Source organism: Pedobacter sp. SAFR-022, from assembly GCF_051965375.1.
Lineage (GTDB): Bacteria > Bacteroidota > Bacteroidia > Sphingobacteriales > Sphingobacteriaceae > Pedobacter.
The window spans coordinates 403,700-461,370 of the sequence record NZ_JBQCME010000002.1 but is presented as its reverse complement, the minus strand read 5'-3'; the positions used below and the strand labels follow the sequence as shown (position 1 = coordinate 461,370).

Annotated in this window: 49 protein-coding genes, 1 tRNA gene and 1 other RNA gene (2 of these 51 running past the window's edge); 33 read left to right on the top strand and 18 right to left on the bottom strand. The window is 43.3% G+C overall.

All coding sequences use genetic code 11. The features are described 5' to 3' along the window. Positions 1 to 1,235: the 5' portion of an FUSC family membrane protein gene (locus tag ACTHQF_RS07895; protein ID WP_440429512.1), read on the bottom strand. 793 nt of this gene lie to the left of the window's left edge; 1,235 of the gene's 2,028 nt are visible here — the first part of the coding sequence; its start codon is at positions 1,233 to 1,235; its stop codon lies off the left edge, out of view. Positions 1,236 to 1,474: 239 nt separating this feature from the next. On the opposite strand from ACTHQF_RS07895, the gene ACTHQF_RS07890 reads away from it, so the two are divergent. From ACTHQF_RS07890 to ACTHQF_RS07865, 6 genes are read left to right on the top strand one after another with little or no spacing between them, the layout of a single operon-like run. Beyond that, the gene (locus ACTHQF_RS07890) at positions 1,475 to 2,155 is read left to right on the top strand and encodes a response regulator transcription factor (RefSeq protein ID WP_440429511.1); all 681 of its coding nucleotides are present in this window, start codon (positions 1,475 to 1,477) and stop codon (positions 2,153 to 2,155) included. 1 nt (position 2,156) lies between these two features. Continuing rightward, on the top strand, positions 2,157 to 3,512 hold the full coding sequence (locus tag ACTHQF_RS07885) for a sensor histidine kinase (protein WP_440429509.1): 1,356 nt from the start codon (positions 2,157 to 2,159) through the stop codon (positions 3,510 to 3,512). Between the two features lie 58 nt (positions 3,513 to 3,570). Continuing rightward, the gene (locus ACTHQF_RS07880) at positions 3,571 to 4,866 is read left to right on the top strand and encodes a TolC family protein (RefSeq protein ID WP_440429508.1); all 1,296 of its coding nucleotides are present in this window, start codon (positions 3,571 to 3,573) and stop codon (positions 4,864 to 4,866) included. A 4-nt stretch (positions 4,867 to 4,870) separates the two neighbouring features. Beyond that, complete coding sequence (locus ACTHQF_RS07875) at positions 4,871 to 5,959, top strand: efflux RND transporter periplasmic adaptor subunit (RefSeq protein ID WP_440429507.1); 1,089 nt, start codon at positions 4,871 to 4,873, stop codon at positions 5,957 to 5,959. 22 nt (positions 5,960 to 5,981) lie between these two features. Continuing rightward, entirely contained in the window at positions 5,982 to 9,092 is a 3,111-nt protein-coding gene (locus ACTHQF_RS07870) for an efflux RND transporter permease subunit (RefSeq protein WP_440429506.1), read from the top strand. 50 nt (positions 9,093 to 9,142) lie between these two features. Further along, positions 9,143 to 9,307: a Sec-independent protein translocase subunit TatA/TatB gene (locus tag ACTHQF_RS07865; protein ID WP_440429505.1), complete on the top strand. Its 165-nt coding sequence runs from the start codon at positions 9,143 to 9,145 to the stop codon at positions 9,305 to 9,307. A gap of 453 nt (positions 9,308 to 9,760) precedes the next feature. On the opposite strand, the gene ACTHQF_RS07860 is transcribed toward ACTHQF_RS07865, so the two are convergent. The 5 genes from ACTHQF_RS07860 to ACTHQF_RS07840 form a co-directional block, all read right to left on the bottom strand. Next, the gene (locus ACTHQF_RS07860) at positions 9,761 to 10,897 is read right to left on the bottom strand and encodes a tetratricopeptide repeat protein (RefSeq protein ID WP_440429504.1); all 1,137 of its coding nucleotides are present in this window, start codon (positions 10,895 to 10,897) and stop codon (positions 9,761 to 9,763) included. A 198-nt stretch (positions 10,898 to 11,095) separates the two neighbouring features. Further along, positions 11,096 to 12,178, bottom strand: a complete 1,083-nt coding sequence (locus ACTHQF_RS07855; protein WP_440429503.1) for a tetratricopeptide repeat protein — start codon at positions 12,176 to 12,178, stop codon at positions 11,096 to 11,098. Between the two features lie 29 nt (positions 12,179 to 12,207). After that, positions 12,208 to 14,838, bottom strand: coding sequence for a DNA gyrase subunit A (gene gyrA, locus ACTHQF_RS07850; protein ID WP_440429502.1), 2,631 nt, complete (start codon positions 14,836 to 14,838; stop codon positions 12,208 to 12,210). Positions 14,839 to 14,934: 96 nt separating this feature from the next. After that, positions 14,935 to 15,831, bottom strand: coding sequence for an oxygen-dependent coproporphyrinogen oxidase (hemF, locus tag ACTHQF_RS07845; protein WP_440429633.1), 897 nt, complete (start codon positions 15,829 to 15,831; stop codon positions 14,935 to 14,937). Positions 15,832 to 15,991: 160 nt separating this feature from the next. After that, complete coding sequence (locus ACTHQF_RS07840; RefSeq protein WP_440429501.1) at positions 15,992 to 16,216, bottom strand: coproporphyrinogen III oxidase; 225 nt, start codon at positions 16,214 to 16,216, stop codon at positions 15,992 to 15,994. Positions 16,217 to 16,327: 111 nt separating this feature from the next. Between ACTHQF_RS07840 and ACTHQF_RS07835 the strand changes: the two genes are divergently transcribed. From ACTHQF_RS07835 to ACTHQF_RS07810, 6 genes are all read left to right on the top strand, one after another. Next, positions 16,328 to 16,813, top strand: a complete 486-nt coding sequence (locus ACTHQF_RS07835; RefSeq protein WP_440429499.1) for a DUF4442 domain-containing protein — start codon at positions 16,328 to 16,330, stop codon at positions 16,811 to 16,813. Positions 16,814 to 16,835: 22 nt separating this feature from the next. After that, a complete protein-coding gene (locus ACTHQF_RS07830) occupies positions 16,836 to 17,468 on the top strand; it encodes an AlbA family DNA-binding domain-containing protein (RefSeq protein WP_440429498.1) in 633 nt (210 codons plus the stop codon). 28 nt (positions 17,469 to 17,496) lie between these two features. Continuing rightward, the gene (locus tag ACTHQF_RS07825; RefSeq protein WP_440429497.1) at positions 17,497 to 18,858 is read left to right on the top strand and encodes an MATE family efflux transporter; all 1,362 of its coding nucleotides are present in this window, start codon (positions 17,497 to 17,499) and stop codon (positions 18,856 to 18,858) included. A gap of 129 nt (positions 18,859 to 18,987) precedes the next feature. Beyond that, complete coding sequence (locus ACTHQF_RS07820; RefSeq protein ID WP_440429496.1) at positions 18,988 to 20,394, top strand: sensor histidine kinase; 1,407 nt, start codon at positions 18,988 to 18,990, stop codon at positions 20,392 to 20,394. Between the two features lie 82 nt (positions 20,395 to 20,476). Continuing rightward, positions 20,477 to 21,628: a galactokinase gene (locus tag ACTHQF_RS07815; protein ID WP_440429495.1), complete on the top strand. Its 1,152-nt coding sequence runs from the start codon at positions 20,477 to 20,479 to the stop codon at positions 21,626 to 21,628. A gap of 14 nt (positions 21,629 to 21,642) precedes the next feature. Further along, positions 21,643 to 22,194 (top strand): RNA methyltransferase, encoded by a 552-nt coding sequence (locus ACTHQF_RS07810; protein WP_440429494.1) that lies wholly within the window; start codon positions 21,643 to 21,645, stop codon positions 22,192 to 22,194. A 23-nt stretch (positions 22,195 to 22,217) separates the two neighbouring features. Here ACTHQF_RS07810 and ACTHQF_RS07805 read toward each other — a convergent pair whose 3' ends face one another. Together ACTHQF_RS07805 and gltB are read right to left on the bottom strand one after the other, a co-directional pair. Continuing rightward, positions 22,218 to 23,684: a glutamate synthase subunit beta gene (locus ACTHQF_RS07805; RefSeq protein WP_440429493.1), complete on the bottom strand. Its 1,467-nt coding sequence runs from the start codon at positions 23,682 to 23,684 to the stop codon at positions 22,218 to 22,220. A 1-nt stretch (position 23,685) separates the two neighbouring features. Next, complete coding sequence (gene gltB, locus ACTHQF_RS07800) at positions 23,686 to 28,188, bottom strand: glutamate synthase large subunit (RefSeq protein ID WP_440429492.1); 4,503 nt, start codon at positions 28,186 to 28,188, stop codon at positions 23,686 to 23,688. Positions 28,189 to 28,525: 337 nt separating this feature from the next. On the opposite strand from gltB, the gene ffs reads away from it, so the two are divergent. Next, positions 28,526 to 28,625: signal recognition particle sRNA small type (ffs, locus tag ACTHQF_RS07795), an RNA gene on the top strand. A gap of 102 nt (positions 28,626 to 28,727) precedes the next feature. Here ffs and ACTHQF_RS07790 read toward each other — a convergent pair. Next, positions 28,728 to 29,471 (bottom strand): tetratricopeptide repeat protein, encoded by a 744-nt coding sequence (locus tag ACTHQF_RS07790; protein WP_440429491.1) that lies wholly within the window; start codon positions 29,469 to 29,471, stop codon positions 28,728 to 28,730. Between the two features lie 35 nt (positions 29,472 to 29,506). Beyond that, positions 29,507 to 30,151 (bottom strand): NAD(P)H-dependent oxidoreductase, encoded by a 645-nt coding sequence (locus tag ACTHQF_RS07785; RefSeq protein WP_440429490.1) that lies wholly within the window; start codon positions 30,149 to 30,151, stop codon positions 29,507 to 29,509. A gap of 138 nt (positions 30,152 to 30,289) precedes the next feature. Here ACTHQF_RS07785 and ACTHQF_RS07780 point away from each other — a divergent pair, with 138 nt between their 5' ends. Continuing rightward, positions 30,290 to 31,186 carry a LysR family transcriptional regulator gene (locus ACTHQF_RS07780; protein WP_440429489.1) on the top strand — a complete coding sequence of 299 codons (897 nt, stop codon included), beginning with the start codon at positions 30,290 to 30,292 and terminating at the stop codon, positions 31,184 to 31,186. 262 nt (positions 31,187 to 31,448) lie between these two features. Here ACTHQF_RS07780 and ACTHQF_RS07775 read toward each other — a convergent pair whose 3' ends face one another. Beyond that, positions 31,449 to 31,946, bottom strand: coding sequence for a D-glycero-alpha-D-manno-heptose-1,7-bisphosphate 7-phosphatase (locus tag ACTHQF_RS07775; protein WP_440429487.1), 498 nt, complete (start codon positions 31,944 to 31,946; stop codon positions 31,449 to 31,451). A gap of 242 nt (positions 31,947 to 32,188) precedes the next feature. Between ACTHQF_RS07775 and ACTHQF_RS07770 the strand changes: the two genes are divergently transcribed. Then, positions 32,189 to 32,261: transfer RNA gene (locus ACTHQF_RS07770), tRNA-Lys, on the top strand. A gap of 109 nt (positions 32,262 to 32,370) precedes the next feature. Here the strand turns inward: ACTHQF_RS07770 and ACTHQF_RS07765 are convergent. Beyond that, entirely contained in the window at positions 32,371 to 33,237 is an 867-nt protein-coding gene (locus ACTHQF_RS07765; protein WP_440429485.1) for an ISAon1 family transposase, read from the bottom strand. Positions 33,238 to 33,336: 99 nt separating this feature from the next. After that, entirely contained in the window at positions 33,337 to 33,699 is a 363-nt protein-coding gene (locus ACTHQF_RS07760; RefSeq protein ID WP_440429483.1) for an ISAon1 family transposase N-terminal region protein, read from the bottom strand. Between the two features lie 682 nt (positions 33,700 to 34,381). Here ACTHQF_RS07760 and ACTHQF_RS07755 point away from each other — a divergent pair. Next, positions 34,382 to 34,708: a helix-turn-helix domain-containing protein gene (locus ACTHQF_RS07755; RefSeq protein ID WP_440429481.1), complete on the top strand. Its 327-nt coding sequence runs from the start codon at positions 34,382 to 34,384 to the stop codon at positions 34,706 to 34,708. A 455-nt stretch (positions 34,709 to 35,163) separates the two neighbouring features. Continuing rightward, positions 35,164 to 35,712, top strand: a complete 549-nt coding sequence (locus ACTHQF_RS07750; RefSeq protein ID WP_440429479.1) for a hypothetical protein — start codon at positions 35,164 to 35,166, stop codon at positions 35,710 to 35,712. Between the two features lie 389 nt (positions 35,713 to 36,101). Here the strand turns inward: ACTHQF_RS07750 and ACTHQF_RS07745 are convergent, their stop codons facing one another. Next, a complete protein-coding gene (locus ACTHQF_RS07745) occupies positions 36,102 to 36,563 on the bottom strand; it encodes a hypothetical protein (protein ID WP_440429478.1) in 462 nt (153 codons plus the stop codon). Between the two features lie 307 nt (positions 36,564 to 36,870). On the opposite strand from ACTHQF_RS07745, the gene ACTHQF_RS07740 reads away from it, so the two are divergent. The 7 genes from ACTHQF_RS07740 to ACTHQF_RS07710 all read left to right on the top strand — a co-directional run bounded on the left by ACTHQF_RS07740 (position 36,871) and on the right by ACTHQF_RS07710 (position 45,594). Beyond that, positions 36,871 to 38,172, top strand: coding sequence for a hypothetical protein (locus ACTHQF_RS07740; protein WP_440429477.1), 1,302 nt, complete (start codon positions 36,871 to 36,873; stop codon positions 38,170 to 38,172). 384 nt (positions 38,173 to 38,556) lie between these two features. Further along, on the top strand, positions 38,557 to 39,666 hold the full coding sequence (locus tag ACTHQF_RS07735) for a hypothetical protein (protein WP_440429476.1): 1,110 nt from the start codon (positions 38,557 to 38,559) through the stop codon (positions 39,664 to 39,666). 102 nt (positions 39,667 to 39,768) lie between these two features. Continuing rightward, positions 39,769 to 41,166, top strand: a complete 1,398-nt coding sequence (locus ACTHQF_RS07730) for an ATP-binding protein (protein ID WP_440429475.1) — start codon at positions 39,769 to 39,771, stop codon at positions 41,164 to 41,166. Position 41,167: 1 nt separating this feature from the next. Then, positions 41,168 to 41,845 (top strand): hypothetical protein, encoded by a 678-nt coding sequence (locus tag ACTHQF_RS07725; protein WP_440429474.1) that lies wholly within the window; start codon positions 41,168 to 41,170, stop codon positions 41,843 to 41,845. Next, entirely contained in the window at positions 41,835 to 42,410 is a 576-nt protein-coding gene (locus ACTHQF_RS07720; RefSeq protein ID WP_440429473.1) for a hypothetical protein, read from the top strand. The genes ACTHQF_RS07725 and ACTHQF_RS07720 overlap by 11 nt, the downstream gene beginning before the upstream one ends. Before the next feature lie 10 nt (positions 42,411 to 42,420). Beyond that, positions 42,421 to 44,280, top strand: coding sequence for an HsdM family class I SAM-dependent methyltransferase (locus tag ACTHQF_RS07715; protein ID WP_440429472.1), 1,860 nt, complete (start codon positions 42,421 to 42,423; stop codon positions 44,278 to 44,280). 21 nt (positions 44,281 to 44,301) lie between these two features. Beyond that, on the top strand, positions 44,302 to 45,594 hold the full coding sequence (locus tag ACTHQF_RS07710; protein ID WP_440429470.1) for a hypothetical protein: 1,293 nt from the start codon (positions 44,302 to 44,304) through the stop codon (positions 45,592 to 45,594). 698 nt (positions 45,595 to 46,292) lie between these two features. On the opposite strand, the gene ACTHQF_RS07705 is transcribed toward ACTHQF_RS07710, so the two are convergent. Together ACTHQF_RS07705 and ACTHQF_RS07700 are read right to left on the bottom strand one after the other, a co-directional pair. Beyond that, positions 46,293 to 47,078, bottom strand: a complete 786-nt coding sequence (locus ACTHQF_RS07705) for a class I SAM-dependent methyltransferase (RefSeq protein ID WP_440429468.1) — start codon at positions 47,076 to 47,078, stop codon at positions 46,293 to 46,295. 22 nt (positions 47,079 to 47,100) lie between these two features. Further along, positions 47,101 to 48,006, bottom strand: coding sequence for an SMP-30/gluconolactonase/LRE family protein (locus ACTHQF_RS07700; RefSeq protein WP_440429467.1), 906 nt, complete (start codon positions 48,004 to 48,006; stop codon positions 47,101 to 47,103). Between the two features lie 230 nt (positions 48,007 to 48,236). On the opposite strand from ACTHQF_RS07700, the gene ACTHQF_RS07695 reads away from it, so the two are divergent. Both ACTHQF_RS07695 and ACTHQF_RS07690 read left to right on the top strand, forming a co-directional pair. Continuing rightward, positions 48,237 to 49,235 carry an aldo/keto reductase gene (locus tag ACTHQF_RS07695; protein ID WP_440429466.1) on the top strand — a complete coding sequence of 333 codons (999 nt, stop codon included), beginning with the start codon at positions 48,237 to 48,239 and terminating at the stop codon, positions 49,233 to 49,235. A 36-nt stretch (positions 49,236 to 49,271) separates the two neighbouring features. Beyond that, entirely contained in the window at positions 49,272 to 50,168 is an 897-nt protein-coding gene (locus ACTHQF_RS07690) for a helix-turn-helix domain-containing protein (RefSeq protein WP_440429464.1), read from the top strand. Positions 50,169 to 50,314: 146 nt separating this feature from the next. On the opposite strand, the gene ACTHQF_RS07685 is transcribed toward ACTHQF_RS07690, so the two are convergent. Continuing rightward, the gene (locus ACTHQF_RS07685) at positions 50,315 to 52,039 is read right to left on the bottom strand and encodes an NADP-dependent glyceraldehyde-3-phosphate dehydrogenase (protein ID WP_440429463.1); all 1,725 of its coding nucleotides are present in this window, start codon (positions 52,037 to 52,039) and stop codon (positions 50,315 to 50,317) included. 477 nt (positions 52,040 to 52,516) lie between these two features. On the opposite strand from ACTHQF_RS07685, the gene ACTHQF_RS07680 reads away from it, so the two are divergent. Next, positions 52,517 to 53,200, top strand: coding sequence for a Crp/Fnr family transcriptional regulator (locus tag ACTHQF_RS07680; RefSeq protein ID WP_440429462.1), 684 nt, complete (start codon positions 52,517 to 52,519; stop codon positions 53,198 to 53,200). Between the two features lie 121 nt (positions 53,201 to 53,321). Further along, positions 53,322 to 54,083: an SDR family NAD(P)-dependent oxidoreductase gene (locus ACTHQF_RS07675; protein WP_440429461.1), complete on the top strand. Its 762-nt coding sequence runs from the start codon at positions 53,322 to 53,324 to the stop codon at positions 54,081 to 54,083. Between the two features lie 15 nt (positions 54,084 to 54,098). On the opposite strand, the gene ACTHQF_RS07670 is transcribed toward ACTHQF_RS07675, so the two are convergent. Then, on the bottom strand, positions 54,099 to 54,485 hold the full coding sequence (locus ACTHQF_RS07670; protein WP_440429460.1) for a winged helix-turn-helix transcriptional regulator: 387 nt from the start codon (positions 54,483 to 54,485) through the stop codon (positions 54,099 to 54,101). Positions 54,486 to 54,639: 154 nt separating this feature from the next. On the opposite strand from ACTHQF_RS07670, the gene ACTHQF_RS07665 reads away from it, so the two are divergent. From ACTHQF_RS07665 to ACTHQF_RS07645, 5 genes are all read left to right on the top strand, one after another. Then, positions 54,640 to 55,608, top strand: coding sequence for an SDR family NAD(P)-dependent oxidoreductase (locus tag ACTHQF_RS07665; RefSeq protein ID WP_440429459.1), 969 nt, complete (start codon positions 54,640 to 54,642; stop codon positions 55,606 to 55,608). A 37-nt stretch (positions 55,609 to 55,645) separates the two neighbouring features. Continuing rightward, positions 55,646 to 56,221 carry a Crp/Fnr family transcriptional regulator gene (locus ACTHQF_RS07660; protein ID WP_440429458.1) on the top strand — a complete coding sequence of 192 codons (576 nt, stop codon included), beginning with the start codon at positions 55,646 to 55,648 and terminating at the stop codon, positions 56,219 to 56,221. Positions 56,222 to 56,305: 84 nt separating this feature from the next. Then, positions 56,306 to 56,719 (top strand): DUF4267 domain-containing protein, encoded by a 414-nt coding sequence (locus tag ACTHQF_RS07655; RefSeq protein WP_440429457.1) that lies wholly within the window; start codon positions 56,306 to 56,308, stop codon positions 56,717 to 56,719. A gap of 148 nt (positions 56,720 to 56,867) precedes the next feature. Next, a complete protein-coding gene (locus tag ACTHQF_RS07650; RefSeq protein WP_440429456.1) occupies positions 56,868 to 57,623 on the top strand; it encodes an SDR family NAD(P)-dependent oxidoreductase in 756 nt (251 codons plus the stop codon). A gap of 25 nt (positions 57,624 to 57,648) precedes the next feature. Continuing rightward, positions 57,649 to 57,671 carry the 5' portion of an SDR family oxidoreductase gene (locus ACTHQF_RS07645; RefSeq protein WP_440429455.1) on the top strand. It continues 748 nt past the right edge of the window, so 23 of the gene's 771 nt are visible here — the first part of the coding sequence; the start codon lies at positions 57,649 to 57,651; the stop codon falls past the right edge of the window.

Below are 57,671 nucleotides of genomic sequence, written 5' to 3'. Positions count from 1 at the left end.
GCACCGACCAGAGTACCGATAATCCGCTGAGAATTACGTTCTTTGGTAAGGCTAAAGCCTGGTTTGGAGATCACCAGGATGGTGAGCAAGATCCAGTAACTGTGCGAAAAATCCAGGGACCTCGAAATCAGGTAACCCACCAGCATTACAATTGCTACCCGCACAGCATGTCTGAAGGTAGAAGACTGGAAGGTCAGGTTTTCAAAGAAGAGCTTCTGGTCAATGTTTTGCCGGGTTAAGAAGCGCTCTGTATCGATTGAACGTCCTTCAATTTTCTTCTTTTCCCCTTTATCGAAATAGCGGTTTACCGTAACCACACGGTTCAGAATGTTCTCAATATTTACTTCTATATTTCGCAGGGCAATAATACCTAGCGTGTTAAACTTCCCATTAACATTGTTGCGCTCGAGGTCGCTGATTTCCTGTTTTAGCGCCTGCACGTCTTTTATCAGTTGAACCGGTTTTTCCGGCGTTCCACCGCTCTTTAAAGCAAAGGCTTGTTCGTCCAGCTCATGCGCAATTTTCAGGATAACCGCTTCATATTTCGCCAGGATTCCCGTAGAATCAAATTGATCATGAAGCTCTTTGTAGTTGTAATAGGTAGACATGATCTGCTCGAAAAGATCGACCATATCGACAAACACGAGCATCAGAAATCTCCCTTCGGGCGTCGAATCTCTTACAATTTCCCGGGTCCTGAATAATACATCCCGAACAGCATCTTGTTTCTCGTGCACCTGAATTTGCAGGTTGAGCAGTTCAGCGTAGTTCTCATCAAAGTTGGTATTCTGCTTGTAGAACTTGGCTTTCGACCTTAAAAATTCACTAATCTCCATGATGCAGTCGCTGAGCGTTTGCTGCACGATCCGGTAAGGCCGTAACCGGTAGAAAAAATAACTTAGCGCGGTATACCAGAGACTTCCAATTAATACCAAACCACCATGTATCAAAACTTCCTCCCATCTCCGGACATCGTCGATGCTTAAAACAAAGATGAGCAAGCAAGCGGTACCTACCGCACCTGCCCGAATGCCATATACCGAAAGCATGGTAAAAAGGAAACTGAATGCGGTTAATATGATGCCGGTGAGATAGAAATTCCGGTTTATTAATCCAATAATCAGACTGATGACGGTAATCAATGCTGTAGTGATCAACATGGCATTTCTCCGATGGGCGATCGGACCCGGAGTATCCACAATACTCACGCAGAGCGCACCTAATGATAAGGTCATCCCATATCTCAATAAACCATATTGAGCCAGAATTAATGAGGGTAGTAGTACGCCAACTGTTATTTTTAGTCCATCAGCAAAATATGTACTTAATAAAAAATCCTGTGTGCTTCTTATCGGTTTATTAAGCATATCGTCGTTTAGCGGAAATTAGTAACATCGGCAAATTTAGAAACATTTACCAGATCAAGACCCTGATGCAAACAAATGTAATGCCTGAATAGCTACCTTTGAGGCATATGCCAAAAATTGGAATAGCAGAAGATGATCAAAAGATTTCCGGTTTAATTAAAGCTGGGCTGGAGGAGCATGGCTATGAAGTAAATGCCTTCACAAACGGCAGAATCGGATATCAAGCATTTTCGACCCAGGAGTTCGACTTGCTGATTCTGGACGTGATGTTACCTGAGCTGTCCGGTATTGAAATTTGTCGCCAGCTCAGAGCGAATGATGTAAAAATACCAATATTGATGTTAACGGCTCTGGGCACAGTAGATGATAAGGTTGAAGGTTTTAATAGCGGAGCCGATGATTATCTATTGAAGCCATTTCATTTCAGAGAACTTCTGGTTAGAATTGAAGCCTTGTTACGGCGAACAACATCCGGCACAAAGGAAGAGACGGTCGTGCTTAGCTACGAAGATCTAAGTCTTAATACCCTAAGTAAGGAAGTTCAGCGTGCGGGAACACCTATTTTGCTTACTGCGAAAGAACTCGCCTTACTGGAAGTCTTTCTACGCCATCCGAACCGTTTATTATCAAGGCAGTTCATTGCCGAGCAAGCCTGGGACGTTAATTTTGACACAGGAACGAACGTGGTTGACGTGTACGTAAACTTTTTACGGAACAAGGTTGAAAAAGGCTTTAGCAAGAAGCTGATTCACACGAAGATTAACCTGGGATATATCCTTAAGTCCTAACATGAAGATCAAAGACCGGCTTGCTATTTATTTTACCCTAGCCAGTACCTTGATGCTGCTGATCGTGCTGTCGGCAACCTATTTTGTGTTTTCAAAGTTCATGGAATCCGATTTTTTCGACCGCCTCAGTGATCGCACCCGCGTCACGGCAAACCTTTACCTTGAAGCAGATGAAATATCGACTGATGCACTCCGACGCAACAGAAACCAGTACCTGGACAAACTTAACGGCGAATTCATACGCATATATGATGCGCAGAACAACCCCGTGTTCATCGATGATAACAGTAGCACATGGGACAGTCAAATGATTGAAAAGATCCGGCAGCAAGGAAAAGTAAGGTTCAAGAATGGTTCCAGCCAGGTTGTAGGCATATTCTACCGCGATAATCAGGGTGACTTCGTGATCATTGCCTCCGCTGTTGATCAAAGTACATTTTACCGGCTCGAAAAGCTAAAAACAGTAATGTTTTTCATATTCATGATCATCTTTGTCGTGTTGTTACTCTCGGCGAGGAAAATTGCTGCGCATATTTTGAAACCCTTGGGTATCTTCATTGAAGAGGTGAAGCAAATTAAGTCGAACAACCTGGACTTTAGGGTTCAGGAAGGAACCAATAAAGACGAGATCAATCTCCTGGCAGCAAACTTCAACAAGTTGATGGAGCACCTGGAACAAGCCTTTGTGTTACAGAAAACCTTCATCGCAAACGCTTCACATGAACTACGCACGCCGGTAACCAGCATGATGATAGGTGCGGAGATTGCGCTTTCCAGAGAACGATCGGTTGAGGATTACCAGAAGGCATTAAATTCCATCCTTGAAGACGCAGAAAAGATGAATGGCATTATAACCGGACTTTTAGGGCTGGCGCAAGCAGATGTTGAATATGCTTCTGCTAACCTGGAGGATGTTAGTTTAACCGCAATGATGCTTACGATCCAGGAAGAATGGAGTCGCAGAGCACATGCCGCCGAGCTGATCCTGAAGTTTGATGCTAAACACCAACAGGATCTAACGGTATCTGCTAACCCGACATTGCTTAAAATAGCATTCAACAATATCATCGCTAATGGATTTAAATTCTCAGACGACAAAGCCGTACGTTGCTCGTTGAATGACGAGTCTGAGGGTTTCATCATCAGGATCAGCGATGCCGGTCCGGGAATTGCGGAGGCCGACCGCCCGTTCATATTTGAACCATTCTACAGCGCTGCGATAAAGCAGGAAAAACACGGCACTGGTATGGGATTATTCATGGCTAAAAAGATCATTAGCTTGTTTAAAGGTACGCTCGTCCTGGAAGACAGCGGTAGCCATGGCAGCACGTTCAAGATCTGCTTTCCCCGACTTTAATGCCGTTTTAATTTGGCTTTAATTCCGCTTTAATGCGCCTGGGATACCTTTGGCGCAAATGAAAGCACTTGTTATCCGTATTAGTTTACTTGTTTTAATACCATTTGCTGCCGCTCTGGGCCAGCAATCACCTGGCTCGATCGATAAGAAGAAATCGGCTGACCTGACCTTACAGGAAGCCGAAAAACTGTTCCTGCAAAATAATGCAGAGTTAATTGCTCAAGGGTACCAGGTTGAACAATCCCGGGCAAACATCATCACAGCAAAACTGTTCGAGAATCCTGAATTGAGTTACGAAAACCTGTTCTACAATCAGGAAAGCGGCAAATTTCTACAAACCTCAATGGCCTATGGACAATTTTCAGGGTCACTTACTCAACTGATCAGGTTGGCAGGTAAGCGGAATAAAGATATTAAAATTGCCAAGACAGAACTTCAGCTTGAGAACCTGCAGTATTATGATTTGATTCGCACATTACGCTTTGAATTGAGGAGCACCTTTTATGAAGCCTTCTACACGCAAAGTTCAATCTTGGTTTATGATCAACTCATTGGCGCCTTAGACCAGTTACTCAGGGCTTCAGAAAAGCAGCTTGAAAGCGGGAACATTGCCAACAAGGATGTTATTCGAATTAAATCCAGTCTTTATGGTTTAAAGATGGAATATACTGCCCTGCAAAATGGTTTAGAAGCTTTAAAAAGCCGACTTAAGCTCCTGTGCGGTGTCGACCCAGCAATGGAGATTGGTTTATCTGGGCAGGGGATAGCGCCCCATGATTTTAAACCTGATAGTATGCCCTTTCAAGTGCTTTTAGATTCTGCTAAAGTAAGCCGTGCTGATCTACAACTGGCAAAAACCGGCCTGACCTATGCACAGGATATGCTTGCCCTTCAACACGCTAAGGCCGTTCCAGATGTTGCCGTCTCATTGAGCTACGACTTAAAAGGTAATTATCCGGAAAAGTATACGGGTATCGGCATCAGTATGCCAATTCCACTTTTTAATAGGAACCAGGGCGAGATCAAGAAAGCTAAAATTGCAGTAGAAACCTCGAATGCGGCCATCAGTAGAAAAGAAGCTGAAGCCGCTTCAGAACTTTACACCAACTATCAGTCGGCAATCAAGATAGAACGAGTTTACAAGGCTATGGACGTTGATTTTAAAGCGAATTTCGACCAGCTTATGGAAGGTGTAATATCCAACTTCAGGCAACGGAATATTAGTCTGCTGGAATTTCTCGACTTCTATGATGCATACAAGGAGAGTACAATTCAGCGGGACAAGCTTCAATTTGAATTGATGAATGCTAAAGAGGCACTCAATTACCAAACAGGCACTAACATTTTCAAATAAACATATGCACAAACAATTAACGTACATCAGCATTCTCGTACTGATGACATTTGCGGCAGTTAGCTGCAACCCAGCTGTTGAACCAGTACCGGCAGAACGGTTTGAGGTAAATGACTCGCTAATAAAGCGCCTGCTGATTGATACCGTTCAACAGGCGAACACCGCTTCAGCGCTTAGCTTTTCGGCAAAAATTACCACCAATGAAGATAGACAAGCTGCCATTTATCCAATGGTGAGTGGAACGGTGAAAAACGTTTCAGTCATGGTTGGCGACTATGTGAAGAAAGGCCAGGAGCTTGCTAATCTGGTAAGTGCGGAGATGGCCGCATATGAAAAGGACGTGATCACGGCAGAAGCGGATCTTGCAAATGCCAGGCGGAACCTGGATCAGGCAGAGAGTCTATATCGTAGCGGCCTAAGTTCGGCTAAAGAGCTTGAAGAAGCTAGAAATGATGTGGTGGTCAAGCAGGCAGAACTTTCCAGGGCCAGGTCAATCTTAACACTCAATGGCGGGAAAACTTCTGGTCAGTATAGCATCGCTTCTCCAATTTCTGGCTTTGTTGTCGAAAAAAATATTAGCTCAAACATGCAGCTGCGTCCCGACAACGACCAGGCGCTGTTTGCTGTAGCAGATCTATCCGAAGTTTCCGCCTTAGTGAATATTTATGAGTCTGATTTACCGAGGGTCAGTGCAGGAGATGATGTTACAATCACCTTGTTGTCTTATCCGGACCGTTCCTTCAAGGGACAGGTTGATAAAATTTTCAATGTCCTGGATGTAGAGCGTAAAGTCATAAATGCGAAGGTCAACCTTTCCAATCCGGACTTGATCCTTAAACCTGGCATGCTGGCTAATGCCAAAATTCAATCCAAGTCTGGTATAAACCTCCCGGTGGTTCAATCCAGAGGGATCATCTTCGATGATAACAAGAACTATGTATTGCTGCTTGACGCCAGGAACAAAGTAAAGATACAAGAAGTAAAAATAAGCAGGCAAAATGCCGGCCTTGCTTATATCGCCAAAGGATTGGAAGCTGGTGATCGTATCATAGCCTCAAAGCAGGTATTTATTTACGAAAGTTTAAAAAATTAATTAGGAGCGTCATTCAACCATAATGAACAAAATCATCAAGAACATCATCGTCTTTTCCCTGAAGAATAAGTACTTCATATTCATTGGTACATTCATCATGATACTTGCGGGATACCTAAGTTTCAAGCAGACTACAATAGAGGCATTCCCGGACGTTACAAACACCAATATCACCATCATCACGCAATGGCCCGGGAGGAGTGCAGAGGAAGTGGAGAAGTTCGTGAGCCGGCCTCTGGAGATCGCAATGAACCCTACGGAGAAACGTACCAGTATCCGCTCGTCTTCCTTGTTTGGCTTGTCGATCGTAAAAGTAACCTTCGAGGATGATGTTGATTATGCGTTTGCCAGGGTTCAGGTCAATAATCACCTGGAGGAAGCAGATCTCCCTGAGGGGCTAAAGCCGGAGGTGCAACCGCCATATGGTCCTACAGGGGAGATCTTTAGATACACGTTAACAAGCGACGTAAAGTCCGTTCGGGAGTTGAAAACACTGCAGGATTGGGTGATTCAACGTGAGCTGCTCTCCGTTCCGGGCATTGCCGATGTTGTAAGTTTCGGTGGAGAGGTGAAGACCTATCAGATCACGGTAGATCCGCAGAAAGCTATTCAGTACGATGTAAGTGCTACGGAACTTTTTGAGGCGGTATCCAAGAGCAATGTTAATGTTGGAGGAGATGTGATCGTTCAGAGTGGACAAGCCTATGTAGTTCGGGGAATTGGCGTTCTAAACAACATTGAAGAGATCAGGAATGTAGTTGTAGATAACTTTAATGGCACGCCGATTTATGTAAAAACCATTGCTGATGTTACGGAATCCGCGCTTCCACGACTCGGACAGGTCGGAAGGGATTTAGACCCTGATGTGATGGAAGGTATTGTGGTAATGCGAAAAGGGCAAAATCCTACTGAAGTAATTGCACGCCTGAAAGAGAAAATAGAGGTTATAAATACTTCCATACTGCCAGAGGACGTAAAAATAAGCCCATTCTACGACCGTGAAGATCTTGTTACTTATGCCACCCATACGGTTATGGGGAATATGCTGGAGGGAATAATCTTTGTAACGCTCATCGTATTTCTGTTTATGGCCGATTGGCGAACAACGCTCATCGTGTCCATCATCATTCCTTTAGCGCTTTTATTCGCCTTTATATGTCTGAAGTTAAAAGGCATGTCAGCAAACCTGCTCTCCATGGGTGCGATTGATTTTGGAATTATCATAGATGGTGCGGTGGTAATGGTGGAAGGCATCTTCGTAGCACTGGATCATAAAGCCAAGACCGTTGGCATGGATAAGTTCAACCAGATGAGTAAATTGGGGGTAATCAAAAAGGGCTCCCTCGAGAATGGTAAAGGTATCTTTTTCGCTAAGCTCATCATCATAACCGGCTTGCTGCCAATATTCACCTTTGAAAAAGTGGAGGGCAAGATGTTTTCTCCCTTAGCATGGACCTTAAGTTTTGCCCTACTTGGGGCACTGCTGCTCACGTTCACACTGGTTCCAGCCTTGGCTGGATTACTGCTGAAAAAGGATGTTCGGGAAAAGCACAATCGTTTTCTTGATTTCCTCATTAAACATACCATGCGGATATTTAAAAGCTGTTTCAGGCTTCGCAAGGCGGTCTTCGGGATCTCCATATTATGTCTTATTGGGGGGCTGTTCAGCTTCAAATTTCTGGGCAGCGAATTCCTGCCGAACCTCGATGAGGGTTCCATTTACGTGCGTGCAACCGGCCCACTGAGCATCTCTCTGGATGAAACTAAGAAGCTTTCCGACCAGATGCGCAAAATATTCCTGGAATTTGATGAAGTCAAGCAAGTCATGTCACAGACCGGCCGACCAAATGATGGTACGGATGCTACCGGGTTTTACAATATGGAGTTTCACGTTGATATCTATCCCAAGAAAGATTGGAAAGTCAAACAATCCAAGGAGGCACTTATTGAACGTATGCAGGCGCGTTTGAAAGACTTTCCAGGCATAAGCCTGAACTTCTCTCAACCCATTTCAGACAACGTAGAAGAAGCGGTATCGGGCGTTAAAGGCTCCATCGTGGTTAAAATGTTTGGAGAAGATTTCGGCATTATAGAAAGGGAAGAAGAGAAGATCTTTAACATTCTCCAAAACATCGAAGGTATTGAAGATCTTGGCATTTTACGCAATCTGGGACAGCCGGAGCTGCAGATCAATCTGGATCAGGCAAAAATGGCGCTGTACGGCGTTACCACTGCCGATGCAAACGCCGTAATTGAAATGGCTATAGGAGGGAAGGCTGCAACCGAAATCTATGAAGGAGAACGGAAATTTGACCTCATCATCCGTTATCCAGAGGATTTCCGAGGGGATGAGCGCGCCATCGGTAAGCTCATGATCCCAAACATTTCCGGTGGAAAAATTCCTTTAGCTGAAATCTCTAAGATCACCAAAATTACCGGACCGAGTATGATTTACCGCGATAAACATCAACGTTATGGCGCAATTAAGTTTTCCATTCGTGGCCGTGATATGGGTAGCGTGATCAACGAGGCTCAGGCCAAAGTAAAGGAACAGATCAGCCTGCCACCAAGTTACAGCTTAGAATGGGCCGGAGATTTTGAAAATCAGCAGCGCGCAGCACACCGCCTGTCACAGGCTGTTCCAATAAGTTTATTGCTCATCTTCCTGATTTTGTTTGTACTATTTGGCAACATCCGGGATTCACTGCTCGTCTTGAACAATGTACCCTTTGCCATGGTCGGCGGTATTATGGCGCTGCTTGCAACCGGTATAAACTTCAACATCTCAGCCGGGATCGGCTTTATCGCATTATTTGGTATCTGCGTGCAGAATGGTGTGATCCTCATCACCAGGTTTAAAAGCAATTTTGCAGAACTGAAGTACAGGCCCGACTGGACGTTTGTGGATGCGTTAAACGAGGGCCTGGAATCAAGGATAAGACCCGTGGTTATGACCGCCTTGATGGCTGCCATAGGCTTGCTGCCTGCAGCATTATCTACAGGCATCGGCTCGGAAGCATCGAAGCCGCTGGCCGTTGTGGTTATCGGCGGATTGATCACCAATACCTTGTTTAATCTTTTTGTCTATCCAATAGTAGTCTACTGGGTTTACCATAGACGGTCAATAGCTTGATTCTTAAGTACTCAATAAATTTAAATTTAAAACCAATAATTCTGGAAAATATGACAAACGCAATCATCTTAGCAGCACTCGGCACGCAAGAGATCCTGATTATCCTTTTAGCAATATTATTGCTGTTTGGCGGTAAAAAAATACCAGAACTTATGCGCGGCTTAGGCCAAGGCATAAAAGAATTTAAAGACGGTCAGCATGGAAAAGATTCATAAATGAACCTCCGGGATCCTTGAATTTGAGCACATGCTCAGAATGAACCATTCAGATATAATTGCAAAGAACATGGCTAATCTTTTGTATATTACAGCTCAGTTCAAAGCCTGATCCGGGCAAATCTCACAAAAAACACCTTCCTGATTTTAAACCAGTATTAATTCCTATAATTAATATTATGTTAAGTGTCGCATACGAAGCAGCGTGACTACTGGGCAACCAGTTCGTATTTCGAGCGTTGCCTCCAACCTCTCTTTTGTATTAACCTGGATTAATGAAATATTGTGATGCTAGAACGCCAGTAATCGCTCTTACAATCAATTCCACCCTAAAAGCACTATAAGTATTTTGATGCTAGAACGCCAGTCATGGCTCTTACAATCAATTCCACACTAAAAGCACTATAATGCTAATCTTGTTGAACAAAACTCTTGTAGTCTTTGCTTGTTGAATTAAAACTCCTGAAGTCTTTCCTTCAGTTCATCTACTTTGTCGTAGCGCTGCTTTCTTGTGTTGATCTCAATCAGCAACTGAATGGTCTGCCTGTCATTTGGAGCAATTTCATAAGCGTGTGTCAGAATGTTCTCAGACTTGTTGATCTGTTCTTCATACAGCTGCAGCCGGTTTTCATTGTTCGACTTCAGTGTTTCGTTACCCATTTCAATATAAACCATGCCCAGTTGGTACAAGGCAGGAAAGTAATTCGGGTCCATCGCCAAGGCCGTGTTATAAGCCGTCTCTGCTTGTGTATGCTGCTTTCTAAGCTGTTTAAGATAGCCATAAAGGTAATACAGCTCTTTATTCTGTCCTTCAAGCCTGATGGCATCTTCCAAAGCTTTTTCCGCCCGGTCATAACGCTCATTATCCAGCAGCATATTCACCAGATCATTTAGGATAAATGTATTAGCAGGATTACGTTTCTGTCCGGTTTCTAAAACCTTGATCGCATTTTCAACGTCGAATTTCGATGAATAGATCTCCGCGAGATGCTGGTAAATTACGGGGTTTGCTGCACCCGTTTCAATTGCACGATTATAGTAGATTAATGCCTGATCATATTTGCGCAGGTTCTGAGATGCAATGGCTGTATTCAGGGCCAATGTACTATCCTGTGGGAAATAGTCACTCAGCTCCTTCAGGTAGCCTAATGCGGTTGCATAATCGTAGTTATTAAACGCCCGATTGGCTTTATCCTGCTTGATCACGAAGGTATTTAGCAGCGCCGCATTCAATAGCTTTTCATTTTCGTGGAAACGATCCAATTGCTTCGCCGTGTCAATCAATGCTAATGCATCCTGATAGTACTTATCCGGGTCCTTTGAATCGATCAGCGCCAGATAGGAATTCAGGTAAGCCCCGATTGCCCAAGTCTCCGGGTACTTCTTGGTCTTCCGGTCCTGCTGCGCAGACATTGTTGCTTTGAGCCCCTCTCCTACAATATTAATCTGGCTGTTCACGTCCGCTTTTGCAACAATAGCCGCCTGCAGCTTTCCGATTGTATTTCGGGCAATTCTCAGCTGGCTCTTCTGCGCATTCGCTTGAAAAGTAATTAAAAACAGAATAATCGGTAAAAAGGCTTTTCTATTCATAATCGTGATTGAATAACAAATCTATAAAAAAAAGGGAAGCATCACCAGTTGATTCTGATGATAAGGCTTGAAAGAAGTCTTTTTAATACCCTTTCGCCCCTAATGGCTCCAGCGGCAACTATCACAGAAACCTGATATATGAAAAAGAGCCTGATCATGATGTATGATACAGGCTCTTTCTATTAATGTTAACTCGACTTATTGCTGAATCGCATCAAGACGCGCTTTGATGTCATTGTAGTTCTTTGTATCGTTTTTGAATGTGTAAATGGTTTTCAGGTTCTCTAAAGCACCAACATTCTTAGGATCGATCTCCAATGCCTTGGTGAAGAAAGGAATAGATTTTTCAACCAATGCATCTCTTTTATCCTTAGCAGCATTCATTGCCTTAACGTTCTTTGCATCAATTTTGTTCATGTTACCTTGAATTTTCAAAGCTTGTTGCAGATAAACGTTACCCAATGCAGCCTGGAAGGTCGCATTACCTGGTTGTTTAGCAACCAATGAAGTTAAAGCACTTTCTGCTTTGTCCACATCACCTTGTTGAAGGTAGATCTGTGTTTCACTGGTGATGAAATTGATGTTTTCAGGATACTTCGCTTTAGCTTCAGTGATCGATGCCATTGCAGCAGCAGTATCTTTCTGTGCAGTCAATTGCGTAGAAACGATCTCCTCGTATAAAGCAGCCGATTCAGGGTGATTTAAAGAGATCACCTTTTTGTATGAATCGATCATTTTAGGATAATCTTCCAAGCCACGTGCAGCAATACCCGCGTTCAGATACATTGCAGTATCAGTTGGGTTTAAAACTGTCGCCTGGTTAAACTTCTCGTAAGCCGTTTTGAAATCTTTCTTCTGATAAGCCAATACACCGATATTTCTTACCGCATTGCTGATGTTCAGCTGTGCTTGTTCGATGTTCTCTTTTTCAGAACCTTTAGTATCTAACGTTTTTGCTTTCTCAACCGACTCCTGTGCAACTTTAAGGTAAGTATCCGCATTTTGAAGATTGGCAGTATCAGCTAAAGCTGCTGCAGAAGTCAAAAGTGCACGATACGTCCATGCTTCAGGTAAGTCTTTAGTCTTTTCATGAACAATTGCAGCATCAGTACGTTTTATTGCAGCGTTCAGGGTCTCTAATTTCTTAGCAATATCACCGCCGGTTGCACCGGTTAACTGGTAAATGCCCCAGGCTTTCTTTGCCTCTGCAACTTCACCTTTCTGCGCAAAGGTAGCAGTACCTACTCCCGCTAACAATATACTTAAAAGTACTTTTTTCATAATTTTTGTTACAATTTTAATTTATATGTTTAGTTTATTGGTTCCTCTTCATCAGCGTCTGCGTCATCTGCATCATCATCTTCATCGGTATCCGCCTCTTCAGCATCAGCTTCCGGCGCTACTTCCGTACCATCAGCCAGAACACTTTCCGCATCACCTGCTTCAGCATCTAACTTCTCCAATACCGCTTCCAGCTCTTCTTCCTCTTCATGCTCAATCTTCGCAACAGAAGCAATCGCGTCAGTACCTTTCAGGTTGATCAGCTTCACCCCTTGTGTAGCTCTTCCCATTACCCTTAGATCACGAACAGCAATACGGATCACAATACCTGAACGGTTGATGATCATCAGATCGTCTGCATCGGTAACGTTTTTAATGGCAATTAAGTCTCCCGTTTTCTCGGTGATGCTGATGGTTTTTACACCCTTACCACCACGGTTGGTTACCCGGTAATCTTCAATGTCTGTACGTTTACCGTAGCCTTTCTCCGATACCACTAGGACCGTTGCACTGGTATCATCAACAGCAATCATGCCAACCACTTCATCCTGCTCGTGCGCTAGTGTTACGCCCCTTACACCTGTGGCAGTTCTCCCCATTGGGCGTACTGTTGACTCATTGAAACGGATCGCACGACCCGAACGAAGAGCCATTACAATCTCGCTTGAACCACTGGTTAAGCTCGCCTCTAAAAGCTGATCACCTTCGTTGATGTTGATGGCATTGATACCATTAACACGTGGTCTTGAATAAGCCTCCAGAGAAGTTTTCTTGATGGTACCTTTCTTGGTACACATGATGATGAAGTTGTTCTCCAGGTAATCCTGATCTTTCAGGTTTTTAACCTTGATGTACGCCTTGATCTTCTCTTCTTTCGGGATATTGATAATGTTCTGTATCGCACGTCCTTTGCTCAAACGTGAACCTTCAGGTATTTCGTATACCCTTAACCAGAAACAACGTCCACTTTCGGTGAAAAACAACATGTAGTTGTGGTTCGAAGCCACTAACAGGTGCTCAATAAAGTCCTCATTTCTGGAATCACTTCCTTTAGATCCTTTACCACCTCTTGCTTGTGTACGGTATTCTGTAGCCGGTGTCCGTTTGATATAACCTTCATGGGAGATCGTGATCACCACGTCTTCATCTTCGATGAAGTCTTCCATGCTCATATCATCAGCCGAGTGCACGATAGATGTTCTGCGCTCATCACCATATTTCTCCACCATCTCTGCAAGCTCATCTTTGATGATCTGCATTCTAAGACCTTCGTCTGCAAGTACGGATTGTAAGTACTCGATGGTTTTCATTAATTCATTGTACTCTTCTTTGATCTTATCACGCTCAAGGCCAGTCAACCTACGGAGCGTCATGTCAAGAATTGCTCTTGCCTGAATGTCACTTAAACCAAACTGCTCCATCAAGCCAACCCTTGCTTCCTCAGGTGTGTTTGAAGATCGGATCAAGCGGATCACTTCATCGAGGTGATCCAATGCGATCAATAAACCTTCCAGGATGTGTGCACGTTTCTGTGCTTCTGCAAGTTCGAACTTCGTTCTGCGGATTACAACCTCATGACGGTGATCCACGAAATGACGGATCAGGTCTCTAAGGTTCAACAACTGCGGACGACCGTTAACCAATGCAATGTTATTTACACTGAATGAGGTTTGTAGCGCCGTTTGTTTAAATAAGTTATTTAATACAATGCTGGCATTCGCATCACGTTTAATTTCGTAAACGATACGGATACCATCCTTGTTCGATTCGTCTTTAATATTGGAGATACCTTCGATCTTCTTCTCACCGATCAGTTCAGCGGTACGCTCAATCATGATCGCTTTGTTCACCTGGTAAGGGATCTCGGTAACAATAATGCTCTCACGATCCTTATTGGTTTCAATCTCTGCCTTGGCGCGCATCACAATACGTCCGCGACCAGTTTCAAAAGCTTCCTGTACACCAGCATAACCATAGATGATTGCACCGGTAGGGAAATCAGGCGCCTTGATGTGTTTCATCAGGTCCTGAACGGTAATTTCTTTATCTTCAATGTAAGCAACCGTGGCATTGATCACCTCTGTAATGTTGTGAGGTGGCATGTTGGTCGCCATACCTACCGCAATACCCGAAGCACCATTAATCAAAAGGTTTGGAACCTTAGATGGCAATACGGTTGGCTCTTGCAGGGAGTCGTCAAAGTTTAATTGGAAGTCAACCGTATCTTTATTGATATCGGCAAGCATTTCTTCTGCGATCTTTGCAAAACGTGCCTCCGTATAACGCATTGCTGCCGGAGAGTCACCATCGATAGATCCGAAGTTACCCTGTCCATCAACCATCATGTAACGCAAGCTCCATTCCTGAGCCATACGAACCATGGTATAATAAACAGAGGAGTCACCATGCGGGTGATATTTACCCAGTACTTCACCCACAATACGGGCGGATTTCTTAAAAGGTTTATTGTTTGCAAGCCCAAGATCGAGCATGCCATATAAAACACGACGGTGTACGGGTTTCAATCCGTCGCGTACATCAGGTAAGGCACGAGATACAATTACCGACATCGAATAATCGATGTATGCAGAACGCATCTGCTCATCGATATTGATCTTAATAATCTTATCGTTTTCCTGATTTTCCAAATCTTCAGCCATATTTTCTTTATTCGTTTAAAACGATTTTAATAAGGTATTATAATAACCCTGCGAATTTAACAAAATTATAACGTTTAAGGGCACTAAAGAGAAAATTTAAACCCAATCAATACCTTTTCTCAAACGCGTTGAAGTAAAGGCCTCTGGGCTGTTTTCTGTAGGTTTAAAATTGTAGGTCCATTTCGTTACCGGTGGCAGGCTCATCAGGATCGACTCGATCCGCCCGTTCGTTTCCAATCCGAACTTGGTACCCGAGTCATAAACCAGATTGAACTCCGCGTAACGGCTTCTTCTCAGGTATTGCCATTCCTGTTCAGCTTCGCTAAAAGCGGTATCCCGGTTTCTGTCAATCAGTTCGGTGTATACCGGTGCGAAACTTTCCCCCACGGCTTTCGAGAATTCGAAGATCTGCTCGTAAGATAAGCCCGTGTTCGCAGGTTGCAGACGGTCGTAAAAGATCCCGCCCACCCCTCGTGTTTCATCACGGTGTTTAATGAAGAAGTAATCGTCGGCCTGCTGCTTAAACTTGTTATAAAAATCTACGTGAAAGCGGTCACAGGTGTTTTTCATGGTTTGGTGGAAATACCGCGCGTCGGTATCAATCACATAGTGTGGGGTTAGGTCAATACCACCGCCAAACCATCTGGTTTGCTCATCAAGCTCAAAATACCGGATGTTCATGTGGATGATCGGCACAAAAGGATTTGAAGGATGCATCACGATGGAAACACCGGTTGCGAAAAACTCATCACTGTCCACCTTAAAGGATCTTTTTACCGCTTCAGGCAGCTTGCCATACACGGCAGAAAAGTTTACGCCGCCTTTTTCAATAACAGCGCCGTTTTGCATGATCCTGGTGCGGCCGCCGCCACCACCTTCCCGGTCCCAAATCTCCTCTTCAAACTTCCCCAAACCATCTGCCTGCTCCAAAGCCTGGCAAATATCATCCTGTATTTTTTGATAAGCTGTAACTACGTTTTCTCTGAACATGATATTTATTGCAAAACCAAATGTACCAATTAAACCAGTTGTAAATTTTTGTATTCTTATAAAATACACTCACCTGACACTGCTTAATCATGAAATTGGCGGAGAAATTTTGGGGCATAAAAAAAGCCAGAACAAGGTTCCGGCTTTTAAAATAAGGTATTCACTACATTGGAGGCAGTGTTTTAGTACTGTCTGGCGGAGTTGTGGTTCTAGTGGTGTCCGCAGTTTGTGTTGTAGTATCCATCGGGGTTGTCGACGGTGTACTCATCGAAGTTGAATCCGCACCAGTACTATCTGAAGAACCAGACAGGTTTTTGGTCGAATTGCATGCTGATGTGGCCAATATCATAGAACCCGCAACAGCAAGACTTAAAATCATTTTTCTCATAGAATAGTTTTAATTGCTTATAAAACATATTTCGAATTCAAAAAGTTTTAAAATTCCGTGTAATGAAACATTCTGTGGATTTATGGTAAAACTTTAAGATATTTATTGCTCATGATTGTATCAGAAAGAACCCTTAAATGGGCCTTGAGTTTATATCCCCCCATGTTGTGTCAGCGCATCTGGGTACGGAGATTTCATAAGGGCTTCCGGGGTGTAGATGTGAAGATCGCCAAGAGCGTGGTGAACACCAATTTCAACGGTTCCATATTCGGAGGCACAATTTATGCCGCCACCGATCCGTTCTATGCATTGTTGTTCGACCAACTGTTGCGCCGCGAAGGTTTCAAGATCCGGGTATGGCTTAAGAGTGCCTCGATCCAGTACCTTAAACCGGGACGCAGTCACCTTTACTTTACCATCACCATTAGCGATGAGATGCTGTTAGAGGCAACAGAAGCATTAAAAACCGTTGGCAAGTTTGTAAAGGCCTACCCGATGGAGATTACCAACAAACATGGTGAGGTATGTGCAACCGTGATGAACGAAGTTTATATTAGAAATCTCCACATGGGAGAAAAGCCGGTAGTCGCCTATTGAGCTGGAACATTATTTATTGAGGATGAACATCAGGGAACTTATTTTACAGGGCGAAGGCACCACACTTGATTTCAAGAAAACCATCACCAATGCAGAAAAGATTGCTAAAAGCCTTGTTGCCTTTGCAAACAACCAGGGCGGTGTACTGCTGATCGGCGTCGCCGACGATGGCAACATTGTGGGCGTTAAATCAGAAGACGAAGAACGTTACATGATCAATAAAGCGGCACACCAGTTTTGCAAACCCGCCATCGAGCCTGCGTTTGAGGAAATCTACATCAATCATAAGCTCGTGCTCGCCGTAACCATAAGCCAGAGCGATCTAAAGCCACACTATGCCCTTGATGCCAACAAAGAATGGTGGGCCTATTACCGGGTAAAGGACAAGACTGTGCTTGCCAGCAAGATCGTGCTGGATATGCTCAAAGACGAACAAAGCCAGGCCGGTAAAATGATCGTCTATTCTGATCTGGAGAAAAAGCTGTTCAACTACCTGGAAGAACAGGGACGCATCACTTTGAAGCAATTTACCAAGCTCACCCGGATCTCCAATAAAAAAGCGCAGAAGCTATTGGTCGGCCTGATTACCTCGGGCATTCTCCAACTGCACCTTTCCGAAAAAGAGGAGTACTTTACTTTTATTAACGTCAAATAGCCATACCTTTGCAGATCATTTTTTGATCATGCTCAGTAGTTTCTACGCCCGATACAAACCTTTTTATAAAGATAACCTCATCCTTGCCCTGCCCATCGTAGTTTCCCAGCTGGGCCACACCATGGTAAACATGGCCGACAGCATCATTGTAGGGCATTTCGCCGGCACGGTTCAGCTTGCAGCGGTCTCTTTGGTGAACAGTATATTCATGCTGATCCTGGTGCTTGGGCTTGGTATCTCTTACGGGCTTACCCCACTGATTGCCAAAATGAACGGCGCAAAAAATTACGACGAATGCGGAAAGCTGCTGTCCAGCAGCCTCATCATCAATGTGATCACGGGTACCCTGCTCTACATCTTCATTCATTTCGGTACCCTTTCCATCATCGATCACATTGGTCAGTCGGCCGACGTGGTTGCCTATGCTAAACCTTACCTGGGCTATCTTGGTTTTTCCATTATTCCATTGATGATCTTCCAGACCTTCAAGCAGTTTGCAGAAGGCCTGGGCTTTACCAAACAGGCCATGTTCATTTCCATCTGGGGAAATGTCTTGAACATCGTTCTGGGTATCATCTTCGTGAAGGGTATGTTCGGCATTGCGCCCATGGGTGTTAAGGGTGTTGGTTTAAGTACGCTGATCGACAGGTCTATAATGGCGGTGGTCATGTCTTACTATGTAATGAAATCCCCACATTTCCGCAAGTACCTTCAGCAGTTCAGATTGTTCTTCATTGATCTTAGCCGCTTTAGAAAGATCGTGAAGATCGGTGCACCGGTAGCGCTGCAGTATTCTTTTGAGATCAGCGCCTTTAGTGGTGCAGCAATATTGATCGGCACCATCGGCAGCGTTCCGCAAGCCGCACACCAGGTCGCGATCAACCTTGCCGCAGTAACCTATATGATGGCCGCAGGGGTTGCTTCTGCTGCAACCATTAAAACGGGTAATAACCTTGGCCGTTCCGCTTTTGATGATCTCCGGAAATCTGCCATCGCCAGCTATCATGTGGTCATTGCTTTTATGAGCGTAACAGCGCTGCTGTTCGTTTTTGCGAACAACCTGCTGCCTTACATTTATACCGAAGACACTGCTGTAATCGGGATTGCCGCGCAGCTGCTGATCATTGCGGGTTTCTTCCAGCTGTTTGATGGAACACAGGTTGTGGGCTTAGGGGTTTTACGTGGCATCGGCGATGTAAACATTCCCACGCTGATCACCTTTGTCGCTTATTGGGTCATCGGGATTCCATTGGGCTATTTACTGGGTATTGAGCTTAACATGGGTGTCAATGGCATTTGGTATGGACTAACCTTCGGGTTGCTGACTGCCTCGGTCCTGCTATTTCTGCGTTTCCAAAACAAAACCCGGGCCTTGATCATTACAGAATAGCCTGCTTTGTTGCGGCTGAATTCTGATGGTACAATATGGCAAGCTTCCGGCGAGTACGATAACCTCATCTAGAACTTAGCTTCAGCTAGGAAATATCATTTTAAATTCTATTTTTGTTATGCAAACATAATGAGGAATTTAAAAGAAGATCTAAAGAAGCTATACCAAACCTCGCCGCTCGAACAACTTATTATCTCCAAAGAGGTAAGGAAAGTAAACCTAATCCGGTCTTTAATGCTCAGCGGGATTTGTGTACCCATTGCATTGGTGCTCTCCCTCACCTATGCCCACAGTGATGATGCCCATGCCGTCTCGTTTGTGGACTGGAAAAAACATATCCTCATCCTCAATTTTGTGGTGGGCCTGCTCTGCAGTGTCCTGTTTGCCTTGAGCCTGATCGCCTACTATAAACCTGAACACAAAAAGTTATCGAGGCACTTACCGCATGTCATTCTGGTGGTGGTTGCACTCTGGGGTACGATATGTACCATTTATGATCAGGCGGTCACCAATTCCATCGTTGGCTTTCTGATCATTTGTGTGGTCTGTTCATTGATCCTGATGATACAGCCGCTGCGTTTGATGCTCTACCTGGGCATCATTTACCTGCTATTTGGATTCGGCATGACGCAGACGCAACAGGATACCTCCATATTGCTTTCTAATCTCTCCGTCGGACTAATCACACTGGTCATCTGCCTGGGCCTTTCTACGATACAGTGGCGCGGCAACATACGTGCCTATAAACAGCGACGGCTGATCAAATCGCAGAAGAAAGAGCTCGAAGAAAACTATAAAGCACTATTGGAGTCTTCCAGGGAGCTACAGGAAGTGAACCAGACCAAGGATAAGTTCTTTTCCATTCTTGCGCATGACCTGCGTGGGCCAATCTCCTCCACCCTGGCGCTTACGGAGCTCCTCCAGGAAGGTTTTTTCGACGAAGATGAAGCAGAACGTAAACGGATGTACCAACTGCTGCAGACCAGCCTGTTTACGACTGGAAAGTTATTGGAGAACGTGTTGTTATGGTCCAGAAGTCAGACCGGCAATATCAGTTTCAAACCTCAGCGGCTGAATGTTTCTGAAGTTGTAGACGCAAACATCAGCCTGCTTAAGATCATGGCCGCACAAAAGGATATTCAGGTCATCAACCAGACAGATCCTGATCTGGACATTGAAGGGGATGAAGATATGATCAATACCATTTTCCGGAACCTCATCTCCAATGCGATCAAATTCACCCCGAACTTCGGAAAGATCGAAGTCCTTTCCGGACAATCTGTTGCGGCAGATGGCAGCAGACAGGTTACCGTTTCCGTGATCGACTATGGCGTGGGCATGAACGAAAAGATCCTCAGCCGCCTGTTCCGTGCAGACACCAAAACGGCCACCCCGGGTACGAATAATGAGACGGGAACGGGACTAGGGCTGGTACTTTGTAAGGAGTTTGTGCAGAAGCATGCCGGCGAGATCCAGGTGCAAAGTAAGGAATCTGAAGGCAGTACCTTCACCGTTATCCTGCCTGCAAGTACATAGGGTGCCATTTACCTTTTAGCTAAACACTTTTTCAGTATCGTGGTTTCATACATAATTGTATCTTCGCTAAAAAAGATCATCCATGAAAGAAGCGTTAATCCAACAGTTTACGGAACTCTACCAAAAAGAACCTGCAGCCACTTACTTTACACCGGGAAGGGTAAACCTGATCGGCGAACATATTGACTACAATGGCGGCCTTGTTTTGCCTGCAGCCATCACGCTGGGCACAACCTTGTGTATAGCACCAAATGAGGATAACGTTTTCCGCTTCATGAGTCTTAATCTCCCGGACAGCCACACCATAACAGTGAGTTCCAGCTACCAGAAAGATAGCAATGCCTGGTTCAACTATCCGCTTGGGATCATCAACCAGCTTACTTTAGAAGGTAAAAAGATCTCGGGTTTCGATTTTCTGTTCCATGGCAACATTCCCGTGAGTTCAGGCCTATCCTCTTCAGCGTCTATAGAAGTGTTGACGGCCTTTGCCCTGAATGATTTCCTTGATTTGGATTATAGCCGCCTGGAGCTCGTGCAAATGGGCCAAAAGGTAGAAAACGAGTTTATCGGGGTTAACTCCGGCATTATGGATCAGTTTGCAGTTGCTTTCGGCGAGAAAGATCATGCCATCCTGCTAAACTGCGATACCTTGAAACACATTATGGTCGACTGCCAGCTGGGCAACTATAAGCTTGCGATCATCAACACCAATAAGTCGAGAAAACTGGAAGAATCCAAATACAACGAGCGTGTAGAAGAATGTAATCAAGCCTTACAGGCCTTGAACCAGGAAATTACCTTGCATAACCTATGCGAGCTTACCGCTGAAAAGTTCGCTTTACATAAACACCTGATCACCGATCCGATCATCCTGAACCGTGCAACACATGTTGTTACTGAAAATGACAGGGTTAACTTCGCTTCCAAGGCTTTAAACGAGCAGGATCTGGAAACCTTCGGCCGTTTGATGTATGCTTCACACCAATCGCTGAAGGAGCTTTATGAAGTTTCCGGAAAAGAGCTGGATACCATCGTGGAGTTTTGCCAGGAATACCCGAACGTTATTGGTGCAAGAATGACTGGTGCCGGCTTCGGCGGTTGCGCCATCGCATTGCTCGAAAAAGGCTATGAAGAGGACTTTACGGCGAAACTCAATGCCTACTATGTAGAACGTGTAGGTTATGAGGCTGCTGTTTACATCTCTGAAATCGGCGATGGCGCAAGGAAGATTTAATTACCTTTGCGGCCATGCAAAAACTAAAACTAGATGATCTGAACCGCGTCAGCGTAGAAGCTTTCAAGGAACAGGAGAAATTGCCTGTCGTTGTGGTGCTCGATAATGTGCGCAGCATGCATAATGTAGGTTCTGTATTCCGCACGGCGGATGGTTTTTCTATTGAAAAGCTTTACCTCTGCGGCATCACCGCCCGCCCTCCACATCGCGAGATTGAGAAAACCGCTTTGGGTGCTACGGAATCGGTAGACTGGGTACATGTCGATGATACCCTGGATGCGATCGCTGCGCTGAGAACTGAAGGCTACCAGATCATTGCCATCGAGCAAGCCAAAGGCAGCACGATGCTGAACACCTTCCAACCGGCACAAGAAGCTAAATACGCATTGATATTCGGAAACGAAGTGAATGGCGTTAGTGACGAAGTGATGGCTCAGATCGACGGTTGTATCGAAATCCCGCAATTCGGCACAAAACACTCTTTCAATATTGTAATTTCTGCAGGGATCGTCCTATGGGACTTCTTTGCCAAGCTTAGGCTTAATAACAACTCAGCACAGGTTTAGGGCCTGTGCTGAGTTCATACTAATTAGGCATAGGGAATGCCATCTTTGGTGGGTAATTTACTATAATCCATCAGGTATTCATCAACCTTGCGGGCGGCCTCGCGGCCTTCAGAGATGGCCCATACGACAAGCGACTGGCCTCTTCTCATATCCCCTGCGGTAAAGATCTTTGGAATGCTGGTTTGATATTTACCTTCATCTGCCTTTACGTTGCCGCGGTTATCCAGATCCACACCAAGCTTCTCCAGTAAACCTTCTTTCTGCGGGTGTAAAAAGCCCATGGCTAAAAGCACCAGCTGACAAGGCAGCTCACGTTCGGTACCAGGAACCTCTTTAAAGTTCAATGCTCTGCCGTTTGCATCCATCTCCCATTCTACCTCAACGACCTTCAAGCCTTTCAACTGTCCCGCTTCATCCATGATGAACTGCTTACTGTTGATGCCCCAGGCACGCTGACAGCCCTCTTCATGGGAAGAAGTCACTTTTAGCAGCATTGGGTACGTTGGCCATGGCATGTTTGGCGTACGCTTCTCCGGTGGCATCGGCATGATCTCAAACTGCATCACCGATTTTGCACCCTGGCGGTTCGAGGTTCCGATACAATCTGAACCGGTATCGCCGCCACCGATCACGATCACGTCTTTGCCCATGGCAGAGATCGCCTCGCCATTGATCGGGAAGTTCCGCACTTTCTTATTCTGTTGCTTCAGAAAATCCATTGCGAAATGGATGCCTTTAGCTTCACGTCCTTTAATCGGCAGATCACGTGGAATGGTGGATCCACCTGCAAGTACGATGGACTGATATTCGCGCAACAAGGTGCTGATCTCTACATTCTGGCCAACATTTGCGTTGCATTTAAAGATGACCCCTTCTTTCTCCATCAGGTTGATCCTGCGACGTACCACATCCTTTTGCAGTTTGAAATCCGGGATGCCGTAGTTCAATAAACCACCTGGCGTATCATCGCGTTCAAAAACCGTCACCTCATGCCCAGCTTTATTCAGCTGTGCTGCCGCGGCCAATCCCGCCGGACCCGATCCGATCACCGCAACCTTTTTGCCGGTTCTGATCAAAGGCGGTTCTGCTTTGATGAAGCCTTTTGCAAAAGCGATCTCGATGATGTGCTTCTCGATCTCTTCAATAGAGACCGGCGATTTATTGATACCAAGTACGCAGGCCGACTCACATGGTGCCGGACAAATCCTGCCGGTAAATTCCGGGAAGTTGTTGGTACTTAGTAGGATATTGGAAGCTAACTCCCATTCTCCTTTATATACAGCATCATTAAATTCTGGGATGACGTTGCCCAGTGGGCAGCCCGACATGCAGAAGGGCACGCCACAGTCCATACAACGTGCAGCTTCATGGTTCAGGTTTTCCGCTTCACGTTGCTGTACAAATTCATTATAGTGGTCGATACGGGATCTTGGATCCTGCTTCACTGGAGCGGTACGCTCATATTCTAAAAATCCGGTTACTTTGCCCATATCAGGAAACTTTAACTTTAGTCTTGTTCATTAATATTGCCTTGTATTCTTTAGGGAATACTTTGATGAAGTGTGCCGATTGTGTTGGCCAGTCACTTAAGATGAATTCTGCTAAGCGGCTGTTGGTTAAACGGATATGTTTGTTCAACAACTCGGTGATGCGCAGTTCATCCAGCTGATCCAGTGGATCAAGATCAACCATCTCCTGGTTGCACTTGCTTCTGAAATCACCCTTGGTATCGTACACCCAAGCCACACCACCGCTCATACCTGCGGCAAAGTTGCTACCGGTTTGTCCGATGATCAGGACTTCTCCACCAGTCATGTACTCACAACCGTGGTCGCCTACACCTTCAACGACTGCAGTCGCCCCAGAGTTCCTCACGGCAAACCGTTCCCCAGCCTGACCTCGAGCAAACAGCTCTCCTGAAGTCGCACCATAAAGCGCCACGTTTCCTAGGATGATGTTCTTTTCCGGAACATACTGTACCTCCTGGAACGGATAGATTACCAGCTTGGCACCGGAAAGACCTTTACCCACATAGTCATTCGCTTCACCTTCCAGTTCAAGGGATAGACCTCTTGTTGCAAATGCGCCAAAGCTTTGTCCTGCAGAACCTGTAAATTTGAAGTTGATGGTGTCTGCCGGTAAGCCTTGCGACTGGTACTTCTTCGAAATCTCGTTAGAAAGCATGGTACCCAGGGCACGGTCGGTATTCTTGATGTCGAAAGAACGGAAAACCGGCTCTTTAAACTCGATGGCAGGTTGTGCTGCTTTGATCAATTCGTGGTCAAGCACATTGGCCAATCCATGATCCTGTGTTTCGGAGTTGTACAAAGTCAGGCCGTTATCCGGTGCTTTGAACAAGATCGCAGAGAGGTCAAGGTTTTTCAGTTTCCATTCTTCCTGCGGCATCTGGCGAACGCTCAGGCAATCTGCCTGACCGACCATTTCATTCACCGTACGGAAGCCAAGTTCAGCCATGGTTTCTCTTAATTCTTCCGCAAGGAAGTGGAATAAGTTCACCACATGATCGGGCTCTCCGGTAAATAGTTTCCTTAGATCAGGATCTTGTGTAGCAACGCCCACTGGACAAGTGTTCAGGTGACATTTGCGCATCATGATACATCCAGCGGTTACCAGTGCAGCTGTCGCTACACCCCACTCCTCCGCACCTAATAAGGTAGCGATGGCGATGTCACGACCAGTCTTCAGCTGTCCGTCGGTTTGAAGTACTACACGGCTTCTCAGGCGGTTTTTTACCAACGTCTGGTGCGCTTCTGCCAGCCCGAGTTCCCAAGGCAATCCAGCGTGCTGTATGGAAGTTAGCGGCGATGCGCCGGTACCTCCATCAAAACCTGAAACCAGGATCACGTCTGCATGTGCTTTTGCTACACCTGCAGCGATGGTGCCTACACCAGCTTTAGATACCAGCTTCACGTTGATCCTTGCGGCGCGGTTGGCGTTTTTAAGGTCAAAGATCAGCTGTGCAAGATCCTCGATGGAGTAAATATCGTGGTGCGGCGGAGGCGAGATCAGACCAACGCCAGGTGTCGCGTGACGAACCTTTGCGATCCAGTCATCAACTTTATGACCCGGCAGCTGTCCGCCTTCTCCTGGTTTTGCACCCTGCGCCATTTTAATCTGCAGCTCATCCGCATTGGTCAGGTAGTTGCTGGTCACCCCAAATCGTGCGGAAGCGATCTGTTTGATGGCCGAGCGCATGGAATCCCCATTTGGAAGTAGTTCGTAGCGCAGCTCATCTTCACCTCCTTCACCGGTATTGCTTTTTCCGCCAATGCGGTTCATCGCAATGGCAAGTGTTGAGTGTGCCTCATGCGAGATCGATCCGAAGGACATCGCACCTGTCGCAAAGCGCTTCATGATGCTTTCGATCGGTTCTACCTCTTCCAATGGTACCGCAGGACGTTTGTAGTTGAACTCGAAAAGTCCTCTTATGGTAAATGCCTGACTGGTTTGCTCATTGACCAGCTTCGCATATTGCTTGTATAGGTTATAATCTTTTCTCCTGGTGGAGTTTTGTAATAAGTGGATCGTCTGTGGGTTGAACAAGTGCTGCTCCCCTTTACGGCGCCATTTGTAGTTTCCGCCAGTAGGCAAAATGGTGTCCGGACGAGTTGCTTTTCCGAAGATCCGGATGTGTTTAATCAGCGATTCACGTGCGATCTCATCCAGGCCTAATCCGCCGATGCGTGATACGGCACCAGTGAAATAACGGTCTACAACTTTATTGTTTAAACCAAGGATCTCGAAGATCTGTGCACCATGGTACGACTGCAAGGTCGAGATACCCATTTTAGAGAAGATCTTCAGCAATCCGCTGTTTACGGCGTAAATGTAGTTGTCGATCAACTTATCCGCTTTAACGCCGGATTCTTTTTCAAAGGTACGGATAGTTTCCAAGGCCAGGTACGGGTTAACCGCTGTAGCACCAAAGCCGATCAGACAGGAGAAGTGATGTACTTCCCAAACATCACCAGCTTCGACAACCAATCCTACTGCTCCACGATATCCTTTGCGGATCAAGTGGTGGTGTACTGCAGAAACGGCGAGTAAAGATGGAATTGCAGCGTGTTCAGAGTCCAGGGCACGGTCAGAAAGTACGATCACGCGGAAGCCATCTTCTACCGCATCTACGGCGTAACGGCATAAACGCTCGATCGCTTTTTCTAAAGCACCAGGTTCTGCACTTGCACGGAAATAAGTCTGCAAGGTTTTAGATTGGAACACGCCAGTATCGATACTTCTCAGTTTTTCTAATTCGCGGTTAGTCAGGATCGGATGTTTGATGCCTACACAGTGGCACTGCATGGCACTTTCTTCCAGCAGGTTCCCGTTGTTACCCATGAAGCCCGCAAGACTCATCACCACCTTTTCCCGGATCGGATCAATCGGCGGATTGGTTACCTGCGCAAATAACTGCTTGAAGTAGGAAGACAGGTGTTGTGGTTTCTGAGAAAGCACGGCCAGGGGAATGTCTGTTCCCATAGAACCAATTGGCTCTTTAGCTTCCAGTGCCATTGGCTTTAAGATCAGGTCAACATCCTCACGGCTGTAACCAAAGACCTGTTGGTATCTGAAAATAGATTCTTCAGAAAGGCCGCTGAACACCACACGTGGTTCAGGAAGTTCCTCCAGGCGAATTTGGTACTGGTTCAGCCAGTCGGCATAAGGCCTCCGGCTGCAAACCTGGGTTTTGATCTCCACATCGCTGATGATTCGACCCTGTTCCATGTCTACCACGAACATTTTTCCTGGCGTCAGGCGACCTTTTTCAATGATCCTGCTTTGATCAAGTGCTAAAGCACCTGCTTCCGAAGCCATGATCACCATGTCATCGTTGGTGATGGCATATCTTGAAGGACGAAGTCCGTTACGATCCAGTGTTGCCCCGATCAGGTTACCGTCAGTGAATGCAATTGCTGCAGGACCATCCCATGGTTCCATCAAGGTAGCGTGGAACTTGTAGAAAGCCTGTTTAAGCTCGTCCATGTCTTTGTTGCCGTCCCAGGCTTCCGGGATCAGCATCATCAATACATGCGGTAATGACCTGCCGGAATGTAATAACAGCTCGACGATGTTATCCAGACAGCCGGAATCGGACTGCGTTTCATCAATCACCGGCAGTAAGATGTTCAGCTCCTCTGGGGTAAAATAGCTGGACGCGAAAGATTTTACACTTGCACGCAGCCAGTTCAGGTTACCCTGAAGCGTGTTAATCTCGCCATTGTGGGCGATGTAGCGGAAAGGCTGTGCCAGTCGCCAAGACGGGAAAGTGTTGGTTGCGAAACGTGAGTGGATCAACCCAAATGCGGATACCACACGTTTATCACTTAACTCGGTGAAATATGATCGAAGCTGTAGTGACGTCAGCTGACCTTTATATACGATGGTTCTGGACGAAAAGGATGCGATGTAAAAGTCGGAGCCAATGCCTTTTACCGTATTGTTAATGGTTTTTGCGAGGTAGTTCTTGAAGACGTAGAGTTTACGTTCAAAATCAGCACCTGGTTTAATCGCGTAAGGGCGTGCAACAAAGACCTGTTCCATTTCAGGTTCCACAGAAAGCGCCATTTCACCGATGCCGGTGGTATCGGTAAGCACCTTACGGAAGCCCAGGATTTCAAGGTTTAGTTTTTCTGCAGCGCGATAAATGACTTCACGGCATTCTTCGCGAGCTTTAATGTCTTTGGGCAGGAACAGCATACCCACACCATAATCGCCAGAGGCATTTAGGCTGAAGCCGCTTTTCAGGCATTCATCATAAAGGAACTCATGAGGAATCTGGATCATAATTCCTGCGCCATCTCCGGTATTGATCTCTGCGCCGCATGCACCTCTGTGGTCCAGGTTTTCAAGAATGGTAATGGCATCAGAAACGATCTTCTGCGACTTCCTTCCCTTCACATGCGCGACAAAGCCAATACCGCAGGCATCGTGCTCAAATCGCTGGTCGTATAGACCGGTGGTTTCTTTCTGCATTTGTATAAGGATTAGTGTATTAGGAACACTAAGTTAATAAAATGGCGGAGCAATTGCCATTAATGCATTATTTTTATGAAGTGTTTAATAGTAATAAAATTTAAACCCTTTAAATTGATAAATCGTTAAAATATAATGGTTGATATTATCAATGTGTTAACAAGGACAGTGATTTTGCGCAGCTTTCTAGCAGATTTGATCTACAGAAAGGGCATTTGTTAGAAATATTTTAAATTCAATGGGCTTAATATCAATAGCTTACTAAATATTCCGGAGAAATCCATAAAATTTGCAAAAATAGTTTTCCGGAAATGGAGTCTTTTCTTACATTTGCAGTGGGCAAGTCTTCTACGATCAGCTCCTTTTGAACTCCCCCAGGGCGGGAACGAAGCAAGGGTAGAAAGTTGTAGCGATGCGATAGAAGTTGCTTGCCCATTTTTAATTTTCAAAGTAGAAAAACAGACAAGCAAAAACGTATTTAAAATATAAAGCCTCTTTTGATCATCAAAAGAGGCTTTTTTTATTTATGCTGCTGAAGTTTATTTTCCTTTCCTAAGCTTTTCAAGGAATTCCTTACCATTTGTATTTTTGGGGTTAAGCTTCATGGACTGTTCATAATTTGCAATCGCTTCTTTTTTGTTGCCATTAATCATGTATGCCTCGCCAAGACTGTCGTAGGTATTCCAGGCTTTAGGAAAAAACTCCGTGTTCATCTTAAAAATACGGATGGCTTGTTCATTCTTCTTTGCAGCCAATAAACGATACCCAACCATATTTATTTCATCTTCGATTTCTGTGTCGCTCAAAACTTTTGATGGATTGAAGGAACTGGTATCTACAGAAAGGATTCTGTCAATTTTCCAGGAGCCATTTTTATTCGACAGTGTCCAGGTTTCCAGCGTTTGCCGCACCCGTTTGTTGTTTGAATCTATAGTTGTTCTGGTGAATTCTGTAAATGCCCGATTACCGACAACTTGAGACTTGATGTCTGAATTTTCATAAGTATTTGGCTTGCCCGTAGGTGGCTGCTTCCAGGCTGTCGTAAGCGCATCATGAAAAGTGTTGACATTTAAATGGTTGGAATATCCACTACCTGTGTTGGTGAAAGTGAAGCTTGGGGATTCGTTAAGCAGCGCAAAGAATGCAGTGGAGTCGCGCATTGTCCAGGCTTGTCGCTCCATGTCCAGGAGTTTTCTGATGCTTTGATCGGTAGTATCTTGAGCGTAGGTAAGTGCCTGGCAGCAAAACAATGTTGCCAGGGTAAATAACAGACCTTTTTTCATGACCGTTTTGATTTAACTAAGTCGCAGTATTGCAGCTATAAGTTATCGGCTGTGGCGTTAGATTGCAATACCGATGAGTAGGTATAATCTGTTCCAAAAACCTTTTCGAGATGTTTCTCATATTCTGCCATGTCCCTTTCCAGGTCAGCATTTTTTTCCACGTCATGAAAGTGAAAGCTTTCCAGCTTCTCTAGTGCCGCAAAGGCGTTCATGCGGTGGAAGCCAAATAGCGGCCCGTCATCAACTGATGTTTCCTTAAAAAATTCTCCTGGCAGCGTAAATGCGGTTTTAGGCGCGTTCCAGCTTGAAGTTACCATGTACTTTCTACCTTTCAACATCCCTCCTGTTCCATAATTGATCTCAGGATTTTTGCTTGAACGACCGTCACTATAGTAGATGCCATTCTTGTGGCCTACGGTAAATACCACATCAATATATTTCTTGAAACCATTTGGCACCTGGAACCACCACATCGGGGTATGATAGATGATGTAATCGGCCCAGACGAATTTTTGAACTTCCTCTTCAGGATCATAGCCTTTATCAATATGGGTGACTTTGATCTCTACGTCATCGAACCTTTCGAAGAAGGCTTTGGTATGTGTGGTTACAGTTTCATTGTAGCGCCCGCCTGAGTGTGCGAATTGTTGTCCTGCGTTAATGATTAGTATGTGTTTCATAATCGTTTTTATTTTCTGATACAAATGTCCGGCACAGTACATGATTATAAAAATAACTTAATTCATAGCTTTGTATTAGAATTCTGATGTTAGACTTACGTGGTTTTTAAAGCGGATTTTATCTAAAACAAATCAATTATGGTAAATTTGGAGTGGTATCGCACCTTCAAGGCGATCTATAAAACTGGAACGCTGACCGGAGCGGCAAAAGCGCTTTTCATTTCCCAGCCCGGTGTAAGTTTACATTTAAGCTCGCTGGAGTCTTATGTGGGACACAAGCTGTTTGATCGAACCGGTCGTAAGATGATCCCCACGGAACAAGGCAAGGTGCTCTATAATGCCCTAACCGGACCCTTGGCTAAACTGGAGGAGATTGAGCAGAACTATCAGCGTTCGACCGAGAAACATACGCCTACGATTAGCGTGGGTATGTGTTTCGAGACTTTCCAGATTACGCTGGAGCAGTATGTCTCCACCCTACCCTTTAACCTGATCATCAGTTTCGGTGATTATCCGGAGATGCTGGATAAGCTTGACAAGGGCATTCTGGATTTGATCATTACGCCAAAGAAAGGGGTGTCTACGAATATTGAACATGAGGCTTTCTCCTCGGAGAACATTGTATTGGTGGGCGGAAAGGATGTGGACCTGCAGGAATTTAAAGTTGCACACAAGACCAAAGACAAGGAACAGTTAGAATCCTGGTTAAAGCAGCAGAAATGGTATGGCACCACCGGCGACATGGAGCACCTGTTCCATTTTTGGAACCTGAACTTTGGCAAACAGCCTGATTTCAGACCCAATTACATTGTTCCCAATCTCAATTCCATTGTCCGTTGCTTAAGCGCCGGACCCGGACTTGCAGTTATACCCGATTTCCTTTGTATGCACGAGATCAGATCTGGGCTGATTCAGTTGATCTGGGAAGGCGACAAACGCCTGAAGAATACGCTTTACTTCGGAACCCGGAAGAAAACGAACCACAAAGGAGAAATTGATCACTTGAAGGATCTGTTTAGACAGGTCATGAAGTGATCGCCGATGGTTTGTAGATGAGCTTTGTTTTGGTACGTCGTTGGTACGTACTTGCTAGGTGCTTGCTACGTACTTCGTACGTGTGGAGACGTAGCAAAGCCCTATCAGGTTCCTAGCAGTCCCCTCGAAAAATCTTTCTAATAGGTGGCTTGGGTTGCAGCACTTCGCTTGCCTCCTAAATTTGTTCACAATGAAAAGGCCGCTTCATACCTATAAGTATAAAGCGGCCTTTAAGTTTAGTCATATCTTCTTGTTGTATCGTTTAGCTTTCCAGCATGGCTTTCACGCGATCATAGTTGATCACTTCGTCTGGTGCAATCAGAATCCCCTTTACCCCTGCTCCATGAGCAGCTTCCACATCGCGAGGCTTGTCTCCGATCATCACAGAAAGTTTTGGGTCAATGTTATAGGTATCTATGGCCTCAAGCAACATGCCGGATTTCGGCTTACGGCAGTTGCAGTCGCCGGAAACGGATGGATGGTGTTTGCAGTAATAGGCATGCGTGAACTTCGCACCTTGTTCTTCATATTTGGCGTACAGCAAACGGTGCATCTCTGCCAGTTCTTCTTCGGTGTATCGTTGTAATGCCAGCCCGCCCTGGTTGGTGATGATGATCAGCATATAGCCTTCATCGTAGAATTTCTTCAATGCGGGGATTTGGTATTCCAGTACTTTGAAGTCCTCGACCCTGCAGATATAATCGTTCATTTCATGGTTCAGGACTCCGTCTCTGTCTAAAAAGATTGCTTTATTTTTCATATTTTCCTTTGAACAAAGATGCGGATAACGATTTAAAGGATGAATATTTCAGTTAATTTTATAGAATTCGTGTTTAAAGTGGTTGTAAATGCTGGTTGAAAAAGGTTGCTTAAAAAATAATCTTCCTAAAAATCAGCTTTATAGCTGTTATGAGCAAGATTTAGTTGCAGGATATGTATAACGTCCTTATATTTGCATCACTTTAAAACGGAGACGTTTAGAGTAAAGTTCAAAAGAACTTTGATTCCGTAGCTCAGCTGGTAGAGCATTACACTTTTAATGTAGTGGTCCTGGGTTCGAATCCCAGCGGGATCACAAAAAGCCACTCAATCCGAGTGGCTTTTTTCGTTAGGTATCTTGAGTAATGTTTTTTGGGAAGGTCCGATCTGGGATCAAGTCAAAAAGTTGTGGAGTAAGGTTGTTTTTAAGCATAAAGTTGGGTAAGGCGATATAAGAAGAACTCAGTACTTCTTACCCCTCTAAACTGGCTTCTGAATGCCTTTATTTTGGCGTTGAATGACTCGGCTGAAGCATTCGTAGATCGACTATCAAAGTAGTTCAGGATGGTTTGATAATGATACTGAATGGATCTTGAAATCGTGTTAAAGGACTTAAAGCCCGATTGTCTTACTGCCTCATGCCATTTGGCGAGTCTTGCCAGACCGTAAAGTTTGTCGGTAGTTTTCTCAAAGATATTGCTTAGGTTGAGGCTAAGGTTATAAGCTTGCTTAAGTTTAGGATATTGATCGAAGAGTAGATCAGCTCGTTCTTTCTGACTTGCAGACCAGGCTTCAGGTCTTCTGTACAATGCGTATCGACTCCGGGCTAGTAATTGCTTTAATGTATCACCGTTTGAGAGTACTTCTGCATGGAAGGGTTTCTTTGCTTTCCTAGCCTGGTCTATGGCCTCATTTTCTGCATCTAAGGCTTCCCAGCTGTATTTAATGCGCATCTCCTGCAGCGCTTCAGTTGCTAGTTTCTGAACATGGAACCTGTCAGTCACACGAACTGCTGAGCGGAAGCAACGCTTTGCAATGAGCTCCATATTACCTGCCATATCCAGGGTAATCTCTGTGACTTTCATTCTTAGGTTTTCTGGAATTTTCTGCAGCACTTCTATGACAGTATCTGCCTTTGTGCCAGCAATAATGGTGACAATAGCGCCTTTTTTACCCTTAGCAGCCTTATTTGTTAGTATGGTATAAAGTTCCCCATGAGATAACGAGGTCTCATCGATGGACAACTGAGCGCCTAAGTTCTCGGGGAAAAGCAGCCAATCTTTTGCATGCAACCTTTGGTTCCAGTCCTTGAATCCGCTTAATGACTCGCGATAATTCCGCTGCAGGGTTTCCCTTTTACCCCATAGAAGCCACCTACAGTATGGACCGAATTAGGGCTGGTATCGACTGATTTCTTTTAAAAAAGCCGCGAATCCCTCTGTTATTCGCGTGCCTTCTGCAACAATATTCCAATCCCGGTAAGCCACTTTGTTTGTGCTGGTATTGAGCCAGCGACGACGTTTGATATGGAGGAACACCTTGTGCCCGCGGATCGGGAAGTCTTGCACGGTAATCGTGGGGAAAAAGCCTTTGGAAAGCAGCTTTTCTCCTTCTGGCACATTTGGAGTAATATTAACCTCTTGCAAATCCAAATGAAATATATCTTCTTCTTTGCGCACTTCTTTGAGTTCGAAAAAGTCAAGAATGAAATCTGGAAGTAGTAAGCTTATTAAGGTGTGGTATCCGTCCTGCATGAAGTAAGAAATCTAAACTACCAAAGCTAAAAATATAAGACCTAGTCCACAACTTTTTGACTTGATCCTCAATGAGATGCTTAGATGGCATTACTAATTTATCGGCAAGAATTAAAGTAACCTAGGGTCTAATACAACGGGTTATAAGGATGCTTGATCAGATGTCCTGTCGACACATTAGTCGAAGAAAGAAAGTGAAAGATTATGCGTCTTCTAGCCTAACCGGGCTATTATGAGGCAAAATGTGCTTTTCTGACTTACAGAAACACTTTACGAACTATTTTGAAACTGCAAAATTTTGCTCCGGTACGTATTTGTTACGGTTTTACCGAGGAATTGTTAGCTAAGACTTTATTGTTTAACCATTCAGATGGCTATCATGAATTGAAATGCAGTAGTTAAATTAGTAGAAATACATTACCCAGAATGGAATTATTTGGAATTTGCCTAAAATGCGCTATTACCGAGATCGTAACAGAATATACCAGCATAGGACGGAAAATGGTAGACATAGAGCACTAACCTATCTTCTGGGCCTATACAAAAAATTCAACGCAACCTCATACATGCATTGCCTTGTTTGCGATACGATAAGAGCACGTCTAAGCCGCACCTAATAAGTTATTCGCATAGTCCCGTCATCATAGGCGAACATATACGGCGCAAAAGGATGGACTTAAACATGTCGCAGGCGGCTGCCGCGAGGTCACTAGGCGTAGTGGAAGATTGCATCACGTATTGGGAGAACTACCGGAGTCAGCCGAAAATCTCATACTATCCACGCATCGTTTTGTTTCTAGGATACTCGCCATGGCAGTTTGATACGAGTACATTGGAAGGCAGGCTGAAAGAATATCGATACCGATACGGCTTGAGCTATAAGAAATTCGGAACGATCTTCGGAATGGACGCTGCGCATGTAAGGAAACTTGAAGAAGGAAGCACCGTTCCTCTCCGCAAGACGATTGCAAAACTGGAACAGTTATTAACAATCCCTCCTCCCGAATAGCGTAATCTTTATCGCAATTAAAAAGACATAAAAATGGGTTGTACGTCTTCGTTTGACGTTTTTGCGGCAAGGCTGCGGACGGTGTTAACCCAATTTTCTACGCGAATGAATGATGGTGCGCTTAGTAGTAAGCTAGTGCTTTTTTCGTAAACGCTGTACAAACATTTTTAAGACTTACAAGAGTAAGCGGTGGTGAAAAAGCTATCCCTACCGATCGATGAATAAACGCGCACCGGTGCGCGACGAAGCGCCTAATAAAGCTTCCATGGTGGCAAGAGTTTTAAAAAAAACCGATTGAGAAAAATCAAAGAACTTTGGACATAGTTTGTACGGTACCTATTTATTGCTACTTTCACGTAATAAAGCTATTACCATTAAGTTTGAAATTACATCTCTTTCCGGTGTATATATACGACAGTTTAACACCTAAGTATAACGTACATGCAATTTTGAAAATGACGTCAGAAACCAAAAAATATATTGAAAGTTGGAAGGAAAAGATTTCCGGGATCAAAGGCAACAGTCTTGGTAATCTTTTCGAGAAGTTCTCGACATATTACACTCTCCATAACAGATTATATAATGATTCTTTCAGAGTTTTAAGAGAAGATGAGAAATTGCTCAAGCCACGATATTCTGATTTTGAAAAAGCAACATCATGTATAGTCCAGTTCAACTCTGCCGAGAATATAATAAAAACTCTCACTGAAAATGATAATCTTCCAGACGTTGATGCAATTACATACCTAATTAAAAATGACATATTTCATATTAATTTAGCTGATGGTGTTGCTCAGAAAAACATAGATATTGAATTAATGAATAATTTAAGAAGTGATGTAACTGAAGTTAAAGCAAGAGCAATTTTAAGTGTAATTTATAATGTTCGTGCGAATATGTTGCATGGAGAAAAGCATTTCGAGGAACATCAGCGAATGTTACTTGAACCATTAATTAGAATCACTCAAACAATTGTAAACTTAGAAATTGAAAATTTGAAATAAGGAAATATGCCTATAAAAAAAGGGGCAGGCTGTTGATTGAAATCATGCGGTTTCCCAGCCTTGACAGAAGCATTGGAGCATATACTAGTATAGGTTTAAGCATTAAAGCCAAGTGCTTATTGCGTAACAGAACTTGGGCACTATTTTCAGAATTGTGTGATTAACGCTTCATACCCTCCATTCATGTTGAACATAACTCGATGATAGCAGTAGAGGCATATTTTTCATAAAGCGTGGCAAAGATTTGCAGCAGAATCGGATAGTTGATGCTCAATAGTCCGATAAAAAAATGGATAAAAACGTCGATGGCGTACATTTGAGTTAGAAGTTTTCCAAGACAGTTTCGGTAATAAACGGGTATATCAGATTGCGTTCAATATGCAAAGTGCTTAGAGCTGGTCTTTGTAGTACTGTTGATTTTTTTCTATAACGAAATGCATCACAAATTCTAAATGCGCTCCCTTGATCTGCGCTACGTTATTTCCGTAAAGCGCGGCAAAAGTCCATTCGGGGCAGTAATTGATGTCTCCGAAATCGCCCACTATACAACGGAGCGGGGATTTTCTTTCAGTTCTAATTACTCCGAGAAAATAGCTGTCACAATTGATCTGGTATTTTGCTTGACTGGCGGTCTTTAGGTCAGCGAGTGCGGCCGTGATGACTTCTGTCAGGTTTTGAATGCCCTCTAATTTTCTGTTATACAATTCTTGTTCGGCCACAACTTTAAATAATTTGCGTAGACGACCTGGCTCGCTTTTGTCTAATTCCTGGTCTCTGTCCGTGATGACATGATTAGGAGATACGAAAAACCAGTCGCTTGCGTTCAGGTATTGGCTAATAAATGCAGGCATTTCTTCAAATTCGACCCTTTCTAATAGTGTAAGTGTGGGGATGTTCAGACTTTTTACAACCTAGTAGTTTTGTAATTCCTCATCTACCTTGTTGCTGATAGGGTTTTTAAAGATTTTCAAGACTAGTGGCATCAGATAATCTTTTCCGACGACCTCGCATTGGTAAACACAATGCGTGCCACCCTCGCCGACAAATTCCTTTTTTACAATTTCCATAGCAACAGCAAAATTGGTTAATCCACCTTATTTTTTACGACAGAAAAAGTTAATTTCCCAAAAATCTTTTCAATTATTTTAAATCTAAGAAATGAGCAATACTGACTATGAAAGCCTGATTAATGGGAGAACAAATAAATATGAAACTAAGTTCTTTCATATGTATTTAGATGGAGATTCCCCCATCCGGAATGGTACGCTGAAACCCGTCAGCGAAAGAGACTATGCGTCATTTATACATGAGTATATCCATTATCTGCAACAAATCACGACACCCTATGGTCTGAAAACCAATTGGTATTTTTTAAACAGTCTGCTTTTGTACCGGGGACATGTTGATTCAAATACGACACTGATATTACCTGTTCCAGACGAAACAAACAAGGCGGAAGCAGAATTCAAAAAAGAATTAAACACTAAAGCGGGCAGCAAATCCTATAAGGATGCCAGTGTGGATGCCGTATATATCAACCTTTCAGATATAGAGAAAGCAAGAATAAATGATACTGCGGTAAATATTGGTGTATATGATTTTACGCTTCAGCGGGCATTAAATGATGGTTTTAAATTTGGTTATACATGTGTGATGGAAGGTATGGCGCACCTGGTTCAATCCCTGTTCAATTCGGAAATTTCTCATAGTGAAGTCCCTTACCAGGTCGCGCAGTTAATCTGTAACGAGATCAGGCCGGACATCAGGTCAAACAAGAAATTATTAATTTCGATTTGCTATATCGCCTTGTTTTTTGATAATCCGGGTGTCGCCTTTTTTGATATCCTCATGTCTGTCGGTCAGGACGAGGATGGTATTTCATTATTTAGAAGGTACATGACACAATACAGTAGGACGTTTAACGGTGTGGAAATGACCCACGCGACAATGATGCAGATCCTGATGGATGATTTTATTGAACGCTTGGAAGCCTTGCTGGGCTATAGGCCGGTACACTTGGAAAAGGTGATTGATAATTGTAAGTACGAAGCGATGGCAGGTGATTCGACGCTTTTGCGTTTCATTTATGAACGTGATTTAAGCGAGTTGGAGGAATTGGGAGAAATGCTGGACTTTTATAGCTATCCGGCGATTGATTCAGCGGATAATGATCTGGTAGTACCGTTGGGAAGTAACGGTAAACCGTTGACGGAAACGGGGATTCTTTTATCCCTGGAGCTCATTCATGCTAGATTGAAAGAAGAGAAAGGCGAAAAAGAATGTATCAGATTTCCGATTTGCGACAAGCTATCCAGACGCAAAAACATTGATTTAATTGATGAAAATTGTGCCGAGACACAATGGGATAAGAAGATACCATGTCTTTTTACAGGGGGGGTGAATTATTGGAAGCTTTCGGATAAGAAATTCATACAACAGAAGCAACAAGGCGATCAATAGGCCGCCTTGTTGTGGAAGTATCTTAACTTCTGTAAATTAAAAGCAATAGGTAAATTAATCGACTAAGCCAAAAACGATTGGAAAAAATTCTAGAGTTGAGCCACGATTGCCGAAATACCTAAGTTTTTAACAGATAAAAAAAAATGCTTTTTTATTTAAAGAAGAGTGTGGTTAAAAAACAAGGCCGGATCAATGTCAAATTAATTTAGTTATGACATTTTAAATAGCCACTAGCATTTGCAATAACATTTGAATTGCTGACTTGCTTAATCGCAACCTTTTTTAGGATATTGACGTTTGAAGTTTATGCCTTATATTTACTAGCCTATTATCGATATATTTGTGCATTATAGCTAGAATTTGCCGGTATCGGGCATATTGTTAATGGAAGAAGATAAACCAATCACTAATAAAGTACCATTTAAAGTTTCTGCCAGGACTGCAAGGCTGATAGGTAGGGAAAATATTGCTACATCCAAAGGCGCTATTATTGAATTGGTTAAAAATGGGTACGATGCGGACAGTAAGGTTAGTATTGTATTTTTTGACAATAAACATTCCAGCTTTCAATCTGAAATCTCAGAGGAACATTTTATAGAACTTGAATTGATGGAAGTCCCTACGGAACTACTTCTAAGAGTTTATCAAAAAATTGACGAAGGATATAAAGTCCGAAATGACATAGGTGACGGCGTAAAAGCTGAATTTCGGAAACATATATCGAAGCTATCGACATTATATCTGATCGATTCAGGTGAGGGTATGACCCAAAAGATAATTAGAGATCACTGGATGACTATCGGTACAGATAATAAAGCCACCAACATTTTTACAAAATCTGGACGTGTTAAAGCTGGCGCTAAAGGTATAGGTAGGTTTGCATTAGATAAATTAGGTAGCAAATGTGAGATGATTACTGTTTTTAACCCGGAAAACCATGAACCAGATACTGATGAGGACGGTAAACTGACGAATTTTACAGGATATCATTGGCTGGTAAATTGGGAAGATTTTGAAGGTGATTTTAAAACAATAGATAGTGTAAATGCAGAGCTGTATGGTATTACTCCGCAGTCTTTAAAGGAGATACTTATTGATAAAGCCTCCGAGATTGATTTGTCCAAAATAAATTCAGAAAGCGAATTTCAATACGGTACCATATTGAAAATTACAGACCTGAGAGATAACTGGGAGGATTATTTTGTTGATCAGGTTTATTCTGATCTGGAAGTTTTAGTACCACCAAAAGAAAGTGGAGGGTTTGAAATTTATGTATTTAGTTCACTCCTACCAGAAAAATATGGCGAGGTATTGGGGTCAATTTGTGATGATTTTGATTACAAGATCCATGCAGTCGCAGACGATAAGCAGAATGTTAGTATAAAAATATATCGGCGGGAATACGACGTGGACACAATTGACCCTGAATTTTTCAATCGTGAGGCGATGAAACATCGGCCATTGACTAAACAGGACTTTGTAAATGGTTTTTAGGAAACGACAACAACGTTTTCTAAATTAATACCAGGTTTCGCAGCGCAAGATGAGGATAATGTATTTGCAGATATTGGCCTTTTCGATTTTTCATTTTATTTTTTGAAAAGGGCGACTAGTACTCCTGATACCAAGCGTTTTTTTTATCGGGGATTCCAATCAAATCTCCGAAGGGAATGGTTAGATAAATTTGGTGGCGTAAAACTTTTTAGGGATAATTTTCGTGTACGTCCTTATGGTGAAACGAAAGATGTTGCTTTTGATTGGCTCAGTTTGGGAAATCGAAAAGCTACAAATCCTGCTGGTATAGCAAAGGAAGACGGGGGCTGGCGGGTTGAGCCTGAAAACGTAGCGGGGGCTGTCAAAATTTCAAGGTTAACAAACGTAAATTTTGAAGATAAGTCAAGTCGTGAAGGATTACAAGAAAATAAGACTTTTCAAATATTGAAAAGAGTGTTAACTGCGATTATTAATCTATTTGAAAATGATCGGGCAACTATAGCTAGAGAGATGGCTGCTTACGATGATGTCAAGTTTGGTCCTGAGCGAGACAAAAAAACGGCCGAAAAACTAGCAAAGAAAATATTAGCCAACAGTAGGGATAAGAAAATCCGCGCTGGAAAAAAAGATGCAAATGGTGATCAAAGTCCACCGCCAACTGAGGAAGAAACCCAATTGGATCAAGAAAAGGAAATTTTAGCAGGCGAAATAGAGAGACAGGAGGAAGAAATTGAGAAACTTAAAGAAGAACAAAAAATATTACGTGGTTTGGCTAGTAGCGGTATAGTATTAGCTTCCTTTAGCCATGATTTGAGTAAATTAAATGATGTGCTTAGTTCAAGGGTAGATAAATTAAAAAAGCTATTACTTGAGCGAATAGCTGAAGATGAATATGCCGGTATCGAAGATAGGCGAAACCCATTTGCGCAACTTGAAAAGTTTAAAAAGCAGGATGCTAAAATGCAAAATTGGCTGAATTTTTCCCTTGGTGCAGCCCGAAAAGATAAGCGTAAAAGAAAGCGGCTTTTTTTAAAAACATATTTCAGTGATATCAAAAATGACTGGAGCACCGTTTTTGAATACAGGGGGATCAATTTAGATATTTCTGATATTCAGGAAATTGATTTAAGGGTTTTTGAAATTGATTTTGACAGCATATTTAACAATCTGTTTATCAACTCAATAGATGCTTTTAACATATCTACGTTCGATAGAGGCAGATTGATTACCGTTAAAACGATCACCACCCCTAAAGAAATTGTAATCGATTATTACGATAATGGTCCAGGTTTATCGGCTGACATTGAAAAGCCTGAGATAATTTTTGAAGCCATGTTTACAACTAAGCGAAACGAGCACACAGGTGAAGAAATCGGTACCGGCTTAGGTATGTGGCTTGTTAAGTCAATTGTTGACGAAAATGACGGGACGACTAAACTCTTATTTCCAGAAAATGGCTTTGGCTTAAGAATATCGTTTCCAATTAAATACAAGAGATAATATGTATAAAGTATTAATGATAGATGAGGAGAAGGACGTTTTTGATGATTTCAGAGACTACGTTGACGACTCTGCTTTAAAACCCGAATTTGAGATTATTACCGAGTTTCCGTTGAATGATCTGGAAGAAATGATCCAGGTAATTATCAAAATAAATCCTGATGCAATTATTACTGATTTTATGTTGAATGAGAGCAAAGTGGATATTAAACACAATGTTCCGTATAACGGGTCGCGACTAGTAAAAGAATTTACGGCTATCAGGGAGGGTTTTCCTTGCTTTATTTTAACTTCATTTGATGATCAAGCCATTAATCAAAGTAGCGACGTTAATATTGTTTACATAAAAAATATATTACACGGTGATGTTGAGGCTAAAACTAAAGCAAGAGCGACATTTTTAGAGCGTATAAAAAGTCAAATCAACCATTATACAGGTCGTATCAAAGAAGCAGAAGACAAATTGTTAGCCTTACTGGATCTTCGTAAAAGTGGAAAAGCTAATTTAGCTGATGAAAACGAAATCATCGAGCTTGATACATTTTTAGAATCCACTATTGATAGGAAACACGCGATACCCAAAGAATATAAAACCCTTTCTAATACCAACAGACTAGATCAGATACTCTCGAAAGTAGATGATTTACTAAAAAAAATTGATACTGGGGATGGCAAATAGATTTAGAGAGAATCATCCTAAAAGGACTTTTACAAAGGTTTATCAACAGTATGGAAGTTACAAGCCATATTTAGCGACCGATTTTTTCAATCGGTGTGGGTATACCGATTGTTCAGATTTTTGGTTTGGTGGCGTTAATAACTTTCATATAGACCATTTTGTGCCTTGGAAAAACTATCCTGCCAATCCAAACCTAAAGATCGATTATCAAAACCTGGTATACTGCTGTTCTTACGTAAACATTCTCAAATCTAATGACGAAACCGATTATATCGATCCTTGTGATGTAGATTTCAACACTCATTTCAATCGGGATCTTAGTGGTAATATTGAACCTGTTGCCACTTCTACCTCAGCAAACTATATGTATAAAAAGCTTAAGCTTTTTATGAGGCGCTACCAAATTATATGGATGCTAGACAGCATATTGGAAAGGATGAAAAAGCTTGAGTCAGCCATCAAAAACCCAAACAATCTATCTATTAAAACTGAATTGCAGGTTTTGCATAGTGATTTAGGTATGGAAATGACTAGCTATATCGACTACTTAAGGAAAAACCAATAATGGTAGTGGGATGAAAAATGTCTTTAAGTACTTGGCTAATAGTGGCATAGTTGACTCTGAAGAAGTCGATAAATTGATAGTATCAGCATTTTTGAAAATCAATGAAATTAATGTCCAACATAATAATTTGATCAAATCTTATATTTTGTCGGATAAAAATGCTGAAAATTTTGAGCGACTTATCGCTTTTACTTTATTAATCAAGTCTGAAGTTAGTGAATTTGATTTCGAACAGTTGATTCAGCTTTTTGAGTTTGTTGTATCACCTTCTGAAAAAATAATTAATGGCGCTGTATACACTCCGCAAAATATCCGAGATTATATTGTGGATGAAAGCCTTGTTTCCTACGTTGGTGATATTGATCTGATAAAAACTGCTGATATTTCCTGTGGTTGTGGTGGCTTTTTACTAACGCTAACGCAGAAGCTAAAACTTTTAACTGATAAATCTTTTAGCCTTCTCTATAGTCAACATATATTCGGTGTCGACATTGCGAGCTATAGCATTGACCGAACAAAAATCTTACTGACACTCTATGCCATCATTAATGGTGAAGATGAAATCGGATTTGATTTTAACTTGTTCACAGGAGACTCTTTGATATTCGATTGGAGAAAACATTGTGAGACGGTGGCAGCAAACGGGGGTTTCGATATCATCGTCGGAAACCCACCTTATGTTTGCTCCAGAAATATGGATGCCAACACTTTAGAACTGATGAAACATTGGGATGTTGCAAAAACTGGTCATCCTGATTTATATATTCCTTTTTTTCAAATCGGCCTCGAGAACTTAAATGAAACGGGCATTTTAGGTTATATTACAGTTAATACCTTTATTAAAAGTATCAATGGACGGGCCCTAAGGGAATACTTTGCCTTTAATAATATTAAAATTACCCTTTTAAATTTTGGGGGTGAGCAAGTCTTCCAAGATAGGAATACCTATACCTGCATCTGTTTTTTAACACAAAGTAACGGCGGAATTGACTATTTGCGTTTAGCGAGTAGTGAACTGCGGGATGTAAACCTGAAAAATCTACTGCACTTTAATTATGAAGATTTAAATCATCACGATGGATGGAATTTGGTAAACGACATGCAGGTTGTGAATTTCATCAATGCTGTAGAGCAGGTTGGCGTTCAATTTAAAGATATTTATAATACTAAAAATGGTATCGCCACATTAAAAAACGATGTCTACAAATTTAAGCCAGTTTTTGAGGACGAGCATTTTTATTATCTGGAAGATAACGGAAGACGGTATCAAATTGAGATTGGCATATGCCGTGATATTATAAATGCTAATAAATTAAAGGTTGTAAATGATATAGATCGTATACGCGAAAAGATCATTTTTCCATATGATGACCATACCGCTATTATACCTGAAAATACCATGCAGGCGAATTTCCCCCAGGCTCTTGCCTATTTGGATACTAAGCGGCAAATATTATCCGAAAGAGACAAAGGTAATCGGGACTATGAAGCCTGGTATGCTTATGGGAGGCGGCAGTCGATGGATATCCACGCTTACAAACTCTTCTTTCCACATATATGCGACCGGCCAACGTTTGTACTATGCGATGAAATGGATTTATTATTTTATAATGGGATGGCTATAGTTTCTGATAATCTGGAAGATCTGCTTGTCATCAAGAAGATTATGGAGTCTGATCTTTTTTTCAAATATATCAGCAATACGACGAAAGATTATGCGTCCGGGTATATATCTATGAGTCGCAACTATTTAAAGAACTTTGGCGTTTATCAATTAAATGAAGTCCAAAGAACTACCTTGCTGGCCATTGACAATGCCAATGCATTTATCGAAGAACTATACGAAATAGATCATTTGGAACTGATCTAAGAAAAGATTTATTAGAATAGAGTGGCAGAGCATAAACTTAAATTTGGGATTGAGATCATTGATCGATTATTCGCACTCGGTCAAATATTGAAATATCATTGTGAAAAAGAATATCCCGTTGATCCTGAAAACAATTCCGCAGTAGATGTAGCCTGGTTATATGAACAAGGACAGCAGTATCCTCTATTTATCTTCGAAATTGAAAGTAAAACTACCAATGCAATACCCGCCAACCCATTAAAAGTATTTGGCGAAAACAATCAGACGTTTGAGAAACCATTGTTTTTATTTCATTTATTGCTGTCAGGCGGGCAGGAATCTGGCAAAGTTCAACAATTAGAACGAATATTTGGAACCTATAACTACCGCATTTACAGATTTAGCTTAGATGAAGAAACAACGCTCGTTAAAGATATCTTGTCTCAACACCGTAGATTAACTAATAGACTTCAAGTCATATCTTTTATTGCTGGGATCAGGGAGAGATGGGATGAAATCGATTTAAGCACCATTATTTCTCATATTGAAGATTTAGGCTTTGAAAAAGGAACAGGTATCATTACTCCATCATATGCTCAGCTTTCCCTGGTATATCCGGAATTAAAAAAACATTTTTTGAGACGACTTGCAATTAAAGCAACGAAAGAAAGTACCCTTTATGAACCGGAAGCATACGATACCTATTTAGGCAATACCTGGTTTGTTCCGATACATCTCGGCATTTTAGCGGCGGTTGCCCAAGATGACAACGGGTTTGAATACTTCACCAAATTCAAAATCTGGCAGGAAGAATCTACATACACCAAACAAATCGGTCCCAGTTTTGGGCTTTCCAGGGATTATGATCTCTTCATTCTTGGGATGTCTGGGGCGTTTTTTGGATTGCTCTTCGTGTTATTTTCAAAAGTTGAGCAAGCCAAAGTATATATTGCTGACCAGCTTTTTGAAATTATAAAGAAATCAGATCATTACGATTGGGAACAACAAATCTTCAATGCATTGTGGTTGATACACATTTCCTCCAACATCCATAATGGGAAGGAAATGTTTGAATATGCTCGGAATTTAATTAATTCAGGTGGTGGTATACCGGAAGCGATTTATAATTCGCCTGAGATTAACTATTGTGGTTTTATAGAAGGCGAGGGAAACTTGGACGATTACGGAAAAAAGGTACTGATACCAGAATGGCTAGACTTTAAATTACAAAAATCAACCGTTAGTGTAAATTCGGATATACTTTATCAATTATCGGTGAACTCATTAGTCAGCGAGCATGACTTGTGGAATCCAATTTCAGCCGGGCAATTGTAGCACTTAAACTTTATATCATAATGCCAGGGCCTTTTCCATGGCCTGCTATCAAAATTATTACATAAAGGAAAACAACTGATGGCTCATTGCCAAGCAAATAGGAGATTTCGATTGGCAATAAAAAACTGAGCTTAGTCATTGAAAGAACAATATCATTATTCCTTCGTTTTTTAATTATTTAGCTGGATTAACTACCCATACACTTCGACAAAATAAATTATATCCCTTAACTCTGGAGTAGCTTTTCTTTTAATAGATTATCATAAACTCATACCGTTACTCAAATCAAAGTTTTGTTCCGACACAGCGCAGGATTCGGTAAGAGAATGGAATACTATGTTTTAGGTCTTAAAAGAAGGTCTAGACATTTATGTTCCTTTAGTAAGTGCAATTGGGGCATATATAAAAAGAAGTAATTCTATAAGTGAAATACATTGCGGGGGAAAATGTTCCTAAATCAAAGGTTGTAGATTATTGGACATTCTTTGTGGGGTGAGGTCAAATGGAGTCAAAGGATTCTCAGTCTTCTAGCCTAGCCACACCTATTTGGGACAAAAGATGCTTGTTTGAATTACGGAGGTAATTTTTGATCTATTTCGAAATCCTAGGCTTTTGCTGTGCTGCTTATTTATTGCGGTTACTTGCGAAATCATCGGGCGCTGAATGTCTTTCCTGAAAGTCGGAACTATGCCATGTTACTACTTCTTCGCTTGACTGATCAAAGCACTTATCGGAGCGACCATGGGGCCAGCACCAAATTTTTCGGTAAGCTCCTTTTCCACCCTAACTTTTATTTCGCTTATTGCGCCAGGATTACACTTTTTGATATCTTCGTAAAGAGGCCCCCTTTCCACAAGAGCCATTGTAGCTTCCTTGGCGGTTGGACTGACAGAAAATAGGCCAACTTGTTCGATTATTGGTATTGCAAACCCGGCATCCCCTAATAACGCCTCTATAGCGGCAACATCACTCATCGAGGTAGCCAAATTATAAGATTTTGGCAACGGCTCTTCAACATATTCTTGCGCAATAGTTCTGGAAATATACGAAGCAGCATTATTTTTCAATTCGTCCCAGGTTGTAAATAACAGCTGACCCCCTGGTTTTAGAATCCGGTAAACCTCAGCAAATGCTTTTGGCCTATCAGGAACAAACATGTAGCCGAAACAACAAATAACCAGTTCAATACTATTAACATCAAAAGGAAGTCTTTGCGCATCTATATTTCGCCAGACAATATCAAGGTGACCTAATTTCTCTTTAGCTACGGACAACATATCCTCGCTGATATCTGAAGCGATTAGTTTTGCCGACTTGGGAATACGTTCCCGTATATGACGAGTAACACGCCCCGTGCCCGCAGCAATTTCCAACACTGTCGAAACCTGTATAAAATCAATTCGCTTTGCAACCTCCAATGCATAAGGTTCAAAGAATAACGGTCCGAAAAACTGATCGTAATGGATAGCTTGACTATTGTTCATAGCTGGTGACATTGATTTTGCTTTATTCTATACCTTTTACCTTCATGGGCAAGGTATAAATTGCTTTACGTGCGGTAATAAACAGCACATTTTTATCTTTTCCTGAAAAACAAAGGTTACTAGGTTCATGAGGCACCTTAATCTGGCCAATCATTTGTCCATTTGGGTTGAAGATCAGGACACCTTTGCCTGTTGTTAAGTAAATGTTTCCCCTTTCGTCCAAGGTCATACCATCTGAACCATATTCCATCAGCAGCTGCTTCCCTCCTAGTTCCCCATTGGCCGCAATGGAATATCTGTACGTTTTACCTGCTCCAATATCTGCGACATATATGAACTTTCCATCGGGAGTTCCAACGATACCGTTTGGAGTGTTCAAATCGCTGATAACACGTACCGGCTGTTTCGTCCCTTTTGGAAGATAGTAAACGTCATTACTGTTCATATCCCTTCCTGTTCTTGTCCAATAATCCCGTTTATAATAAGGATCTGTAAAATAGATATCCCCTTTGTCATTGATCCAAAGGTCGTTGGGACCATTAAATTGTTTGCCTTGAAAATCTTTTAATATTACAGTTACTTTCCCATCAGGCCCTATGGCCCATAGCTCACCGTTTTCATCAGCACAGGCTACCAGATTACCTTCCTGATCGAAATAAGTTCCATTAGATCGCCCGGATTTATCCAGGAATACAGAAAGCTTTCCGTCTGTACCATATCTCCAGATCTTATCATTTGGCTGATCCGTAAAAAACACATTTCCTTGCCGGTCCGGGGAACACCCTTCTGTAAAACTGAAATCACTGGATATCAATTTTAGTTCGTTCTGGTCAAAGAGGTTTGCGGTTCCCGGATCGCCGGTCTGAGCATTTAAGATTGAAGAATATAACAACATGAAGAACAATGGCTTAAGTTTACCTAAATTCATAATAGATGGATTACCTTTAAATGTAACAAAAATTGAAATCCTATAAGTGATTCATAATCAATTACGATCTCTAAAGCTACAAATGTGCCAACTGCGTACCGCCGGTATACGATAAGGTATGCATTTGCATTTTAGCCAACCCTGATTTACATACAACTTTCCGGACTTTGCATACAGCGATCAAACTGTTCTTAGCGAGCTTTGACTTATTAAAATTAAACAGTATGGAAATGAAAAAAAGAAATTTAGGAAGCCAAGGTCTGGTTGTACCAACTATAGGCTTAGGTTGCATGGGTATGACTGGTTTCGAAGAAGCACATACGTATGGAGCGGCTGATGAGCAGGAAGCGATTGCCACCATCCACCGGTCACTCGAGTTGGGCGGCAACTTTTTAGATACTGCTGACTTGTACGGCCCACTCAAAAATGAGCAGTTGATCGCTAAAGCAATAGCGGGTAATAGGGATAAATATATCATCGCTACAAAATTCGGCTGGGAAATCGATGACAACAACAAGATAACCTGGACCATCAATGGCAAAAAAGAATATGTGAAAAAGGCGGTGGAACGTTCTCTCAAAAATCTAAACACCGATTATATCGACTTGTACTATATGCACCGGCTTGATAAAAACACGCCCATCGAAGAAACTGTGGAGGCGATGAGTGCCTTGGTTAAGGAAGGGAAAGTTGGCTATCTGGGCCTATCAGAGGTATCTTCAGAAACTGTTAAAAGGGCTCAGGCGGTTCACCCGATCACATCGGTACAAAGTGAACACTCGTTATTTGAACGGACAGCAGAAGAACGTGGCATACTGAATACCTTAGATGAACTCGGAATCGGTTTTGTTGCTTATTCACCACTTGGACGTGGATTTTTATCTGGACAGATCAGAACCATAGATGACTTACCGGAAAATGATTTTCGAAGATCCATTCCCCGCTTTCAGGAAGCTCATTTCTACAAGAATATTGAGCTGGTTAAAGCAATTGAAGCCATGGCTGAAGAGAAACAAATCACCGCATCACAGTTGGCGCTAGCCTGGATCATAAATAAGGGCATCTTACCAATTCCGGGCACCAAAAGAAGAAAATATTTGGAGCAAAACATAGCGGCTACGGAGATCGAATTGAACGAAGCGGATTTATCAAAACTCGATAGCATTGTGCCCTTGGGGACCGACACGGGTAAGCCCTACGATGAGTTTAGTATGGGACTGATTGATTAGCACCTCGTTAGACCTTAAAATAATTAAATTAGTATTATGAATGCCATCAGATCAATCTCCGAATTTCACCGGCTCCTCTCCTTGCCCGAACCGCGCCATCCATTGGTAAGTGTGGTCAACCTGGCCGAAACTACCTTCCTGGTAGATGATGTATGGAAAGGCTTTATCAACAGATTTTATTGTATCGCCCTAAAAAGGGAAGCAAAAGGTAAGATACGGTATGGTCAGCAACATTATGATTATGACAAGGGCGTGCTGAGCTTTACTGCACCCAATCAAGTTCAACACCTGGATCTGAATACCGTAGAATGCGGATCCGGTTACCTGCTGATCTTCCATCCGGACTTCCTGCTGGCCCATCCCCTGGCAAGCGAAATCAACAGTTATAACTTCTTTTCTTACGCGGTAAATGAGGCGCTGCATCTTTCTGCGGAAGAAGAAGAGGATCTTATTACCATATTGAAAAAGATCGATAAGGAATGCCAGCATATTGATAAATATACCCAAGACATCATCCTGTCTCAAATTGAGCTGCTGCTTAATTATTCCACCCGGTTTTACGAGCGGCAGTTTATCACCCGGAAAAACCACAATCATCAACTGCTTGCTAAATTTGAGCGCATTGTTGATGAATATTATGACAAGAATACCTCGGCGCAACCCGAGCTACTAACGGTTCAACGGGTGGCAGAACTGATGAACCTCTCACCTAACTACCTAAGCGATCTACTGCGCATGCATACAGGGCAAAATACACAACAGCATATACATCAGCGCTTGATTGAAAAGGCAAAGGAAAAGCTCTCGACTACAAATTTATCGGTGAGTGAAATTGCTTACACCTTTGGCTTTGAGCACGCACAATCGTTCAGCACCTTATTTAAAAAGAAGACCAGTTTATCACCACTTGAATTCCGTCAGGCATTTAATTGATTAGATGTAAATCCCAGTTGGAATTACTTGGTTGATGAATAGAATGGGCCTGATGACATCGAAGAAGAGCCTTCAATTTAGAATTTGAAGGCTCTCCTTTTTAGCTGCTGTTTGCGACTGGTTGCTGAGCTTGAAGTCCTGGAAGCTTAGAAAGATACCTGATTAGTCAAGCGCCTTGAACCTCCGGTTTCCAGTATTGACTGAATAAGCTTCTCATTATCCGGTGTTTGTTTGGTAACCACCACGGAATCCACAGAGAAAGCAATTAATGCTTCATCTACTGATAATGTGCCATCCGCAGAATCTTTACGTCCATTGAATGGGAAGGTGTCAGGACTACGTTGACATTGGCTGTTCAAGTTGATCCTACCGATCTGGTTCGCCAGTGTGTCAATGAGCAATGACACGGCTGCTGTATCCTGGCTGAAAATACTCACCTGCTGCCCATACGGGGAATTCATAATGTATTCCACAGGCTCCGACAGTGAGCTGAAGGGAACTATAGGAATGACAGGACCAAATTGCTCTTCGTGGTAGATCTTCATTTCGCTGTTTACAGGATAAAGTACCGTTGGATGTACGAAAGATTCATAGATGGCTCCACCCCCATCTGCTTCATTGAGGATTTCAGCACCTTTTGCAATGGCATCATCGATACATTCCCTGAGGTAAGCCGGTTTTTCCGGTTCAGCCAAAGGTGTGATCGTAATACCTTTCTGCCAAGGCATCCCTATGCCGATATGCTGCATTTCTTCTACCAACAGCTGATTGAAGCGATCAACAACCACTTGATCTACAAAGAGCACTTTCAAAGCGGTACACCTTTGCCCATTGAAGGACAGTGCCCCTGCAATAACCTCTTTGACGGTGTGTTTTAGATCCGCATCAGGAAGGATGATCGCCGCATTCTTGGCATCCAGCCCTAAAACGGATTTCAGGCGATTGGATTTAGGGTGCATTTTCTTCAAGGCATCCGCAACTCTGCTGGATCCAATCAGTGCAAGCACATCAATTTTACCACTTTCCATCAGCATTGGAACAATGTCCCTGCCTCTGCCATAGACGGTGTTCACGACGCCTTTCGGGAAACAGGTTGAAAAGGCTTCTAATAAGGGCTCGAATAATAGCGTGCCGTGTTTTGGTGGTTTAAATAAGATGGTATTGCCCATGATCAGTGCAGGAATCAAGGTCGTGAAGGTCTCATTGAGCGGGTAGTTGAACGGTCCCATACACAGTACGACACCGTGGGGAACTCTTTTGGTCTGGCCAATAAAACCCTGTGTAACCTGGAAGGCATTGGTGTGGTTAGAAAGCTGTTTTGCGGAGCGGACCGTTTCATTGATATAGTCAATGGTCCGGTCAAATTCCTTCTCTGCATCGGCCAGGGTTTTACCAATTTCCCAAACAATAAGCTTGACGATTTCCTGTTTTTGAGTCTTCATTTCGCCAACAAATCGATTCAGGTGCTGAATGCGTTCATTGATATGCATTGCAGGCCATTCACCACGGCCACCGTCATACGCGTGTACTGCGGCATGCAGGGCTTCCTGGGTTTCCTTTGTGGTCGCTATCGGATAACTCCCGATCTGCATTTTCTCGGTTGCCCCGCTTTCCCGATTGGCGATTAAAATGGGCGAGTACACCTTATGAAAATCCCCCTTCCATTCCCGGAGTTCTCCATTTACAAGGATTCTCGTTTGGTGCAGCTGTTTTTTGACGCGGATGTCTTCCGGAACCTGGTCCAGCGCAGCAAATAAGGCTTTCATCTTTTCGCTTGGCGAAGCAACAGCTTTTTCAGCCTCCATCGCTCCAGCGATTAGGGTTGCATTGCTGGCGGATGATTCATCCTGTTGATCTAATTTATGTTCCATAACAAATTACTTTATGCTAATTTCAAATTCTGTTATTTATTTACAAGTACGGAAATAGGATTTTAAGAAGTATATTTTATCTCTTTTTTGGTGATCTAATTGCTAATTATTGACCGGAATTGTTGCGGTGTTTTCTCAGTTTGTATTCTTAGAGCGCAACAGACGCCATATTTGTTATTTCCTGATCCCAAAGTTGTGGAAGATTAGCTCCCCCACTTTTGACAAAAGCCATAAATTCCCCTTGACTTTTATCAAGAAGTCGACACTTGCAAGTGCCTGCTTCCAGCTGCGGACCGTTCAAAGCTAGTTGAATGCCTTGGATAGATAGCACCTGGCTTATAACCTCGAAATGAACTGATTATGCCCTAGAGCTAAACTCAATCTAAAGGAGATGCGCTGCCTACCGGACAATTAAGAGAAGGGGATTATGCATCAAGCATATATTTGTATATTTTAGTGACGGTAATCAAGGAACCTATGACAATACGCTCGACCTTAGACAATGATGTAACAGTTACGGCTGCAACAAATGGCCTGGCGGGCAAGAATGCATCAGTAAGGAACAAAGTGGAGGCGCATAAAGATGATGTCTATAACGCGTTATTTGAATATTTCCGGAACTACACCAAGTTTCCGCTCTCATTGGAAGACGAAACATTGATCAGAGATGCCTTTAAACTCAAAAAGTTACGCCGCCAACAGTTCATTGTGCAGGAAGGTGATGTTTGCAAATACATTTGTTTTGTACTATCTGGGGCAGTACGAATTTACTCGGTCAACGAACGAGGGCAGGAAGCCGTTGTGGCCTTTGCCCTGGAGGGAAAATGGATCTCGGATTGGGAAAGCGTTGTGCTGCAGAGCCCGAGCCGCTACTATATTGATGCGGTGGAACACTCGGAGATCCTGCAGATCTCGCCTTCGGAGCTACATGCTTTAGAGGCGAAGATACCGGCTATAGACGAGTTCCTCCGGCTTGAGCAAAGGTTGGTTGCGGTGACAACGCAAAAACGAATACATACAGCCATCAGCATGAATGCCGAAGAAAGATACCAGGACCTACTCAAGCATCATCCGGAATATTTCCAAAGATTCTCTCAGAACATGATCGCCTCCTACCTGGGGATTAAACCAGAGACCCTGAGCCGGCTGCGGAAGCGCTGATCCTTGTAATCGTTATTTCTAGAGCCGGAATTGCCTCGGGTTAGGCATTTCATTTTTTGACAAAAGTCAAAATATCTTATTTATCACCCAGCCATCTTTGTGATAAATAAAATCAAGTAAAATGAAAACAGTATTAATTACCGGAGCAAATAAGGGTATTGGCTTCGAGTCGGCCCGCCAATTATTGCAAAATGGATTCCGTGTATTTCTAGGTACCCGTGATTTGAAGAACGGGCTGAACGCCGCGGAGCAGCTGAAGGCTGATGGGCTAGTCAACGTAGAGGCAGTCCAAATTGACGTAACCAGCCAAGAGTCGGTCAATGCCGCCCGCAAGGAGATCGGAAGTAAAGTTGGCGCATTAGATGTGCTGATTAACAACGCCGGTATCAGTGGCATTGATTTGGACAGTAATGGACAAATGGTTCCCCAGACCGCCGTAGATACCGAAATAGCCATTTATCAGAAAGTGTATGATACCAACGTTTACGGCCCGGCAAGAGTGACTAAGGCCTTTATTGACCTTCTACATCATTCACCGGAACCGCGGATCGTGAACCTAAGTTCAAGTCAAGGTTCCCTAACGCTGCACAGCGATCCGAATTACCTCTACTACCATGTAAAAGGCGTCGTGTACCTTTCTTCAAAAGCTGCCCTGAATATGTACACGGTTAACCTTGCCTATGAGCTGCGTGATACCGCTTTTAAGGTGAATGCCGTTAGTCCTGGTTTTACTGCGACGGATTTCACTGGTAAGAATGGCGGCTCCATTGAAGTGGCTGCTAAGCGTGTGATCAAATATGCTTTGATCGGTCAGGATGGTCCAACGGGAAAGCTTTTTTGTGAAGAGACGAATCCCGACGGTATAGGTGAAATACCTTGGTAGGAAGTGGTGCTGGTTTCAGACCGTCATTTCGCTATCAACCGGCGCTTTAGCTTTTCCAATGATCTCGTTTCTATGCGCCAGGCCCCATTCGGTGAGGTTGTTGATAATGGTTTGCAGCGTTAGTCCATGCTTAGTAAGTTCGTACTGCACGGTTACCGGGTGGGTGTCCAACACGGTTCGTTTAATCAACTTGTTTGTTTCCAACTCCTTGAGTTCCTTACTTAACATCTTGTTGGATATGCCAACGACATCATTCAGGATGTCTGAAAACCGCCTTTTATTGTAGTGACAGATCGAAGAAATGATGTAGATCTTCCATTTTCCGCTAAGCACATCCATAGCGTCATGGATGGCCATCATCTCTTTTTTACGATCCTGGGGAGATTCAATAGTGCATGTCATAGGTTACGGGGTTACCTGAATGTTACTGTTACTTTTATATACAAAGTTACGAAGATATATGGAATAGCCTAAATTTGCAGCACCAAATTCGTGAGGGAAAAAGCTTAAATTGACTTGCGGGTTTGTATGGATTCTTAACGAAAATCATAAAGCTATGAAACAGCAAAATTATGGAGGCGCATTACAGCATCCGATTAACTCCGGGTTTAACGCCTCTTCTACTACAAACGATGTTATTGAAGGTTTTGATCTGACCGGAAAGTTCGCGATTGTCACCGGGGGTGGCACGGGTATCGGACTGGAGACGGTTAAAACCCTGTCAAACGCTGGAGCTACAGTTATTGTGGGTGCCAGGGACGTCAACAAAGCAAAACAGAACCTCGAGGGCGTTCCAAATGTCGAAATTGAACCACTGGACCTGATAGACCCGCAGGCTGTCGACAGTTTTGCAGAGCGGTTTTTGGCTTCGGGCAGACCACTGCATTTGCTGATAAACAACGCAGGTATCATGTTCGTACCCCTACGCCGTGATGCGGCAGGCAATGAGTCGCAACTGGCAACCAATTACCTTTCGGTCTTCCGTCTGACCGCAAGATTATGGGAGGCCCTGAAAAAAGCAAATGGCGCAAGGGTCGTCAATGTTTCTTCCCTGGGCCACCAGTTTGCAGCTTTCAACTTTGAAGACCCAAATTTTGAGCATCGCAGTTACGAAACCTTACAGGCTTATGGCCAATCCAAAACCGCGGTAAATCTCTTTACGCTCGAACTTGATAACCGGGCCCGGGAATTCGGTGTACGTGCCTATGCCGTACATCCTGGAAACATCTGGGGAACAGAATTGACGAGAGAAGCTCCTCTGGAAATCCTGCAGCAGTTTGGCTTCTACGATGCTCAAGGAAATCCGGTGCAAGAGGTTCTGGATTCGCTTAAAAGCATTCCTCAGGGTGCAGCAACAACCATCTGGGCAGCGACTAGTCCAGCCTTAGAGGAGATTGGTGGCGTTTACCTGGAGGATGTAGATGTCGCAGCATTGGCCGTTGATGCATCCGTACCGAATGGGTTAAGCCGTACTCCCTGGAGGTGGCCAGCGCTGGCAAGCTTTGGAAATGGTCGGAATCAATAACCGGTGTTCCCTTTCAGATTGGGTAGTATCATTAAGTATGAGTCTTTTAATAGCCACAATAAAGTATTTGATTCAGATCAGCCAGGAAGAGGAAATCATCCTGGCTGGTTTATTCAAACCACTCAGCTTGAAGTCCGGCGAGTACTTCCTGGAAGAGGGACAGTTATGCAGGTATGTTGGCTTCATCGAATCGGGCCTGGTACGTTACCACATGAACGATAATGGCGTTCAGAAAACGCTGTACTTCAATAAGGAAGGTGAATTTGTCTCTAACTACCAGAGTTTCCTTCCGCGTGTACCCTCAAACACCAGTATACAAGCTATTGAGGATACTACATTGCAGGTAATCAGTTATGACAACTTGCAAAAGCTGTATTCCGCTGTCGGCGAGGGTGAAAAACTTGGTCGCCTGGCGATTGAAAGTGTCTTTCTAACCAGCATGCAACAGCTAAAATCTTTTTACAAGGATTCCCCGGCTGACCGTTACCAGGAGTTCCTGCGATCCTACCCCAGCTTGGCAGAGCGGATCCCACAGTACCATATTGCTTCTTATGTGGGGATCAAACCCCAGTCACTTTCCAGAATCCGAAAGCGGCTGCTGAGCTCAAAATAATTTGCCCTTCTTGCATTAGTTAACCGAGGTGAACGAACCGGGCTGTCCAGAAGCGGAAATTTGATTCCATAAAACTTATCAATCATGGAAACACAAATCAAAGAACAGCCTCAATGGGGCATGCATTCAACCTCTTACTGGATCACACTTTTACTGGCGCTAGGCATCATTTTTATCGGGATCCGCTTTATCCTGCAGCCGCAGGTCGGCGCCCTTGGTTATGGGATAGCTTTCCGTGATGCTGGTGATGCGGCCTATGGTCAGGTTAAAGGGATTCGGGACATCTTTTCCGGCATCGTACTCCTGCCCTTGCTGATCATGCGGATGCGCAAAGCAACGGCTTGGGTATTTGCAGCTGCAACTGTCGTTCCCTTGGGCGACTTCCTCATCATTGCGGCAACGAATGGTTCCGGCGATCTTGAACACCTGCTCGTACACGGCTTAACGGCTTTGATCATGATCATCAACTGCTTCCTGTTATTCGCTAAACGTCCTTAGCCTATGCTGCTTCCGCTCCCCCAGTTGCGGTATTTCGGTCCGGCAGATGTAACCTTGTTACCTGTAAGTTACTGTTACCTTATGGTACATAGTTACTTTAGTAAACAAGAATGCATTAGATTTGCAGCTCAAACAAAAGAACAGAAACATGAAAAAACTTCAAGATAAGGTAGCCCTGGTTACCGGCGCATCAAAGGGTATTGGTGCATCCATCGCGAAATATTTCGCTGCAGAAGGCGCTAAGGTGGTTGTAAATTACGCATCCAGTAAATCAGATGCAGATAAGGTTGTTGAAGCGATTATCGAACAAGGTGGCCAAGCCATCGCCGTGCAGGCTGATGTTTCAAAAGAGTCAGAGCTCATCAGGCTTTTTGAAGCGACGGCAACAGCTTTTGGAACACTAGACATTCTGGTAAACAATGCCGGAATTTACCAGTATGATCCTATTGAATCGGTGACGGTAAAAAACTTTCAGGCGCATTTCAATACCAACGTACTTGGATCCCTTCTGGCCATCCGGGAGGCTAAAAAGATGTTTGCTGACAAGGGTGGCAATATCATCAACATCAGTTCTGGCGCGAGCAATACGCCACTGCCGACAGGCGCTGTCTATTCCGCCAGCAAAGCAGCTTTGGACGCTATCACGATTGCACTGTCTAAGGAATTCAGCGGACAAAACATTCGCATCAATTCCATATTGCCAGGGGTAGTTGAAACTGAGGGTTCTCATAGCGCGGGTTTTATCGGCAGTGACTTCGAAGCGAAGCTTGTAGCAAATACACCGCTTGGTCGTACCGGACAGCCGGAGGATATTGCAAAGGTGGCGGTTTTCCTTGCTTCAGACGAGGGGGCCTGGATCAACGGAGAGAAGATCTCCGTTTCGGGTGGCATTTACGGAATCTAATAATCACAGTTTAAGTAATCATAACATGAGCAAATTAAAAAATAAGGT

Bases quoted from the DNA above. Each gene is read 5' to 3' on its own strand.
- ACTHQF_RS07650 (WP_440429456.1), top strand. From the start codon at position 56,868: ATGAAAAAACTTCAAGATAAGGTAGCCCTGGTTACCGGCGCATCAAAG.
- ACTHQF_RS07675 (WP_440429461.1), top strand. From the start codon at position 53,322: ATGAAAACAGTATTAATTACCGGAGCAAATAAGGGTATTGGCTTCGAG.
- ACTHQF_RS07725 (WP_440429474.1), top strand. From the start codon at position 41,168: ATGTATAAAGTATTAATGATAGATGAGGAGAAGGACGTTTTTGATGAT.
- ACTHQF_RS07760 (WP_440429483.1), bottom strand. From the start codon at position 33,699: ATGCAGGACGGATACCACACCTTAATAAGCTTACTACTTCCAGATTTC.
- ACTHQF_RS07665 (WP_440429459.1), top strand. From the start codon at position 54,640: ATGAAACAGCAAAATTATGGAGGCGCATTACAGCATCCGATTAACTCC.
- ACTHQF_RS07690 (WP_440429464.1), top strand. From the start codon at position 49,272: ATGAATGCCATCAGATCAATCTCCGAATTTCACCGGCTCCTCTCCTTG.
- ACTHQF_RS07835 (WP_440429499.1), top strand. From the start codon at position 16,328: ATGATTGTATCAGAAAGAACCCTTAAATGGGCCTTGAGTTTATATCCC.
- ACTHQF_RS07680 (WP_440429462.1), top strand. From the start codon at position 52,517: ATGACAATACGCTCGACCTTAGACAATGATGTAACAGTTACGGCTGCA.
- ACTHQF_RS07885 (WP_440429509.1), top strand. From the start codon at position 2,157: ATGAAGATCAAAGACCGGCTTGCTATTTATTTTACCCTAGCCAGTACC.
- ACTHQF_RS07840 (WP_440429501.1), bottom strand. From the start codon at position 16,216: ATGAGAAAAATGATTTTAAGTCTTGCTGTTGCGGGTTCTATGATATTG.
- ACTHQF_RS07790 (WP_440429491.1), bottom strand. From the start codon at position 29,471: ATGAAAAAAGGTCTGTTATTTACCCTGGCAACATTGTTTTGCTGCCAG.
- ACTHQF_RS07865 (WP_440429505.1), top strand. From the start codon at position 9,143: ATGACAAACGCAATCATCTTAGCAGCACTCGGCACGCAAGAGATCCTG.
- ACTHQF_RS07805 (WP_440429493.1), bottom strand. From the start codon at position 23,684: ATGGGCAAAGTAACCGGATTTTTAGAATATGAGCGTACCGCTCCAGTG.
- ACTHQF_RS07830 (WP_440429498.1), top strand. From the start codon at position 16,836: ATGAACATCAGGGAACTTATTTTACAGGGCGAAGGCACCACACTTGAT.
- ACTHQF_RS07820 (WP_440429496.1), top strand. From the start codon at position 18,988: ATGAGGAATTTAAAAGAAGATCTAAAGAAGCTATACCAAACCTCGCCG.
- ACTHQF_RS07655 (WP_440429457.1), top strand. From the start codon at position 56,306: ATGGAAACACAAATCAAAGAACAGCCTCAATGGGGCATGCATTCAACC.
- ACTHQF_RS07660 (WP_440429458.1), top strand. From the start codon at position 55,646: ATGAGTCTTTTAATAGCCACAATAAAGTATTTGATTCAGATCAGCCAG.
- ACTHQF_RS07860 (WP_440429504.1), bottom strand. From the start codon at position 10,897: ATGAATAGAAAAGCCTTTTTACCGATTATTCTGTTTTTAATTACTTTT.
- ACTHQF_RS07695 (WP_440429466.1), top strand. From the start codon at position 48,237: ATGAAAAAAAGAAATTTAGGAAGCCAAGGTCTGGTTGTACCAACTATA.
- ACTHQF_RS07775 (WP_440429487.1), bottom strand. From the start codon at position 31,946: ATGAAAAATAAAGCAATCTTTTTAGACAGAGACGGAGTCCTGAACCAT.
- ACTHQF_RS07670 (WP_440429460.1), bottom strand. From the start codon at position 54,485: ATGACATGCACTATTGAATCTCCCCAGGATCGTAAAAAAGAGATGATG.
- ACTHQF_RS07700 (WP_440429467.1), bottom strand. From the start codon at position 48,006: ATGAATTTAGGTAAACTTAAGCCATTGTTCTTCATGTTGTTATATTCT.
- ACTHQF_RS07705 (WP_440429468.1), bottom strand. From the start codon at position 47,078: ATGAACAATAGTCAAGCTATCCATTACGATCAGTTTTTCGGACCGTTA.
- ACTHQF_RS07715 (WP_440429472.1), top strand. From the start codon at position 42,421: ATGAAAAATGTCTTTAAGTACTTGGCTAATAGTGGCATAGTTGACTCT.
- ACTHQF_RS07825 (WP_440429497.1), top strand. From the start codon at position 17,497: ATGCTCAGTAGTTTCTACGCCCGATACAAACCTTTTTATAAAGATAAC.
- ACTHQF_RS07815 (WP_440429495.1), top strand. From the start codon at position 20,477: ATGAAAGAAGCGTTAATCCAACAGTTTACGGAACTCTACCAAAAAGAA.
- gyrA (WP_440429502.1), bottom strand. From the start codon at position 14,838: ATGGCTGAAGATTTGGAAAATCAGGAAAACGATAAGATTATTAAGATC.
- ACTHQF_RS07735 (WP_440429476.1), top strand. From the start codon at position 38,557: ATGGAAGAAGATAAACCAATCACTAATAAAGTACCATTTAAAGTTTCT.
- gltB (WP_440429492.1), bottom strand. From the start codon at position 28,188: ATGCAGAAAGAAACCACCGGTCTATACGACCAGCGATTTGAGCACGAT.
- ACTHQF_RS07755 (WP_440429481.1), top strand. From the start codon at position 34,382: ATGTCGCAGGCGGCTGCCGCGAGGTCACTAGGCGTAGTGGAAGATTGC.
- ACTHQF_RS07685 (WP_440429463.1), bottom strand. From the start codon at position 52,039: ATGGAACATAAATTAGATCAACAGGATGAATCATCCGCCAGCAATGCA.
- ACTHQF_RS07740 (WP_440429477.1), top strand. From the start codon at position 36,871: ATGAGCAATACTGACTATGAAAGCCTGATTAATGGGAGAACAAATAAA.
- ACTHQF_RS07785 (WP_440429490.1), bottom strand. From the start codon at position 30,151: ATGAAACACATACTAATCATTAACGCAGGACAACAATTCGCACACTCA.
- ACTHQF_RS07875 (WP_440429507.1), top strand. From the start codon at position 4,871: ATGCACAAACAATTAACGTACATCAGCATTCTCGTACTGATGACATTT.
- ACTHQF_RS07780 (WP_440429489.1), top strand. From the start codon at position 30,290: ATGGTAAATTTGGAGTGGTATCGCACCTTCAAGGCGATCTATAAAACT.
- ACTHQF_RS07880 (WP_440429508.1), top strand. From the start codon at position 3,571: ATGAAAGCACTTGTTATCCGTATTAGTTTACTTGTTTTAATACCATTT.
- ACTHQF_RS07890 (WP_440429511.1), top strand. From the start codon at position 1,475: ATGCCAAAAATTGGAATAGCAGAAGATGATCAAAAGATTTCCGGTTTA.
- ACTHQF_RS07870 (WP_440429506.1), top strand. From the start codon at position 5,982: ATGAACAAAATCATCAAGAACATCATCGTCTTTTCCCTGAAGAATAAG.
- ACTHQF_RS07745 (WP_440429478.1), bottom strand. From the start codon at position 36,563: ATGCCTGCATTTATTAGCCAATACCTGAACGCAAGCGACTGGTTTTTC.
- ACTHQF_RS07810 (WP_440429494.1), top strand. From the start codon at position 21,643: ATGCAAAAACTAAAACTAGATGATCTGAACCGCGTCAGCGTAGAAGCT.
- ACTHQF_RS07750 (WP_440429479.1), top strand. From the start codon at position 35,164: ATGACGTCAGAAACCAAAAAATATATTGAAAGTTGGAAGGAAAAGATT.
- ACTHQF_RS07720 (WP_440429473.1), top strand. From the start codon at position 41,835: ATGGCAAATAGATTTAGAGAGAATCATCCTAAAAGGACTTTTACAAAG.
- ACTHQF_RS07855 (WP_440429503.1), bottom strand. From the start codon at position 12,178: ATGAAAAAAGTACTTTTAAGTATATTGTTAGCGGGAGTAGGTACTGCT.